This is a genomic window from Pelagibacterium lentulum, assembly GCF_003992625.1.
In the GTDB taxonomy this organism is placed as follows: Bacteria; Pseudomonadota; Alphaproteobacteria; order Rhizobiales; family Devosiaceae; genus Pelagibacterium; species Pelagibacterium lentulum.
Window position 1 is genome coordinate 7,501 of sequence record NZ_RZMW01000042.1, and the last position, 47,790, is coordinate 55,290.

Here is a 47,790-nt window from a genome sequence, read left to right on the forward strand (position 1 = left end):
GATTCTCGCCGCGCGCACGCTGGTGGAAAGCGAGCCGAACTATGCCCAGGTCAGCGCCCGACTGCTTCTCGACAAGTTGCGTCGCGAAGCGCTGAGCTACGTTTTCCGCCGCCCAGAGCAGGCGACCCAGGCGGATATGGCCGCTCGCTACGCCGAATATTTCCCGGCCTATATAAAGACGGGAATTGAAGCGGACATGCTCGACCCCGAACTGGACCGCTTCGATCTTGGGCGAATCGCAGCCGCAATTCGTCCTGAGCGTGACATGCAGTTCCAGTATCTGGGCCTTCAGACCCTTTACGATCGCTATTTCCTCCATGTCGCGAACAAGCGCTACGAGTTGCCGCAAGCCTTCTTCATGCGCGTTGCAATGGGCCTTGCCCTGCGCGAGACCGAGCGCGAAGACCGGGCCATCGAATTCTATAATCTGCTATCAAGCTTCGATTTCATGGCTTCGACACCAACGCTGTTCAACGCCGGTACGCGCCGCCCGCAGCTTTCCTCCTGCTTCCTGACCACAATTGGCGATGATCTTGATGCCATCTTCAAGGGCGTCAAGGACAACGCCTTGCTTGCCAAATATTCCGGCGGTCTGGGCAATGACTGGACGCCGGTGCGCGGGCTTGGCGCTCATATCAAGGGCACCAACGGGCAGAGCCAGGGCGTCGTGCCATTTCTCAAGGTCGCCAATGACACCGCAATCGCCGTCAATCAGGGTGGCAAGCGCAAGGGCGCTGTCTGCGCCTATCTCGAAACATGGCATATCGACATCGAGGAATTTCTCGACCTGCGCAAGAATACTGGCGATGACCGCCGCCGCACCCACGATATGAACACCGCCAACTGGGTTCCCGACCTCTTCATGCAGCGCGTGCAGGAAGACGGCGAATGGACGTTGTTTTCGCCTGACGATGTTCCAACCCTGCACGATCTCTACGGCAAGGCGTTCAAGACCGCCTATGAGCAGGCCGAGACCGACGCGGAAGCCGGGCGCATCAAACTCTATAAAAAGGTCCGCGCGGTCGATCTCTGGCGCAAGATGCTCTCCATGCTGTTCGAAACCGGGCACCCCTGGATCACCTTCAAGGATCCATGCAACCTTCGCTCACCCCAGCAGCATGTTGGGGTGGTGCATTCCTCCAATCTATGCACCGAAATCACCCTCAACACCTCTGCCGATGAAGTGGCCGTCTGCAATCTGGGTTCGGTCAACCTCGTCGCGCATGTTACTGAAAACGGGCTGAACACGGAAAAGCTGGCCAAGACCGTCCGCACCGCCATGCGCATGCTCGATAATGTGGTGGACATCAATTTCTACACTATTCCCGAAGCGCGGCGTTCCAATCTCAAGCACCGTCCGGTCGGGCTTGGCGTGATGGGCTTTCAGGATGCGCTTCAAATGCAATCCATCGCCTATTCATCGGACGCGGCAGTGGAATTTGCCGACATCTCGATGGAAGCGATTTCTTATAACGCCATCTGGGCTTCGACCGAACTGGCCGAGGAGCGCGGACGCTATCAAAGCTTTGATGGCTCGCTCTGGTCGAAAGGCATCCTGCCCATCGATTCTATTGAACACGTTGCCAATGCCAGAGATGGCGTCGATATGGACCGCACCCAGCGCCTGGATTGGGTAGCACTGCGCGAGCGCGTAACAAGCATCGGCATGCGGAACTCCAACTGCCTCGCTATTGCCCCTACGGCGACCATCTCCAACATCTGCGGCGTCAGCCAGTCAATCGAACCCGCCTACCAGAACCTTTACGTCAAAACCAACATGAGTGGCGACTTCACGGTGGTGAATGCGCTGCTGGTCAAAGCCCTCAAGAAGCGCGATCTGTGGGACGAGGTGATGATCTCGGACCTCAAATATTTCGACGGTAGCGTTGGGCAGATCGACCGTATTCCCGACGACCTGAAAACGATCTTTGCAACCGCATTCGAGGTCGATTCCAAATGGCTGATCTCTGCTGCCTCGCGCCGCCAGAAATGGATCGATCAGGCCCAATCTCTCAATCTTTATATAGCGAACCCCTCGGGCAAGGCTTTGGACGCAATCTATAAGCTCGCATGGTCGATGGGCCTCAAGACCACCTACTACTTGCGCGCCCGCGCGGCCACGAGCGTTGAGAAATCGACCCTCAAAGGTACTGACGGCAAGCTCAACGCTGTTTCGCCTGCAGCCATCAATCCCATCCAAGCCATGCGTGCCCGCGCAGAGGCCGAAGCGGGGATGAACGTCTGCGCCATCGACGATCCCGAATGCGAAGCCTGCCAGTAAGAGCAAAGAAGGACACACAATGAGCACTCTCGCTTGGGACGACGCTCCCAATCCATCGCCGTCGGTAAATCCTCTCATGGAATCGGCGGACGCCACCGGCCTTGGCGAAATCGAACGCGGCGCAGCTCGCGTTTCGGTTTCCGACAAGGCGATGATCAACGCCCGCGCCGATGTCAATCAGCTCCTGCCGCTCAAATATAAATGGGCATGGGAGAAATACCTTTCGGGCTGCGCCAACCACTGGATGCCGACCGAAATCTCCATGCAGGCCGACATCGCATTGTGGAAATCGCGCGACGGGCTGACCGAGGACGAGCGCCGTATGCTCAAACGCAATCTGGGGTTCTTTGCAGCTTCGGAAAGCCTTGTCGCCAACAATATTGTGCTGGCCATCTACCGCCACCTCACCAATCCCGAATGCCGCCAGTACCTGTTGCGGCAGGCTTTTGAGGAAGCGGTCCATACCCACACCTTCCAATATATTGTCGAAAGCCTCGGGCTCGACGAGGGCGAACTCTTCAACATGTATCGCGAAGTGCCTTCGATCACCGACAAGGCAGCATGGGCGCTAAAGCACACCCAAAGTCTTGACGATCCCAATTTCCAGACCGGCACGACGGAGGCTGACCAGCACTTCTTGAAAGACCTCGTGGCGTTCTACGTGATCTTTGAGGGCATGTGGTTCTACACCGGCTTTGCGCAAATCCTCTCGCTGGGCCGCCGCAACAAGATGGTCGGTATCGCCGAGCAGTATCAATACATCCTGCGCGACGAGAGCATTCATCTCAATTTCGGCATCGACGTCATCAACCAGATCAAACACGAGAACCCGCATCTGTGGACGCCTCAGTTCCAGAACGAGATTCGCGGTATGCTGAAAGACGCCGCCGAACTTGAAGCAGCCTATGGCCGGGATACAATGCCCAACGGGTTCCTGGGCCTCAACGCGGCGCTGTGCGAGCAATACATGCACTTCATCGCCAACCGTCGCTGTGCCCAACTCGGGCTTGAGCCGGTCTTCCCGCCAGCGGAGAACCCCTTCCCCTGGATGAGCGAGGTCATGGACCTCAAGAAGGAAAAGAACTTCTTTGAAAGCCGTGTCATCGAATATCAGTCGTCAGGCGCTCTGAGCTGGGACTGACCGGAAATCGACTTGAAAAAAGAAAACCGCCACCTTGCACGCAAGGTGGCGGTTTTCTTTTTGCACCTGCGTTTGCCGGAACCGGCTTGCAATGAAGGCTCAAGCGCGTTTATTTATGACTTAAATAGTCATAAATTTATGCCGTGACTGAATCACGCTCGAACGCCCCACGGAATCCATTGCAATGAGACGCTTTCCACCAGCCATTCTTTCGATCCTGTTCTTGGGATTGACAATGCCCCCCGCCTTTTCCCAGTCCGGTGAGATCGCGCTCGATCTCAACGCTCTTGAAACCACCGGCAGCGGTTGCCGCACGACCTTTGTTGGCGAAAACCGGCTTGGCACAGAACTCGAAAAGATCGCCTTTGAAATCGTCCTGTTCAATCAGGATGGATTGGTCATGCGCATGCTCGGGCTCGATTTCGGTGCCATGGCAGAGGGGCGCACCAAGGTCGCGCAATTCACACTACCCGATACACAATGCGACAGCATTGGCCGCGTTTTGATCAACGACATTCAGGCCTGCGATGGTCCTGTCGATCAAGCTGTTTGCTTGCAATCGCTTGTGACCGAAAGCCGGTCCGGCATCACGTTTGGACTTTGACCATGCAGAGTTTTTTCATCCCCCTTGTAGAGCAGGTCAGCGCCATTCTGGCACTTGGCGGCCCTGTGGTTGCCCTTCTTGTGGCGCTCTCCGTGATTGCACTCGCGCTGATCCTTCTCAAATTCTATCAGTTCTGGCGCGCCGGACTTGGGCGTTGGCATGCACCGGAACGGGCGCTCGGTTTATGGCAGTCCGGCCGCAAGGCTGAAGCGATGTCGTTATGCCAAGAGTCCCCTTCGATTATCGCAAGATCGCTCGCTGCAGGCATGGCGCTCCGCACCAGCGGTAAGTTCGACATCGCCAAGATCGAAAGCGAAGTGACCCGCTTTGCCACGGTCGAAATCCACAAACTGCAAAAAGGCTTCAAGGCGCTCGATACCATCGCCCAGATCGCGCCACTCCTCGGCCTTTTCGGCACGGTCCTCGGCATGATCGAAGCCTTCCAGGCCATGCAATCGGCAGGGGCTGCGGTCGATCCATCGGTGCTGGCGGGTGGCATCTGGGTTGCCCTGCTCACAACCGCTGTCGGCCTTGCCGTCGCAATGCCGGTATCGGCAATTCTGACCATGTTGGAATCCTGGGTGGAAAACGAGCGCATGGCGCTTGAGGACACAGCAACCCGCTGGCTCAACGGCGTTGACGGCGGCATTGACGCGCAAGCGGACCATACCACCACCGCGCCCCAGACGCTGACACCGACATATGCGCATTAATGCCGCTCCGCGCAAACGCAGGCCGCTTTCGCTCACATCGCTGATCGATGTGATCTTTCTGCTGTTGCTCTTTTTCATGCTCACCTCGACATTCTCCCGCTATGCCGAAATCCCGGTTTCCGGCGGCCGGGTTGGCAGTTCAGGTGTCGCAGAAACAGCCGGCATCCTGATCAGGATCGATCATCAAGGCGCATGGGAGATCAACGGCGAGCCGATGGAACCCGGCGCCGTTGGAGCGGAACTGCAACGCCTGTCCGATCTGGGCGGCACCTCCGCGATACTTCTGCCCCGTCAGGATGTTTCCACCCAGCAACTGGTCGAAGCGCTTGAGCATCTGCGCCGTGCATCGGCCATTCCCGTCAGCATTGCCCGATAGCCCATGAAGATCGCCCGCCCCACGCCCCGCCGCGCAAGAGAAAACACGATCCCTTTGATCAATGTCGTGTTTCTCATGCTGATCTTTTTCCTTGTTGCAGGGACCATAGCGCCTCCAGTCGATCCCAATGTCGCCCTCGCTGCAACCCAGAAAGCCCCCCAATCCCCACCGCTCGCTGCCTTGCTCCTCGATGCCGAAGGCCAGGCAAGTTGGCATGGCACGCCGATAACCCTTGACGCTTTTGTGCAGAACCATGCACCGCGAGAGGATGAACCCCTCCGGCTCGGCGCTGATCGGGATCTGCCTGCCGATATGCTGATCGATGTGCTGGGTCAGTTGCGCGCGCTCGGCATCGCCGACATCGTTCTTGTCACCGAAAGGCAAGTGTGATGACGCTGCGCGCCTGGACAATTGCCATCACCGCCTCACTGCTTTTGCATCTGTTGCTGGCCGCGTGGTTCACCCCACGCCCGCAAACCATCGAGATTGCCGGTGGTATGGCTGCCGAAGTGTCCATTGTCGGTAATACTTTTGCCGATGCCGTGTCGGCAGGCGCAGTGCCCACGCAGATTGCCGATGCCACAGATGTGACCGCGGAAATAGAGCAGGAAACGTCCACAGCGCTCGCGCCGGAGGCCACGCAAGTCATTCAGCCCGTCGAAATGGAAATCATCGAGGCTGTCGAAACCCAAAGCATCGATCCCGATAGCATCATCGTTGCGCTGGAGAACCAGACAAGCCATGTCGTTGAACGCGAAACCGCGGTTGAACCCATCGTTCGTCGGAATGTCACCGAGGCCGAAACGCTGGAAATCGAAACGCTTGTTCAGCAAGATCGCTCCGATCCGGAGACCGTAGCCAGTGAACAGGTTACCGAAGTGCTTGTGGTCGAGCCCGAGGCGCCGCCAACCCCGCCCGCGCGCCCGGCCGGGCTTGCCGCGCAACCAACACCGCAACCGGTCCGCACCGCAAGTGCCGCTGGCTCGGGTGGCACAGCGCCAAGCGATACCCGTCAGGGCGTGGCCCAGGGCGGGGCAACAGGCAACGCCGCAAGCACCGGCCAGGCAGCAAATAGCCAGGCAGGCAATGCCGCCGTTTCCAATTATCCCGGTCAGGTCGCTGCTGCGCTGGGTCGGGCGCTGCGCTATCCGTCCAACGCACGCGGCGCAACGGGCCAGTCATTAGTGAGTTTTACAGTTGCCGCAAACGGGCAACTGGTCGGCGCTCAGATTCGCGGCAGTTCGGGCAATGCTGTGCTCGATCAGGCCGCCATCGCCACGGTTCAGCGCGCAGCGCCCTTTCCACCCATCCCGCCGGCCGCAGGCCGTAACCAATGGTCGTTCACTCTGCCGCTATCCTTTACGAGATGAACACCTTTCTGGCCGGATCGCTCGCAAGACCTGAACGCAGTGTTCACCCTCGCCCCCTATCGAACCCGTTAGTCCTGTCCTATCTTTGCCGGCATACAAGAAAGCAAACGAGGTTCATCATGCCGCTCGATTTGACAGGACTGCATCATCTGACCGCAATTACCGCCAACGCGCCCGAAAATCTGCGTTTTTACACGCAGATACTCGGCCTGCGTCTGGTCAAGAAAACCGTCAATCAGGACGATACCAGCGCCTATCACCTTTTCTATGGTGACGGGAAAGCCTCACCCGGCTCCGACATTACATTCTTTGACTGGCCAACAGCACCCGAACAGCGCGGCACCCATTCGGTTGTCCGCACGGCATTCCGGGTCGAGGGCGAAGCATCGCTACACTGGTGGAAAGATCATCTTGAGAAAAATGGCGTTAAAACCAGCAGCGTAGCCGAACGGTCTGGCCATATGTCGCTCGACTTTGAAGATCCTGAAGGTCAGCGTCTGCGCCTTGTAAACGACACGCGCGCGGGCGGCGCCAAGCCTTGGTCCAAAAGCCCGGTTCCTGCCGAGCGCCAGATCAAGGGGCTGGGACCGATCACCATGAGCGTGCCCGATCTGCGCCGCAGCGAGCCTGTGCTTGTAGCTGTGATGAACATGCGCAAGGTGCGCACGCACCCGGCCACCGAGGATCAGGGCGAGGTTCATGTCTTTGCTATGGGCGATGGCGGCGCATCTGCTGAACTTCACGTTGCCGTCGAGCCTGATCTGCCTTTTGCTCGCCAGGGCGCGGGCGGCGTTCATCACATTGCATTTCGCACGCCCAACAAGGATGAGTTCGACAAGTGGGTTGCCCGCGCTGCCCAGGCCGGATTGCGCTCCTCAGGCGAAGTCGAACGCTACTACTTCACCTCGCTTTACTTCCGCGAACCCAATGGCATCCTGTTTGAAATCGCTACGGACGGGCCGGGCTTCGATGTTGACGAGCCTATGGAAACGCTAGGCGAAAAACTCGCCTTGCCACCCTTTCTCGAACCCAAGCGCGCCCAGATCGAAGCGGGTCTCAAGCCTCTACACTAAACGGGCGCACAACTCCCTATGTGACGAAAGGCGCGGCAATTTCGGTTGGAATTGCCGCGCCTTAAACGTTAGGAACAATCCAGATTGCTTCAATCGCTAAATTGGTTTGCCAATGCCCCAGGACAAAAAGCCTGATTTTACAAACCGCCTGATTCTCGTTGGCGTGCTCTTGCTTGCCGCCGTCACAATCGCTGGCACCATCATTGCCACCACCAGCGAATGGGGCGTGCAGGAAAGCACACCGGCTCTGGAAGAACCAGAACCGGCAGAGCCAGATACTGATTAGGCGACCATCGCTGCAGGCACCGCTTCAGCGATAAAGCCTCCGCCCAGCACCTGTGCATCCTCGCTGTCGTCGGAATAAAGCACACAGGCCTGACCCGGCGCGATTCCCGCTTCGCCCGCGATCAGCGTCACATAGACCTCGCCGTCGCGCACAAAGATAACGGCTTCCTGCGGGGCACGGGTCGAGCGCACCTTGGCTTCAAGCGCCATGCCATTGCCCGCCACCATTTCGACCAGCGGCTTGGGGCCAAGCCAGTTGATATCGCGCAGCCGCACCGTATGGGTGGATAGCGCCGATTTCGGCCCGACGACAACCTGCTGTGTCCTGGCATCGAGCTTGAGCACATAGAGAGGCTCGCCCGAGGCGATCCCCAGACCGCGCCGCTGGCCGACGGTGTAATGGATGATCCCCTTGTGACGGCCAAGCACCTTGCCATGCTGATCGACAATATCGCCGGGCACTTCCGCTTCGGGCATCAGCTTCTTGATGACATCGGAGTACGACCCCTTGGGCACGAAACAAATGTCCTGGCTGTCGCTCTTTTCGGCAATGGTCAGCCCCATTTCGCGCGCCAGGGCGCGGGTTTCGTCCTTGGTCATATTGCCGAGCGGGAACCGCAGATAATCCAGTTGCCCCGCAGTCGTGGCAAAAAGGAAATAGGTCTGGTCCTTATCACCATCGAGCGGACGCAAAAGCTGGCGCTTGCCATCCACAATCCGCGAGCGGACATAATGCCCGGTCGCCAGACAGTCCGCGCCGAGATCCTTGGCCACTTCCATCAGATCGACGAACTTGACCGACTGGTTGCACGAGACGCAGGGAATGGGCGTTTCCCCCAGCGCGTAACTTTCGGCAAAGGGTTCAATCACCGCCTTGCGGAACCGTTCTTCATAATCGAGCACGTAATGAGGAATGCCCAGCGCAGCCGAAACCCGGCGCGCATCGTGGATGTCCTGCCCCGCACAGCATGAGCCCTTGCGGAAGGTTGCCTCACCATGATCGTAAAGCTGAAGCGTTACCCCGATGACTTCATAGCCCTCGCGGGCCAGCAATCCGGCAACGACTGAAGAATCCACGCCGCCGGACATCGCGACGACGACACGAGTTTCGCCCGGCGCACGGTCGAAACCAAGGGAGTTTACCATTTCTCTCTCATCCGGTTGGGGTCAAGGGCCAGCGGACAAATAGCGGGCGTACAATTCTGCCTGCCACTAAGCAGAGGGCTTTTACGCCTTTTGCATTCGCTCGGCAAGCGCAGGGCAAAATTTGCCGCTTCAGAGGGGCTTTCTTGCCGAATGGCTACAGATCGCTTGCCTTACAGATCGACCAACCAAGAAGCAAGACAATGATATATAACACTTAATTCCGAGAAGCCCAAACTGGCAAGCCATTTGCATTGCGTTGGCGTGAGAACGTCCATTTACGAGTATCCAACTGTGACCAGCGCAATCCAAGTAGGTTCAAAAATTCAGTCAGCTATGGCCGGCCCGGCAAGGGCCGCACAGAGCCACGGCACCGACTTTGCTGATTTGATGAATTTCGTCATGGACAAGAACGGCATTAACGGGGTGCGGACTGTCGCGGCAATTGATCCCTCCCAACTTTCCGCTCTCGGCGCTGGCCCTACCAATCTTGCGGCGTCCAGCCTTGAAGCCATGCTGGCGCAACTGGCCGAAACACTGGCCGGTTTTGCCGCAAACCTTGAAAACGGCGTAGCACCAACCGGCGAACAGCTTGAAGAGCTGGCGGCTCTGCTTGATGACATTGAAGGCCTGCTCGGAGATACGGCCCTTCCCGGCCCCGATCATCCCTTCTTTGGCCAATTGCAGGCCCTGCTTGAGCGGCTCGGGATTGAAACAACACCCGGTGCATCCGGCCCGATTGACGGGCTGAGTGGGCTTGCCAGCAAACTGGCCGGTCAATTGCGCAGTCAGTCGCCAGACATTGCCGGGCAATTGACCGCGCTCGTCAAACAGCTTGATGGCCATGCCGCCCAGATCGAGGCGGAAGCGAAAAACGCAGAACCCGATGCCCAGATGCGCCGCCACCTGATCGCGAGCGAAATCAAGCCCGATGCCAACGCTGCCATTGCCAATGCCGACCAGTCAAAGGGTCTGAAACTGGGTCAGGCTACCGGTGAATCGCGCGCGACCGACGCGGCACAGAACCTGATCGCACCAGCGAATGCCAGCAAACCGCAAGCCACCGGCCCGCAAGCGGACATGGGACAACAGCAAGGCCAGAGCGGTACCAATCCGCTTGCTGCGGCACAAGCCGCATTGGCAGCAGGCGCCAGCGAAAGCGCTGACATGCCCGATGGCCTGACAATTACACCCGGCACGCCAGCGACAAATCTGCAGGCAGCCCTCGGTGCCAAGCAGGCCAATCCGGCCGCCGCGGCCTATGCCCGCCCCGAGCCACAGGTCAACATGCCTTTCGTTGCCGCTGAAATTGCCCGCCATGTTCATAACGGCATCAATCGCTTTGAAATCCGCATGAACCCACCCGAGCTGGGCCGGATCGACGTTCGCATTGAATTCGACCAAAGCGGCAATGTCACAGCTCGGTTGGCCGTGGAAAGAAGTGAAACGCTCGATCTGATGCAGCGCGACCAGCGCGCGTTGGAAAAGGCGTTGGCCGAAGCCGGGCTTGATGGCGAGACCGACCTTGAATTCTCGCTGCAGCAGGACGACGCCAGCGACCACGCCGAGGGCGGCGAATCCAGGGAGTGGCGTGCCGAAGCGGCTGTGCCGCCGAGCGAAGCTGAACAAAATCTGCAGGTTGCGCAATCGCCCACGCTCTATCGTGGCTATGCACGGCTCGATGCAGTCAATCTCTGGGTATAGGAGAGAAAAATGGTCGATGGCGTTTCAGCAACTTCCAGTGCTTCCGGCCTTGCTGGCCAGCGCAAGGGTATCGCCGACAATTTCGATACATTCCTGCAGCTTCTGGTCACCCAGCTCAAGAACCAGAACCCGCTCGAGCCGCTCGATACCAACCAGTTCACCCAACAGCTCGTGCAATTTTCCTCGGTTGAGCAGCAACTCAAGACCAACGAGTTTCTCGAAGCCATGATGATGGCCAACCAGACCGCCGTTAACGGTCACGCTGTGCAATATGTTGGCAAGACAGTCACCGCTTCGGGCGCGACCACGGAGCTTTCGGGCGGTGTTGCGGCTTGGGTTTACAAACTTGATGCCCCTGCACCCAACTCAACAGTCACCATCAAGGATCAAAACGGCAATGTCGTTTATCGCCAGCAGATGTCGCTTGAAGCGGGCGTGGATGAGATCGTTTGGAACGGCATGACCGATTCCGGCAACAAGCTCACAAGTGGCAAGTTCACAATAACAATCGATGCTCGTGATACCGACAACAAATATGTTCCGGTGACGACCGAATTGATGGGCAAGGTTCAGTCTGTCGATCTGAGCGGCTCTGAGCCCTATCTCATCATATCGGGTTTGCGCATCCCGCTTTCGGCCATTACTTCGGTTGGCGCGGATATGCCTTCAGGCGATGAGGAAAAACCCGATCCTATCGACCCTGAACAAGCTGCCGCAGCCTGATTTTCTAGGTAACGACTTCTGATGTGTTGCAAAAATGCTCCCATCCGGGGGCATTTTCTATCATTTTGCTCAACATCTTAACGACCTGTAAGTTTCCCCTTAGCCAATTTTTAAGCCACACACGCTAGTGTGACGACTGGTTATGGTCAGGTTGAGTAGAGAGTAAAATGACCGTACAGATGCGTCCGCGCGTAAAGTATGTGATTGGTCCAGATGGCAGTCCGCTGACCATTGCCGACCTTCCGCCCAGCAATACAAAGCGCTGGGTTATTCGCCGCAAGGCGGAAGTTGTTGCCGCCGTTCGTGGCGGTTTGTTGAGCCTGGAAGAGGCTTGTGAGCGCTATACTTTGAGCGTTGACGAGTTTCTCAACTGGCAGGCCGCAATCGACAAGCATGGTCTTGCCGGATTGCGTACAACTTGGATTCAGCACTACCGGGAAGGTTAACTTTCCTAAACGGTTAAAGCTGGCACTCTGTTTACGCCGGCAAAATTTTCAAAGCCCGTCGCGATTATTCGCGGCGGGCTTTGTGCGTTCCCACTGGCTCACCACTGGAAATACTGGGCATTGCAGACAGCGCCCAAACCAGACACGGCAATTTTTGCCTGCCATTGCATTATGGGACAGTAAGTTAACACCTTGTTTACCATCAGCTAGGCATATTTTGCCCAGTCGGGGCTGAGTTGATTCACAAACACACTTCGACAAGGAGCGCGTCAAGAACTGGACATGGCAGCATCTAAACGATGAGCCGATCCCGGCCCATAAGGGCAATGCGTCTCCGAACGGTCAGTAAGGTCGTACCAGCTCAAGAGGCAAGAGCTGGACCGGTCTGGATAATGTTGAGGTTAGGCGTGAACGACTTGGGGGAACTGCTGCACAAACTGGGTGTCGCTCGCATAGCAGCGATGGCAGTAGTTGCAATAATGCTGCTGGGCTTTTTTGCGTTCTTGATGATCCGCTCAACCACCCCGCAGCTTGCACCACTATATACCGGACTCGAATTTGACGATTCCGCGGCAATCATCTCCGAGCTGGGCACCATGGGCATTCCCCATGAAATCCGCGGCGAAGGCGATACGATCCTGATCCCCCGCGATCAGATCACCTCCGTGCGCATGTCGCTGGCCCAGAACGGCCTGCCTCGCCGGGGCCAGATCGGCTACGAAATTTTTGACCAGCAGAACACTCTGGGCGCAACCAGCTTTGTGCAGAACATCAATCATGTCCGCGCGCTCGAAGGCGAACTGGCGCGCACCATTTCCTCGCTGGCCCGCGTACGCACTGCCCGCGTCCATCTGGTCCTGCCGGAGCGCGAATTGTTCCGGCGCGAACACAAGGAGCCCTCCGCTTCAATCGTGCTTTCGGTGCGCGGTCAGCTTTCCTCCGGCGAAATCCGTTCCGTCCAACACCTTGTGGCCTCTGCCATCGAGGGCCTTTCGCCCAATGGAGTGTCTGTTGTCGATGATAACGGCAATCTGCTGGCATCGGGCCAGAACGGCGATGAGATGAGCGCAACGGCCCAGGCCATGGAGGAACGTGTTCTTGGCGTCGAAAACCGTATGCGTTCCCGCATCGAGGAGTTGCTTGCCAATGTCGTCGGCGCCGGTCGCGCCCGCGTTCAGGTGTCTGCCGAACTCGATCTCAATCGTTCCACGCGCACTTCGGAAATCTTTGACCCGGAGAGCCAGGTTGTTCGCTCGACCCAGATTCGGGAAACCGGTGACCAATCTGAGGGCGCCGGTAATCTTGGCGAGGTGACTGTCGCCAACGAACTGCCCGGCGCCGGCGAGAACAATGCCAATGGCGGCGGCTCAAGCCATTCCTCATCGACCCTCGAAGAAACGCTTAACTACGAGATTTCGCGCACGACGGAAACCGCCGTCACCGAGGCCGGTGCCATCCGGCGCATGTCGGTTGCGGTGGTCGTGGACGGCTCTTACACCTATGACAATGCGGGCAATGCGACCTACCAGCCGCGCAGCCAGGAGGAAATCGATCAGATTTCTGCCCTCGTGCGCTCGGCCATGGGCTATGACGCAGCGCGCGGCGATCAGATAGAAGTCATAAACATGCCGTTTGCTGAACGGCCCGACATCCAGATCGGCACCGCTCAACCCGGCATGTTCGATTTCACCCGCGACGATCTGATGAAATTTGCTGAAATGGCGGTGACGCTTCTGATCGGACTGGCGCTTGTACTCTTCATCATGCGGCCGCTCGTCAAGAAGGTACTGGCCCCCGAAGAACGGCCCCTCGCCCTTCCTCCGGCCGATGTTGTGCCCGAAGAGGTCCTGCCTGACGATACGGCAGCGCTCATCAAGGCCCGCGAAGAAGCCTCGCAGGCCTGGATGGAACAAGCCAAGTCACTGGGCGAACAACAGGTCAAGACACTCAAGATGGTGGGCGAACTGGTTGAAGAAAATCCAAAACAGGCAACGCTGGTCATTCGTGACTGGCTGAACCGGGCGGCATAGAACCTGACATGGCACTTACAGAACCCAAAAACGAAATCGCAAAATCGGACGCACGCACCGGACTGGTGATCGATAACGGCGCGCATCGCGAGCTTTCCAGTGACGAGAAGGCCGCGGCATTGCTTTTGGCGCTTGGTCCCGATTTCGGCAGACCGATCTGGGAAGAACTCGATGAGCTTGAGATCCGCCAGCTGTCGCGCGCCATGGCGCGGCTTGGCCCGATCAGTCAGGAGATGCTCGACCAGCTTATGGCCGAATTCGTCATGTCGGTTTCAACCAACGGCTCGATGTCGGGCACCAGCGATTCAACCGAGCGTCTGCTTCTCTCGTTCCTGCCACAGGACCGGGTCGACCAGATCATGGAAGAAATCCGTGGTCCGGCCGGCCGCAACATCTGGGAAAAATTGTCCAATGTTCAGGAAGACATTCTGGCCAGCTATCTCAAGAACGAATACCCCCAGACCATCGCGGTGGTGCTGACCAAGATTTCACCCGATCACGCAAGCCGCGTTCTCGCTGTTCTGCCGCAGGAAATAGCGATGGATGTTGTCCAGCGCATGCTCTCGATCGATCCGGTGCAAAAGGAAATTCTTGAAAAGATCGAAGCCACGCTGCGCACCGAATTCATGTCGACCCTTAGCCATACCCAGCGCCGCGACAGCCATGAGCAGATGGCCGACATTTTCAACGCTTTCGATCGCCAGACCGAAGCACGTTTCATGACATCGCTCGAAGACATCAACCGCGAAAGCGCCGAGCGCATCAAATCGCTGATGTTCACCTTCGACGACCTGACCCGCCTGCTGCCTGCCGCGATCCAGACCCTGCTCCAGCATGTGGACAAGAAGGACCTCGCCATGGCGCTCAAGGGCGCATCGGACGAAGCCAAAGAGTTCTTTTACAGCAACATGTCCCAGCGTGCTTCTGCGCTCATGCGCGACGATATGGAGGCCATGGGTGCTGTTCGGCTGAAGGACGTTGATGATGCTCAGAGCCGTCTGGTGAACACCGCCAAGGATCTTGCCGCGCGCGGTGAAATCATCATCAGCAAGGGCAAGGCCGATGAGGAGATGATTCTGTGAGTGCTGCACCGGCCCGCTTCACCTTCGATCTCGATCTTGCGGCCCCGCAGCGCAAAATGCGCTCGATCCCCGAGGACGAGGTCAACCTGATGCTCGCCCACGCGCGGGCATCCAGTTACAACGATGGCCTGCGCGACGGGCAGTCCTCCATTGAGGCGCGCGCCGCCGATACTCTGGCCGAATCTGCCAATCAGTTGATGGACAAGCTCGGCGATACCGTCGAAACGCTGGCGCGTCGCCAGCGGCAATATCTTGAGGATGCGGTAACGCTTTCCGCCACCATCGCCCGCAAGCTCGCCGCCCATCTGGTTGCCCGTCAGCCGGCAGCGGAAATGACCGCACTGATCGAAGAATGCATGACGTCGCTCGATCATGCCCCGCATCTGGTCATCCGTTGCCATCCCGAATTATGCGACGCCATGAAAGACGCTGCGGAAGCCCACATGACATCGACCGGCTTTACCGGCAGGCTTGTCGTTATGGGCGACCCCGAAATTCACCTGGGCGATGGACGCCTGGAATGGGTCGATGGCGGATTGGTCCGCGACATCAATACCATTTCCGATGAAATCAATGCGCGCATCGCGGCCTATCTCGCCGCCCATGATGCAAAGACAGAGTAAGGAGCTGAGCAATGGCCGATAGCGATGACGATATCGCAACCTCCTCGGACAACGTAACCTTCGAGGAAATGCTCGCGGATACCGAGAACGAGGACATGGCGTCCGGTGAACGCAGCGCGGACGATCTTGAAGCGGTTTTTGACGTTCCCGTCCGCCTGTCGGTCGTTCTCGGTCGCACCAAGATGCCGGTTTCCAATCTCCTGAAGATGGATGTTGGCTCGGTGGTTGAACTGGACCGGCAGGTGGGTGAAGCGGTCGACATCTATGTAAACGACCGTATCGTCGCCCGCGGCGAAATCGTGCTGGTCGATGGGCGCCTGGGTGTCACCATGACCGAAATCATCAAAGCCGGATAATCGAGGAGGTATCGAACTATGCGCTTACTCATTATCGGAGCCCTTGAAGGACAGCTCAGCCAAGCCAGCAAGATGGCCATGGATGGCGGAGCCAAGGTTGCTCATGCCTCCACAATCGACATCGGGCTTGCGACCTTGCGATCGGGCAAAGGTGCCGATCTTCTGTTGGTTGATGTGATGGTGGACATCCCGGCCCTTATTGCCGGCCTTGAAGCAGAACGCATCCATATCCCCGTGGTCGCCTGCGGCACCGAAACCAACGCCGCCGCAGCCGTCAATGCCATCCGGGCAGGCGCCAAGGAATATATCCCGCTTCCGCCCGATGCTGAACTGATCGCCGCCGTGATCGCTGCGGTTGCCAAGGAATCCTCAGACTTTCTCTACCGCGATCCGGCTATGGCCAATGTCGTCCGGCTTGCCGATCAGATCGCTGGATCCGATGCCTCGGTTCTGATCACCGGCGAAAGCGGCACCGGCAAGGAAGTGATGGCCAAATATCTTCACGCCCGTTCCCGCCGTGCCTCCAAACCCTTCATTTCCATCAACTGCGCCGCCATCCCCGAACACTTGCTCGAATCGGAACTGTTCGGACACGAAAAGGGTGCTTTTACCGGCGCTGTTGCCCGCCGCGTCGGAAAATTCGAGGAAGCCAATGGCGGCACGCTACTGCTCGATGAAATCTCGGAAATGGATTTCCGCCTGCAATCCAAGTTGCTCCGCGCTATTCAGGAACGCCTGATCGACCGCGTTGGCGGCAGCCGCCCGGTCCCGGTCGACATCCGCATCCTGGCCACCTCCAACCGCGATCTGGCTCTGGAAGTGCGCGAAAACCGTTTCCGCGAAGATTTGCTGTTCCGGCTCAATGTCGTCAATCTCAAGTTGCCGCCTCTACGCGAACGCCCCGGCGATATCGCAGCTTTGGCCGATCACTTCGTTGCCAAATATTCTGCCGCCAACGGCCTGCCCCAGCGTGTGCTCTCCCCCGCCGCACGGGAAGAGCTATTGCGCGCGCCCTGGAAGGGCAATGTCCGCGAGCTTGAGAACACTTTGCATCGCGCGGTGCTTTTATCTTCCGGCAACGTCATCGAAAGCGACGCGATCCGCATGCCCGATGGCACCGGCCTTTCCGATGTCGTCCAAAGCCATTCTCTCGCCAGCCAAGTGCGCGAAGCCGCCGATGCCGCCTCAAGAACGCTTGTGGGTCGCACGGTGGCAGATGTGGAACGGGACCTGATTCTCGATACGCTCAACCACTGCATCGGCAATCGAACGCAAGCGGCCAACATCCTTGGCATCTCGATAAGAACCTTGCGCAATAAGCTCCACCAATATGCCGATGAGGGGGTGGCAATTCCCGCTCCCGGCGAGCAACGCACTAGCGCGGCATGACAATCACGGCGCCGCACCCGAGCCCGATTGGTTCTCTCCACCGTGTGGAGAAAGGCCAGTCCTCTGGTGCGGCGCCCCATAAGAACACTTCCAACGAGACGTCAGACCAACCCATGAGTGACACGACGCCTAACGCCGCCCCACCCTCCATGGGCTTCGGCAAAATCAATGAGTTTTTCGATATCATTCGCCAGTCCAATGCCGGGCTGGCGATTGGCGTTGTAATCATCCTGTCGGTCTTGATCCTGCCCATGCCGCCGGTCCTTCTGGACATCATGCTGGCCTGCTCGATCGTCTTTTCCGTCATGATCCTGATGACGGCGCTCTTTATTCAGACGCCTCTGGAATTCTCGGCTTTCCCGACCGTTCTGCTGGTTTCTGCCATGTTACGGTTGGCGCTTAATCTCGCCTCTACCCGCCTCATTCTCGCCGATGGCCACACTGGAACGGCTGCGGCAGGCAATGTTATCGAAGCCTTTGGCAATTTCGTCACGCGCGGCAATTTCATCATCGGCGTAATCGTGTTTGCCATCCTGCTGATCGTCAATTTCATCGTCATCACCAAGGGGTCGGGTCGCATCGCGGAAGTTGCCGCGCGCTTCAATCTCGACGCCATGCCCGGCAAGCAGATGGCGATCGACGCAGACCTTTCGGCGGGCCTGATCGATGAAAGCCAGGCTAAAGAGCGCCGCCAGAAGCTGGAAGACGAAAGCTCGTTCTTCGGCGCCATGGACGGCGCATCCAAATTCGTCCGCGGCGACGCGATTGCTGGCCTGCTCATTACCTTTATCAACGTGATTGCCGGTATCATCATCGGCACGGCCCAGATGGGCCTCACCCTTGGCGATGCTGCCAACAATTACACGCTTCTGACCATCGGCGATGGTCTGGTCAGCCAGATACCGGCACTGATCGTTTCAACCGCTGCCGGTATTCTGGTTTCCAAGGCAGGCGTCACTGGGTCTGCCAACAAGGCCCTAACCACCCAGTTCACCGGCTACCCCATCGCGCTTGGCATGAGTTCAGGCGTCATGTTCCTGATGGCTCTGGTTCCCGGTATGCCGATGCTTCCCTTCGTTACGCTGGGCAGCGCCGTTGGCTATCTGGCCTGGTCCACAAGCCGCAAGCGCAAAGTTGCCGCAAAGCAAGCTCAGGCGCAGGCCGAAACGCAAGAGTTTGCAAAGGCGTCTGCGCCCGCCGAAATCCCGATTGCCGATAGCCTCAAGATGGATGAGCTCAAGCTCGAACTGGGCTATGGGCTTTTGGGTCTGGTCAAGGAGGACGATTCTGGGACCGACCGCCTTACCGAGCAGATAAAGGCGTTGCGTCGTCAGCTTGCAACCGAATTGGGCTTTGTGATGCCCGCGGTGCGTATTCTGGACAACATGCAGCTCGAACCCAATGCCTATAAGGTCAAGATCAAGGAAGTGGTTTCCGGTGAAGGCGAAGTCCATGCCAACCTGCTCATGGTCATGGACCCGATGGGCAATGACATCAAGCTGCCGGGCCAGCACACGGTAGAGCCGACATTTGGCCTCCCCGCCACCTGGATCGATACCGCTCTGCGCGATGAAGCGGAAGTGCAAGGCCTGACAATCGTCGACCCGTCAACCGTCATTTCGACCCATTTGACCGAAGTGCTCAAGGCCAACACCGCGGACCTTCTCAGCTACGCCAATGTGCAGTCGCTGCTCAACGGGCTGGACAAGGATCAACAGAAACTGGTCGAGGACATCGTGCCTTCGCTTATCTCGGTCTCGGGCATTCAGCGCGTTCTGCAAGGCCTGCTTTCCGAACGTATTTCGATCCGCGACCTTCCGACCATTCTCGAAGGCATTGCTGAAATCGCAGGCACGGCCCGCACCACGGCCCAGATGACCGAGCATGTCCGCTCGCGGCTTGCGCGTCAGATCTGCGCCGCCAATCTCTCCCATGACGGCACTTTGCCGCTTCTGACGCTCTCGCCCAACTGGGAGCGCGATTTTGCGGAAGCCATGATTGGCGAGGGGGACGACAAGCATCTGGCCATGGCACCCTCCAAGCTCCAGCAATTCATCTCGGGCATCCAGGGCGCATATGAAAGTGCCGCTCAGTTGGGGGAAATCCCTGTCCTCATCACATCGCCCCAGATTCGGCCCCATGTCCGCTCGATCGTCGAACGCTTCCGGCCTCAGACTGTGGTGATGAGCCAGAACGAGGTTCACCCAAGGGTGAGACTCCGCACGGTGGGCACGGTATAACCAGAACCGCAAAAGGGCCCGAGCAATGCTCCGGCCCTTTTTCTTTCCTCATCCCGTCAGGTCGCTATCGCACGTGCATATCACGCAACGCGACCAGGCGGTCTGAAACCGGTCCTGCCGTATCGGCCGGGCCATGCTCGAGTTCTTCGGGATCGAAACTGCCATCGGAGAACTTCAGAACCTTGTCGAACAGGCTTTCACTCAGATCCTCCTCTTCGGCCGCGTCTTCTTGATAGACCAGCGCCGATACCCCTGCCGCGATTTGCCCGAGTTTGGTACGCAAGGCCTGATGATGTTGGGAATTTTCCGCATCGCGCGCCTCGGCTTCGAGCGCCAGCACCTGCGTCTTGAGCGCATCGAGCCGTTCGGCACTCGAAAGATCTTCCGCCAGATGCCGCGCGCTAGAGCCCGCTCCGGTGCCATTTACCGGCTCGCCGCTGGCATCCGCCAGAAGAGCATTGAGGCGGCTCTCTGCACTTGAAATGCGTGTTTCGGCCTGATGCAGGGCAACTCGTGCCCCGCTTTGTGGATCGTCATTGGCGGCAAGCGTATCGCGCAACAGCGCGATGGCCTCGTCCTTGATCGATCCCTTTTTCCTCTTTTCGAGCCTGGCCAGCAGCATACGCGCCTGTTCCTCCAGAAACGCGTTGCGTTGCCGTTCAATGGACAGCGCCGTCAGAAGGTCCTCGACATCGGCGCGATAGTCCCCCGAAAGCTGCTCGGCGCTTACCGGCTCTGGTTTCTCTCCTGAATGGATCGGCAGAACATAGCCCTCGTCACTCTGGCGCACACGCGCGGCCAGTGCCGCGCTGTCGCGTTCGAGATCGCGAATACGGGCGACAAGTTCCTGCTCGCGCACCTGCAGGGCGCCGATTGCATCATATTGCTCGTCGCGCTCGGCTTTGAGCGCATCCATTTCCGCCCCATTGGCATCGATCAGCGAAACCAGCGAGGACAGTTTCTCACGCAACATGTCATTACGGATTTCGAGCTTGCGGATTTCAACGGCGTGGACTGCACGCAACTTGTCTTTATCGGCGCGGAATTCATTGAGAGTTACCGGTGTCGCCGCTTCGATGCGCCGCTTGGTCAGTCTGACCGCGCGATTCCATACTGCTGTCCCGACCACCATTCCGATCAGGCCAGCGCCGAAGAACCCGAGCGCAAAGAACATTATGTTTTCGACGACCATTTACCTCTCCCCAAATGGGGTAACGCAACAAACCCGGCAAGACACTGACCGATTTACAACACCTTAACCTTAGCGCAAATGCTTCTCTGTCGTCATCCTAACCCTTCTAGAAGCCTTAATGCGGCAAAATCGGAACACAATTGCGTGGGTTAAGATCGAAAGGGCCCAGAATCGCTGGCCTCCGCGCGATGCGCAGAGGCCATACACATTCGTTCGAGCGCGTGGCAAGCGCTGCCCGCATATTGATCTGGATTAGAAGGGGTTCCAGGTGGGCTCCTGAGTGAATTTCAGATAGCCGACCGATACGCCAGCCCGAATACCCACGCCCGAGCTGATCGGCACGATATAGATGTCGTTGCGTCGCAGCGCCGTCATACCAAGTCCGCCGACCGCATAGATCGAGCCATCGACCCCCGGATAGCGATCATAAAGCGTATCGACAGAGGGCAGATTATAGACGAGCATCATGACCCGGCTGCCATCACCGCCGAAGTTCAGGCCCAGGCTTGGCCCCTGCCAGAAAACATTGTGACTGCCCGCGTTGCGTGTATGCAGTACGCCTTCACCGAAACGCGCGCCCGCAAACAGCGCACCGGACCCTTCTTGCCCGAGAATATAGCCATTTGGCTGGCCATACTCGGCAAAGCTGCGCTCGATAAGCGATGCCAGGCCCTGTGCAACGCTGCCGAAGAACTGGTGGCCTGCGTTGAGGATTTCATCGGAAGAATATGTGTCTGAAAGTGAGCCCCCCTGCTGCGCATTCGCGGCGCCCGGTGCGACCATCAGCGAAACAGCCAGCACGACGGCCATGAAAAGGCGATTGACCATGGAATTAGCTCCTATTCCGCCTGTTGCAATTTTTGCCCATTTTCAGCTGCGATTAACGAAGACCCAACCGGCCTTGCTTAAGATCGCAACCATCGACTCATAGCGGCTCATAACGGCAATCATGCGGCAAATAAGTAAACAAATCTTAACCCTTACAATTCCTTACCACATTTTTCTAATGCTAGTGTTTGTATTGGCGGCAATTGTGCCGGCCAATGCTCAGCATCAGTCTGTGGTAACCGACCCGCTGACCGGGGTGGCTTTGTCAGGATATGACCCGGTTGCCTATTTCACCGACAATGAGGCACGGCCTGGCGATGCGTCCAACGAAGTCGTCTGGCAGGGGGCCTCATGGTACTTCGCTTCCGAAGCCAACCGTGACGCCTTCCTTTCCGCGCCCGAGATCTACGCCCCGCGATTTGGCGGTCACTGCGCCATGTCCATGAGCCGCGGTTATCTTTCCGACGGAAATCCAACAATCTTTCTGATCTTTGAAAATCATCTGCTGTTGTTTTATTCCGTTGGCAACCGCGAGGCCTTCAGCGCCAATCCGAACATTGCGCTTGTCCGTGGGCAGGGGCAATGGGATCTGCTGCCTTCCTATGCCAATGACCGTCTCAGCGTCCCCGATACTCTTGAGGATGAAGAGCAGCACGGGCCCGCACCGGGAGACGCCTGATGCTTTCTGGGGCAAACCCCGCGTCATTTTGCAAGATTCGTTGTGTCCTTCCCGTCAGCCTGTAAAGTGCTGCAGAAATGATTCTGCGTATTGAGCAAAAGGACTTCTCCCATGACCAGCGTTATTGAACTGGAAGCCGCCGATCTTGCGGCAATGCTGTGTTCGCGGGTTTGCCACGATCTGATCAATCCAGTCGGCGCCATTGGTAACGGGCTCGAAGTCCTTGCCGACCCCTCCCAGAGTGAAATGGCTGATTTTGCCAAGGAACTTATCGAAAACTCGACGCGCCAGGCCCGCGCCAAGCTCGAATTTGCACGCCTTGCCTTCGGCGCGTCCTCGACCCAGGGCACCGACATCGACACACGCGAAGCCGAGCGGGTGGCCCAGCTTCTCATGGCTGGCGAGAAAGCGGATCTCGAATGGAAAATCGAACCAGTCCTTTTGCCCAAGAACAAGGTCAAGCTGTTGCTCAACATGCTGCTCATCGTCATCGGCGGCGTCCCGCGCGGCGGCACTGTAACAGTGGAGCTGACAGGTGAAAGCACCAATCCGGGCCTGACGGTCAGCGCCACCGGCCCTAAGACCCTCGTGCCCGATGCTGTGCCGGGCCTGATCTCTGGCGCTCCGTCCGAAGGTTCTGTGGATGCACGCGGCATCCAGCCCTTTTATACCGGCCTTCTGGCCCGTATCAGCAACATGGGCGTCAATATCGGCATTGATGGCGACATCTTGCGCTTTACCGCCGATCCTTTGCCCACAACCATCGACTGATAAGCGTTTCGCTAACCATTACGGTTTACACTTTTTTGCAGAAGAAGCGGGCACTAAGTCCCCGTTCTTTGCGCATGGCCGTATTTTGGGGAGCAAAGCCATGAAGTCGTGTTTGATCGTCGATGATTCGAGCGTGATCCGAAAGGTTGCACGCCGGATACTTGAAGATATGGACTTCATTGTCGATGAAGCCGAAGATGGACAGGAAGCCATCGACAAATGCGCGCGCGAAATGCCGGACGTCATATTCCTTGACTGGCAAATGCCGATCATGAGCGGGATCGAATTTCTCAAGGCTCTACGCGGTTACAATGGCGGCGATAAGCCCAAGGTCGTGTTCTGCACAACCGAGCGTGACATCGGCCAGATCGCCATGGCCCGCAAGGCCGGGGCTAACGATCATATGCTCAAGCCGTTCGATCAGGCGATGCTGGAAGAAAAGTTTCAGCCCTTTGTATGACTGACATGCCCCTGTCGTACTTTTTGCGGGGTATCCTTAAGGTTTGAGAGCATCCGCCACACGATCAGCTTGTGGAACGGATAGACAAGGAACAGGTACATCCGCCCGAACAGATTGTGCGGATGCACCCATGTGCTGACAGCAACATGATTGGCAGGATTGCGGGTCCTGAGCACGGACACGCGAAAATCGACATGCCAGTCATCGGTGCCGAAAGTGACTTCCTCGTCACTGACATATTCCACCGCGAACATGCCCTCGTAGCGCCCGGACATGATGTCCTCGCGCGTCGGCGGTGCAAATCCATGCTCGTCCCCGGTCTTCAGACCGAATGGGCGCACCAGCATATTGCGCACACCAAGAAGAACCATCACCCAGCGGGGCATGGCAAAAACCGTCATGATGGCCAAATCCGCCGCCGACAGGGTTGGGTCGGGGCATCTGGCAATCTGATGATCGAGAAAGTCGCCTTCCTGATAGTGGTGCATCAAGGCGCCACTTTGCGGGTAATAAAATGATCTGGCCACCAGCAGGGCTCCGGCTCACTTTTTTCAATTCTCCTGATCCTATTGCTACACTTGAAAAGTGCACCATGTCTCAATGTCGCAGCCCCCGGACAAGGTCTGAGATCGCGGCCGGCGATTGTTAACGCCCGGCACAAGCCATTGAGTCCGCAGCCAATAGTTCAGGACCTAGCGCATAATGTCGCAAGGGCCCTGACCTCGACCTGCAAAAAGCCGTGATCCCCGATGAATAGCGTTTCAAATTGGACTATACTGCTCGTTGACTTGAATAAACCGGCCCGACCTGGCCGCCGGACAGGTCAGGCTCCCGCTGGAGTGCTTCCAGACGCGCGGGGAAACGGAACACGATTTCAGGAATCGGTTTCGCTCCGGGCCGAGCGAATTGCCAAGGGTAGAAGCGCTCTGAAACAAGGACTTGGAGATCGTTCAGCGTTTCGCGAAAACCTTGAACGGCTCCAGGCAAAACGTCTCGGGAGGCACCTGTGAGCACGACCATGAGCACCAAATCCACCCCTAAATCTGCCGATCAGGTGCGACCCATTACCTTTGCCGACATCGCCGACGCCTTGAAGAAGGGTGCGGCCGATTTCTGGGCCCGCCCTTCTCACTACATCTTTCTCGTTCTGATCTATCCGATTGTCGGCATTATTCTGGCGGTCTGGACATCGGGTGGAGAACTCTTTGCCCTGCTCTATCCGCTTGCAACAGGCTTCGCCCTGCTTGGTCCTATCGCTGCTATCGGCCTTTATGAAATCAGCCGCCGGCGCGAACAGGGGCTCGACGATCACCCTCGCCATGCCTTCAAGGTTTTGCGCTCCCCGGCTCTCAAATCCATTTTACTTGTCGCGCTGCTGCTGGTTGCCTGCTTTGTTGGCTGGTTGCTGGCTGCCGGCGCGCTCTATCAACATTATTTCCGGGTCGATGCCCCCACCACGCTCACCGCGCTGATTCAGGAAACGCTGACCACCTCGCGTGGCTGGGGTTTGCTTATGTGGGGCAACCTGATCGGTCTGTGCTTTGCGCTTTTTGTCCTGGCCACAACGGTTATCGCCTTCCCTTATCTTGTCGATCGCGGTGGCGGTGCAGGCCGTGCAATTGGCATTTCGTTGCGCGCTGTTATGACGAGCCCGGCCCAATTCATAGGTTGGGGGATTGTCGTCGCCGCGCTCCTGTTGCTTGGCTCGATCCCGTTTTTTGTCGGGCTTGCAATCGTCCTGCCCATATTGGGCCATGCCACTTGGCATCTTTATCGAAAGACGGTTGCATAAGCATGCAAAAAACCCGCTGGCACGAGGCTAGCGGGTTTTGCTTATTCAGCGATGCTGAAAGCGGCTGATCAGGCGCTTTCGGCCATTTCGGTCTCGTCGGGTTCGCGCAGCACGTAGCCACGGCCCCAGACGGTTTCGATATAGTTCTTGCCTGCAGTTGCCACAGAAAGCTTCTTGCGCAGCTTGCAGATGAACACGTCGATGATCTTGAGTTCGGGTTCGTCCATACCACCATAAAGGTGGTTGAGGAACATTTCCTTGGTGAGCGTGGTGCCCTTGCGCAAGCTAAGCAGCTCAAGCATCTGGTATTCCTTACCGGTCAGGTGAACGCGCTGGCCGCCCACTTCCACGGTCTTGGTATCCAGGTTGACCGTAAGATCGCCGGTCGTGATAACCGATTGCGCGTGGCCTTTCGAGCGGCGGACAATCGCATGAATTCTGGCGACAAGTTCGTCCTTGTGGAACGGCTTTGTCATATAATCGTCGGCGCCGAAGCCGAGGCCCCGCACCTTGTCTTCGATCCCTGCAAGGCCGGACAGAATGAGAATAGGGGTCTGCACTTTTGCAACGCGAAGCGTGCGGAGCACTTCATACCCGCTCATATCCGGCAGATTGAGGTCCAGCAAAATGATATCGTAATCATAGAGTTTTCCAAGATCCACACCTTCCTCGCCGAGGTCGGTAGTGTACGCATTGAAATTCTCGGATTTGAGCATCAACTCGATGCTCTGCGCTGTCGCGCTGTCGTCCTCTATCAAGAGTACACGCATGCCAATCCCCTTAGCCTACTAGGCCCCTGCTGGACCCGGGTGGACGCCGATGTCTCGTCACCCTTAACCAAACCCTACTGGGCATGATTCGAACCTATCGAGAATTAGTTAACAAAGTTTAATTCAGTCGGGCAATATGCAAGCGAAATTAACATAAACAAGCATTAAACTATTGATTTACAACGAAAAAATGGACAGAATTTTCTTAATGCAAAGCCTTAAGAAAGCCCTACAAAGGACTCTCGCGACTCATTGAACTGCCAACCATGCCGGGAAAAGACGCAACTCGGGCGAGCCGAGAAAAATTTTGCTCAAACATGCGCATTATCGCGTTCAGATTAAGGATAGGTTACCAATAAAGCGTAAATGCGGACCGAATCGCTCAAACCGGCAGGGGAAAACAAGGGTGCAGTCACTCATCTCCGACATCGAATCAATCGATGAAATCGAAGTCTTTGGTCGCGTCAAAACCGTCCAGGGACTGCTCATCGAAGTCGTTGGCCCCGTGCGTGAACTACGGGTTGGTGGCCGTGTCTTTATCGAGTCCCAGTCCGGTGAGACCCTGCCATGCGAAATCATCGGGTTTCGGGACGGCCTGGCACTGTGCCTGCCTTTCGGCCCGGTCGAAGGTGTTAGGCTTGGCTGCAAGGCGGTCTTTGCCGGCCATGACGGCGCGGTCTATCCCGACCTGAGCTGGCTTGGTCGCGTTATCGATGCCGAAGGCCAACCCATCGATGGCGCCCCCCCGCTTATGCGCGGCGCAGCCCCTTATGGCCTGCGCAATACGCCCCTTCCCGCCCATGAACGGGCCCGCGTCGGCGACCCGATCGATCTCGGTGTCAGGGTGCTCAACACCTTCACAACATGCTGTGAAGGCCAACGCATGGGGATTTTTGCGGGATCGGGCGTCGGCAAGTCCGTTCTGATGAGCATGTTGGCCCGCAACACAGATGTGGATGTGGCAATTATCGGCCTGATCGGTGAACGGGGACGCGAGGTCCAGGAATTCATCTCCGAGTATCTCGGTGAGGAGGGTATGAAACGCGCCATTGTTGTGGTCGCAACGTCCGACGAGTCGGCATTGATGCGCCGGCAGGCTGCTTTCTTGACTCTTACCTTGGCAGAATATTTCCGTGACAAGGGCCAGCGCGTCCTTTGCATGATGGATTCGCTGACCCGATTTGCCATGGCCCAGCGCGAAATCGGGCTGGCGACCGGTGAACCGCCGACCGCAAAGGGCTATCCGCCTACCGTTTTCACCGAATTGCCCCGATTGCTTGAGCGCGCGGGCCCTGGATTAAAAGATTCTGGTTCTGTTACCGGTCTATTTACCGTTTTAGTGGAAGGTGATGATCACAATGAGCCCATTGCCGATGCCGTGCGCGGTATTCTCGATGGGCACATCGTAATGGAACGGGCCATTGCCGAACGCGGACGGTTTCCGGCGGTCAATGTGCTTCGCTCCGTTTCACGTACCATGCCCAATTGCGTTCCGGACGATTTCCGGCCCACATTAAGCAAGGCTCGTGAACTGATGTCGGTTTTTGCCGACATGGAGGAACTGATCCGGCTGGGGGCATACCGGAAAGGATCGGATCCCAAAGTTGATCGCGCTATCGCGCTCAACCCCGCACTGGAGGCGTTTTTGAGCCAGGACGGGCGCGAGCGAACCTCAATCGCCGACGGGTACAACCTTCTCGCAGCGATTCTGGAGACAGCGGGTGCGGGCAATACGACGACTTGATGTGTAAGGAGTGCAAGTCATGAAGTCGAAAAGTGCAAGTTTGATCCGGCTCAAGAAGTTCCAGGTGGACGAGAAGCGCCGGCAAGTCATGCAGATCGAGGCCATGGTTGCCGATTTCCAGCGCATGGCAGCCGAACTCGATCAGCAGATCGAAATCGAGCATCAGAAAACCGGCATTTCCGACATGGCACACTTTGCCTATTCGACTTTCGCCAAGGCTGCGATGACGCGCCGGGACAATCTGTTGAATTCCGCCAACGACATGCGCGAAAAACTCGAAGCCGCGCAGGATGATCTGGCTGAAGCGATAGAAGAACTCAAGAAGGTCGAACTGCTCGATCAGCGCGAACAGGCCCGCGAGCAAGCCGAAATCGCCAAGCAGGAACAATCCGAATTCGACGAACTCGGACGCATACGCTACCGGCGCTGATGCTGGCGATCCCATCTTGGCCATCCCGGCCTGACTCGACTATGCTCTGACCATGGTCGATATGCGCAAGGAAGAAATAGCAATCCGCTGGCGCACCTCCGCCGCGCTGGGGGTGACGCTCATAGCGTTTGCGCTTGCCTATTTCATTCTGCCCCTTTTCCACCTGTTTCCGTTTCAGACGTCCCATCGGCTCGCCCTTGCCGCGCAAGGTTCCGCCTTCGTCCTGATCTGGCTATTGATCGCAATAGGCATGGTATCGGTCGGGCGCCGTCAGTCACCAGAGGACATCGGCGGCGCGGCCGCGGGACCACCCAGCGACAGGCTCGCGATCAAGGTCGCGTTCCTGCAAAATACGCTTGAGCAATGTGTTCTAACCTGCGGTGCCTTTTTTGCCTATGCGGCCATCATGGAAGGCGACGGGCTGGCTCTTGTCCCCATCTCGGTCATCCTGTTCGGCATTGGCCGCTATCTGTTTTACAAAGGCTATCCACATGGGGCGGGCGCTCGCGCCTTTGGCATGGGTCTGACGCTTCTGCCTGGTGCGCTTTTGCTCATCGCTGCCATGGTCGGCACCTTTTGGGGGCTCTATGTTGAGCATTGGGCACGATGAATTTCGATGAAGTCCGCACCATTGCCCTGAAGTTTCCCGGCACGACCGATTTCGTTACCCATGGCACGCCCTCGATCAAGGTGGGCAGCAAATTTCTCATGCGCGAACGCGAACCCGGCATTCTCGCGCTGCGCTGCCTCGGAATCGACGAACGCGATTTGCTGCTCCAAGCCGACCCCGACACCTTTTTCATAACCGATCACTATCGCGGCTATCCCTATATCCTCGCCCGTATGGAGCGCCTGGACCGGCAATGGTTCGCCCACCATTTTGAAATGATTTGGCGCGAAAACGCCCTTAAACGCCACATAAAAGCCTATGACATGCCTGATACTGAGAACAAGACGCGATAAATCCGCTTGACGCGCGCAATATTGTTCTATTCCTTTTCGTTTTCGGCCGGAGGGGAACCGTGTTCGTTTCAGTCTTTGATGTATTTAAGGTCAGTGTCGGCCCATCCTCGTCCCATACGATGGGACCAATGCTTGCGGCTGCCCGTTTTCTTGACGACGTTAAGGGGCTTTCGCCCCTGCCTGACACGCGGCTGACCTGCACCCTTTACGGCTCGCTTGCCTATACTGGCGTCGGTCACGGCACGCTCGACGCGGTGCTGGCCGGCTGCCTTGGCTTTGCGCCTGCAAACTATGACAAGCAAGAGGCCGAAGCAGCCATCGCAGCACTTCGGGAAAAGCCCTTCATCAATCCCGGCAATGGCTGGCGCATAGCGCTCGACCCGCAGGCCGATCTCGTGCTGGAAAAGAAAGCCCGGCTCGACGCGCACCCGAACGGCATGCGCTTTACCCTTTCCGACGCTTCAGGCGCTATCGTCCACGAGCAGGCCTATTTTTCTATCGGTGGCGGCTTCGTCAAAACGCAAGGCGAGATCGATGCTGGCGACATGCCGGCAACGCCAGCCGATGACGTTCCCTACCCCTTTGCCACCGCCCGGCAAATGCTGGAGATGGGCGCCGCGGCCAATCTCTCCATCGCGGATATGAAGCGCGCCAACGAATGTGCGCGTCTCGATGGCGCAGCGTTTTCCTCCCGCCTCATGGGCATCTGGGACGTCATGAACGCCTGTATCGAGCGCGGCCTTAAAGCCGAGGGCGAGTTGCCCGGCGGCCTGCATGTCAAGCGCCGCGCGGCCAAGATTTACAAGGACCTTTCCACGTCGGCGGGACAAAACGCCGTCCCGCTCCATTCGGCAATCGATTGGCTCTCGGCCTATGCGATGGCCGTCAACGAGGAAAATGCGGCGGGCGGACAAGTCGTCACCGCGCCGACCAATGGCGCTGCCGGTGTCTTTCCGGCCATCCTGCGCTATTATCTCGATCACGTGCCCGGCGCATCCGAAGACAAAATCCCCGACATGCTTTTGACAGGCGCTGCCATTGGCGGGCTCATCAAATACAATGCCTCGATTTCCGGCGCCGAAGCCGGTTGCCAGGCCGAAGTCGGCTCAGCCTCGGCAATGGCCGCCGCCGCCCTTTGCGCAGCACTTGGCGGCACCAACGCCCAGATCGAAAATGCCGCCGAAATCGCGCTTGAACACCATCTCGGCATGACCTGCGATCCGATCAAGGGGCTGGTGCAGGTGCCCTGTATCGAGCGTAACGGGCTCGGCGCCGTCAAGGCTGTTGCCGCTGCCTCGCTCGCAATGCACGGCGATGGCAGCCACATCGTGCCGCTCGACGCTTGTATCGAAACCATGCGCCAGACCGGCAAGGACATGGACGAGCGCTACAAGGAAACCTCGCTTGGCGGGCTGAGCGTTGCAGTGCCCGATTGCTAGAGCGTGTCCTGCAAAACCTGAACGGCTCTAAACCGGAGGCTTCAAACTACGATTAAGCCGCCGCCGCGCCGCATATTCGGCCAGAACGATCCCGCCGATAATGAAGATCGCTGCCACATAATGGAAAAGCTCGAGGCTCTCGCCCACAAGCATGACCGATAGCGCAGCGCCAAGAACCGGCAGCAGGTTGATGAACAGGCTGGCCCGGTTCGGCCCGATCAACTCCACCCCGCGCGCATAACAGAGCTGGGCCACGATCGAGGGAAAGATTGCGACATAGAGCACGATCGCCCAGCCGTTGAGCGAGGTTTGAATCAGCTCCTCGACGAATGCGACTGGCCCACCGCCAAAGACGAACTGGTAAAAAAGCGCCATGAAAGCAGCGGCAGCGGTGGTACAGAACAGAAAACTTATCCAGTGAATGGCCGGACGGAACCGCAGCATCAGCGAATAGGCCGCGTAGCACGCGCAGGCTAGCAGCACCATGCCATCCCCGATATTGACGTCCAGACCCAGGATCCGGCCCGGCTCGCCATGGGTCGCCACATGCACGACCCCATAGATCGTCAGCACCACCCCTATAATGTGCAGCAGTGTCGCCCGCACCCGAAAGACAACGAAATTGCCCACCATCACCAGAACCGGCACCGCCGCCTGTTCCATCGACACGTTAACCGCCGAAGTGAAATTGGCGGCGCCATAAATCAGGATGTTGAAGGTTGCAAAGCCCAGCCCGCCATAGATGAACAGCCAGTACCAGCCTTTTTTGATCTCCTCCCAATCCCGGCGTACATAGGGCAACGCAAAGGGAACCAGAATCGCAAGCGCCAGGCACCAGCGCACTGCCGAAAGCGCAAAGGCGTCGATTTCGCCCACTGCCATCTTGCCCGAAACGATATTGCCCGCCCATGAAAGCTGCGCGAGCACCAAAAGCAGATAGGACTGGCCCATTATCAGGGCAAAAACGTCAATTCTCTTGCTCGAAGTGGCGTTGCGCTTTGTCATAATCGACCTTGTACTTTATAGAACCCGGACATAGAACGTTTCCGCAAGAAGGTGAGCATCACCTTTTCGCTCTGGAAACACGACAAAACAACGGCTTAGGGCAGGACGTCTGTTTCCGTAGGAGATGATCTGCTCTAAAGCATATCGAGCCCCGTTTGAAACCCAAAATGTTGCAAACGGGGATCAAACCCATGAGCTGAAGGGATACCGGGCGAAAAATGGCGAATGTTGTAGTGGTCGGCTCGCAATGGGGCGATGAAGGCAAAGGCAAGATCGTTGATTGGCTTTCGGAACGCGCCGATGCCGTCGTGCGCTATCAGGGCGGGCACAATGCAGGCCATACGCTGGTTATCGATGGCGTAAGCTACAAGCTTTCTTTGCTGCCTTCGGGGCTGGTACGCGGCAAGTTCTCGGTTATCGGCAATGGCGTTGTCGTTGATCCTCACCACTTCGTCGCGGAAGTCGAAAAACTGGCGGGCCAGGGAATCTCCATTACCCCCGACGTGCTGCGCATCGCCGAAAACGCGCCTCTGATCCTCTCGCTACACCGCGAACTCGACGCGCTGCGCGAGGATTCGAACTCGGGCCTGAAGATCGGCACCACCCGACGCGGTATCGGCCCTGCCTATGAGGATAAGGTCGGTCGCCGCGCCATTCGCGTCATCGATCTGACCGAACCCGATACGCTCATGGCAAAGATCGAACGGTTGCTCTCCCACCACAACGCGCTGCGTCGCGGCATGGGCGCGGTCGAGATCGATCCCAATGCGATCCACAACGAGTTGATGAGCGTTGCCGACAAGATCGTGCCGTTCATCGATCGCGTCTGGGAGTTGCTCGACGAGCGCCGCAAGAAGGGCCAGCGGATTTTGTTTGAAGGCGCACAGGGCGCCCTGCTCGACAACGATCACGGCACCTATCCGTTTGTGACATCCTCCAACACCGTTGCTGGACAGGCAGCGCCGGGCTCCGGCCTTGGTCCTGCCGCCATCGATTACGTGCTTGGCATCACCAAAGCCTATACCACCCGCGTGGGCGAAGGCCCCTTCCCAACCGAGCAGGACAATGAGATTGGTCAGTTCCTAGGTGAAAAGGGCCGAGAATTTGGCGTGGTCACTGGCCGCAAGCGCCGCTGCGGCTGGTTCGATGCGGTGATTGTGCGCCAGACTGTCAGAACTTCGGGCATTCACGGTATTGCCTTGACCAAACTCGATGTTCTCGATGGCATGGATGAAATCAAGGTCTGTGTGGGCTATGAACTCGACGGCAAGAAAATTGATTACTTGCCTGCCTCAATGGGAGCACAAAGTCGAGTCAAGCCGATCTATGAAACACTGGAAGGCTGGAAGGATACGACCGCCGGTGCGCGAAGCTGGGCCGAACTGCCCGCGCAAGCGGTTAAATATGTGCGCCACATTGAAGAACTGATCGGCGCGCCGGTCGCCCTCTTGTCGACAAGTCCCGAACGGGAAGACACAATTTTGGTGCAAGACCCGTTCCAAGACTGATAAATTTTGTTAGAAAACATCGGCAGAAAGTGAATGTTGAGTAGGTAATGGCCGATTATCGCGAACTCTTGCGCAAGGCGATTGATGCCCTGCCGGACAATACCGGTGCCAATCGCCGGGCGGTTTATGAAAAAGCACGCAGTGCTCTTGTCGCACAATTGCGCGCTGTTGAGCCGCCCTTGCCGGCGCGCGAGATCACCCAGCATCGTCTCAATCTTGAAGATTGCATTCGTCAGGTCGAACAGGAAGCGACCGACCGCCTGCTTGGCCGTCTCAAACAGGCCGAAGAGCATGTGGAAGCCGAGGAGCAGGAAGTCGAACCCGCCCCGGTTCAGCCCGAACCCGAAGCAGCGCCGGAAGCGGAACAGCCGCGCATAGATGAGCCTGCTGAAGATTTCGAGCAAGAGCCTGTTCTTGAGGACGCACCCCCGGCAGCGGACGAGCCTGAACTGGCAACCGAGGAAACGGTCGATGAGGCTGCGGCTGAACCCGAACCCGAACCCGACTTTGAGCCTGTTGCGGACGCATCCCCCGACCAGGAGACAAGCGACGACGTATTTGCGGTTTCTCCACAGTCGGATCAGCCGATCGAACCCGATTTCGGCAATGATGCCGAACCGGAACAGTCGTCCGAAACGCCGGAACCGGCTTTTGAAGAACCTGTCATCGACGAGGAACCTGGCACTGCGGTCGACGAAGCGGAGAAAGACGCCGCTTCTGGTGCGATCCCGCTTTTCGGCGAGACCGACTCCTTTCCGCTTCAGGACAATGATGTCCAGAGCGCGGATGCAGATCCGGTCTTTGATCCCAGCGGGGAAACTCAGGCGCCTGCCCCCGGTTCGATTGAAGACATCATCGCGCAGGCCCAGCGTGAGGCGACAGCCGCAAGCGAGGGTGCCCGGCTCGATAATGTGGTTGCGCTCGACCCCAAGGCCGACCGCACAGAACAATCGCCTCAACACGCTTCCGCTGGCTTGATCATTTCGAGTGCCGATGCGGCCCCGCGCCCCATGTCTCCGCTCGTGGATATTCACGGCAAGCCACTCTCCAGCCATGCTCACGACGAGCCGGCCACCGAAGATCGGTTCGGCGAAGCCATGTCGAGTGTGCGTGAAGTCGATGTGGAGCCGCAAGCCCCCCAGGACTATATGGCCAATGCCGATCCCCAGATCGCCATAGACCGTGCCATTGCCGCGCTCGACCGTGAAGCGCGCGGCGAAGCCAGTGAGGACATCGCGCCAGCCACCGATGAGACGGCTCAGCCCGCGGGCACGCTAGACCCCTTTTCCACCGGCACGCAACCAGCCAATGCGTCCGATGAAACCGTAGAGCCCGCGACAGAGGATCGTTCCGGTGGCGGCTTTAGCGCCGTGACAGTCTTTTTGCTCATTGCCGTCCTTCTTCTGGCTGGTGGCGGCATCGGCGGCTATTTCGCGTGGCGCGAAGGTTACATCGATCTCGATACGGTTTTTGCTCAGTCCGACCCCGCACAGCAGGTTGCCGAGTTGAGCGACGACCCCGAGCCGCAGGAACCTGCGACCGAAGAGCCGTCCACCCCGGTCGAGGGCGTCAACGGAGCCGCCATGTCTGGCGAAGAAATGCCGTTTGTCGAGCCCGATGGTGCAGCCGAGCTTGGTCCGGAAGACCGCTTGCCGGCCGACGAGGATCGCCTGCCATCCGATAACGGCGTGGCCACCAACGGCGAGCCTGCGCCCGGTGACGATCCTGCGGCAGAAGTTGCGACAACCGGCATTCAATCCCTGCTGCTTGAGGAGCAGGCCAGCGGAGCGGCAGGTGCGGTACCCTATTCGGGTTCGGTTGAATGGTCGCGCGGCACCGATGAATTGGGACACCCCACCATTATCGGATCGGCGACAATTCCGGCGCGCAATCTCGATGTACGCGTATTGCTTCGACGCAATGCCGATACGAACCTGCCGGCAAGCCATTTGATGGAAGTGACCTTCAACGTCGCTGAGTCCTTTGTCGGTGGTTCGATCGCCAACCTGCCCGGTGTTCTGCTCAAGGATGAAGAACTCGTGCAGGGCCAGCCTTTGACCGGCGCTTCGGCCCGGATTGTGGGCAATTCGTTCCTCTTTGCGCTTTCGAGCGCCAGCCCGCAGGATGTCGTTGCCAACGAAAACCTGTTGCGCAACCGCGAATGGCTCGATCTGGCAATGGTTTATGGCACTGGCCGCCGCGCCATCATGACCCTCGAAAAGGGCGATGAAGGCAATGCGATCTTCACCGATGTCATGGACGCCTGGTCCGCGCTCGATGCCGAAAGCCAGCCCGACGAGGCCGCCGCCGAATAAACAGACGCGGGCGCATCACACTTTATGGCTGCGCCCGTTTTCCAACCGGTAATGGTTCTGGGCCAGCGCGGCGATATCTTCCTTGTCGTGAGACACCAGAATGGCGTACCAGCCCTGTCGGGCGACAATCTCCCTGATAATCGCGCGCATGGCGTGAGCCGTTTCCTCATCGAGACCGGTGAAAGGTTCATCGAGCAGCAAGACCGGTTTGTTGCGCAGCAATGTGCGCGCCAGCGCCACCCTTTGTTTTTGCCCGCCAGAGAGATTCGCCGCCTGCCGTTTGGAAAGCCCGCTCAGGCCCATATCGGCAAGCGCTTTTTCGACCTCCGGGCTGTCGGCGCGCGCTTTGCTGGAAATACCCAGCGCCACATTGGCCCCAGCGGAAAGGTGATCGAACAGGTTGTCGGCTTGAAACAGGATCGAAACCGGCCTGTTCTCCGGTGCCAGTCCAATGATCGACCGCCCATCGAGAACGACATCGCCTGAGTCCGGCGGCAAAAATCCCGCGATCAGATCGAGCAGCGTCGATTTGCCTGCCCCGCTCGGTCCTGTCAGCCCGGCGATCTTGCCCCGTTCGATCTCCAGATCGAACCGGTAGTCCATTTCGCCGCGCTCATGGCGGTATTTCAGGTTTTCAATCACGAGCATGGGTCAAAAACTCAAATATTCTGGGAATGACAACAAAAGCCACAACAGCAACAATCAGCATCACCGCGGCGATCGCCTCGGCGTCATTGGTCCGGTAGGCGCCAAACGCCCGATACATCAGCCAGGGCAGCGTGGAAAAATCCGACGTGCCGAAAAGGGAGATCACACCCAGATCCCCCAGAGAAAAGACGAAGGCCACCGCAAAGGCATAGCCCATGGGGCGCCCCAGCAGTGGCCACTCCACCCAGCGCCATTGCGCCAGCCCGGAAAGCCCCAGCGAGCGGATCAGTTTCGTGTGACGCGCTGCCAGTGCCTCGAGCGGCGGGCTTAGCGTTGCAAAGACAAAGGGCAACGATAGCAACGCATTGGCGATAACCAGAACCAGCGGAGCTGCCTGTGCCGGCCCGACCCCGACAAAACGCGCGAGCAGGAAAAAACCCAGCGAGAGCACAACCGCTGGAACGGCAAGATAGGTAAAGACGGGAACCCCCAGGATCATGCGCGCCGGGCTGTTGCGTCTCTGCAGGCTGCGCGCCATGCCGAGCCCGATTGCCAGCCCCAGCGAAACAGCGGCGCTCGCGAGCCCGATCCAAAGGCTTGTCCCGGCCGCCTGCCAGAAACTGGCTTGACCAAAAAGGCTCGCCATCGCCGTCCCCGATCCGCGCAGCAGCACCGCCAGCAAGGGCGCACAGAAACAGGCCAGCAAGCCGATCAGCAACACTGTCTGAACAGCGGAAACGAGCATACCTTCCGGCCAGTGCAGTTCCGAACGCCGCCCGAAAAGATTGGCTGCGGGGGTCAGCGTGCTCGCCGGTATGATGATCGCTGCGCAAACGACAAGCTGCACCAGCGCCAGCCGCACCGCCGCCCCAAGATCGAAATCGAGCCGCACCGCCTCATAGATGGCAACCTCAAGCGTCTGGTTGGCAGGGCCACCGCCCAGCACCAGCACGATTGCAAAGCTGGTGAAGCACAAAAGGAATATCGTCGCACCGATACCGGGTATCGAACTCAGGATTGCAGGCAGATCGATAATCTTGAACCGCTGTACCGTCGATAGCCCCAGACTGCGCCCCAGCTTGAGCTTTTCGGGCGGTATCGCTTCGAGCCGGTCAAGCAGCACTCGCGCGGCAAATGCACCATTGAGCAGCACATGCGCGGCCACAATGCCCCAGAATCCATAGATCGAGGCCCCGGTCGATATCCCGAATGGCGCAAGCACAAGGTTGGCCCAACCCACGCGCCCCCAGATCGCGATCAGACCCGAGACAACCACCAGCGAAGGCAAAACCAGCGCCGAGGATAAAAGTCCAACGATCAGTCCGCGCCCGAAAAACCGCAGCCGATCCAGCGACCAGGCCAGCACAACCCCGACAATCAGCGACAGCAGGGTGGAGGTGCCTGCCTGTATCGCGGACATGCGGACAAGATGGCCGATATCGGCGACCGTACTGCCTGTTGTGGCAAAGCTGCGACCGGCAAATGTCAGCGCAGCCAGTAATGCGCCGATCAACAGCGCGATACAAAGGGCGATGAAAAACCCGGCCAGAACGCGACCGGGCCGCCAGCGCAAATCTGGCAGCCCGGTACGCGAAAGATCAGCGAAGGGCTGAGAAGGCTTCTTCAATCCACGCTCTTGTGTTTTGCGTCACCGCGTCGCTGTCAAGCAGCAGTGCCGGATCGGGATCGATCATCTGGGCAAAGCCCTCATGCAATCCGCCCTCAGGTTCGACCACCGGATACATCCAGTTGGTTTCCGGGATTACGGCCTGCGCTTGCGGACTTACCAGATAGGCCAGAAAGTCCCGTGCAAGGTCTTGGTTCTCGCTTGCGCTCAGGATACCGGCCACTTCGATCTGGGTGTAATGCCCCTCATCGAAACGCGCGGCAGCAAACCGGTCGTCATCCTCGGCAATCAGGTGATAGGCTGGCGAGGTCGTATAGGAGAGCACCATATCGGCCTCCCCGGACAGGAACAGGTCGTAGGATTCCGACCAGCCATTGGTGACGGTCAGCACATTGGGAGCAATCCCGCGCCAGATATCGATGGCGCCATCCCCATAGGCCGCCTTGATCCACAGCACCAGCCCCAACCCCGGCGTTGAAGCACGCGGGTCCTGAATGACGATCTTGAAATCGTCAGGCATCGCGGCCAGTTCCTCGAAACTGGCAGGCGGATTGTCCACGATTTCGCTGTTATAGACAAAGGCGAAATAGCCGTAGTCGACCGGCGCGAATACCGCATCGGTCCAGTCGAGCGGCAGGTCCAGCCCTTCAAATTCCAACCCATGCTCGACAAAAAGTCCTGTCGCCATGGCCTCGCCCACGGTGGCCGTATCGAGTCCTAAAATGATATCGGCGCTGGTATCGTCTCCCTCCAGTTGAGCGCGGCGCAACGCCCCTATCGAGGAGTCGGTGGCAACGAAATTGACCTCACAATCACATTGCGCCTCAAAACCCTCTTTGAGCGCCGGGCCGGGTCCCCAACTGGCGGCAAATGCATCATAGGTATAGATAGTGAGCGTTGGATTTTCCTGCGCTTGGGCTTGGACAGCAACAGCTCCCAAGGCAACCGCACACAGGCTTGCAGTGAAAAATCGGTTCATCCCGATCGTCCTTTCTTGCGCGCAGGCTCGATAAGAACCATGCAGCCATTCGTTGCGGTCAATTTTGGACAAGAGAATTGTGTCTAATGGCATTTTGGGCGGTCGGCGCCCTCTTGCCATCTCGAACTTCCTCCGCCAGCATGACCTGGTTCAGGTTCAATGGGTTTTTCTCAGCTCCGGAACACCGGAACACCCCAGCGAGACGAGGCGACACTATATCTGTGCCAACCCCAGTGCAAGAGCCATTCCCCCCGCTCACTTTCGATGGACCTCTGCTTGTCGTGGGCGGGAGCGCGTTCGCCCCGCGCCTGCTCTCCGAACTGGCACCGAGGGCCGTAGGGATCGTCGGTGCCGATAGCGGCGCTGATGCGATTGTCGCCGCCGGGCTGGTGCCCGATGCGGTCATAGGCGATATGGATTCGGTGGCCGATCCAAAGGGCTTTGGCCCACACACCCGGATCGTTGCGCTGGCCGAACAGCAAACCACCGATTTTGAGAAATGCCTCTATTCGACCCGCGCGCCGGTAACGCTGGCAGTCGGCATGACGGGCGGGCGTTTCGATCATACGCTGGCTGCCCTGCACGCCATCGCCCGTTATGCCGAAGAACGGCGCATCATCCTCATCGACGAACACGATCTCGCGCTCGGCGTTTCCGGTTCAATACGCCTCCGAGTCGGTGTCGACCAGCGCGTATCGATCTATCCCCTCGGTCGCACGCAATTTTCGGGCTCCCGAGGTCTCGCCTATCCGCTTGACGGGCTGGTTATGGAACAGGGCAGGTTCATCGGAACATCCAACGCCTCGATTGCCGACGAGATTGAGATTTCGGTGGCGCCGGGAAAGCAAAGTCCGTGGCTTCTAATCCTTGAGCGAAGCCTGCTGCCAAGACTTCTATAAAGCCTCGTCGGTATCGGCGCGGCTGGCCAGCACCTTGTCGATCCGCCTGCCATCCATATCGACGATTTCAAACCGCCAGCCCAGCGCATTGATAGATTCACCTGTCTGGGGCAGCCGTCCGAAGATCTCGATCAGAAAGCCCGCGACGGTCTGATAGTCCCGCTTGGGTGGCAGGCTTATATCCAGAAGGTCGCTCATGGCATGGGCAGAAAGCGTGCCCGACAACAGCCATGAGCCATCCTCGCGCTGAACTGCATGATGATGGGCCTCAATATCCATGTCCGAGCGAAAGACCCCGGCAATCGCTTCAAGCAGATCCGAGGGCGTCACCACGCCTTCCAAATGGCCATATTCATCCATAACCAGCGCTATGGGCTGTTCGGATTGCCGCAGCATCGCAAGGACGTCGAGCGCGCCCATCGATTCGGGGATAGTCGGCACCTTGCGCACAAATTCTCGCAAGCGGGCTTCACTATCGGGCATCTCACCGGCAAGGCATTCGCGGATCACAATAACCCCGATGATATTGTCCGCATCGCCATCCGATACCGGCAATCGTGTGTGCCGGGTTTGCGTCAATATGCTCCTGATCGTTTTCGGGTCGGCCTGCAGTGAAAGCGCTTCCACATCGACCCGCGGCGTCATGATATTGCGTGCCACGCTGTCTGAAAGTTGCAACACACCGGCAATCATGCGCTTTTCATCGCGTTCGATCACCCCCATCGCCGCGGCCTCAGCCACAAGCGCCTTGATCTCTTCTTCAGTCACCACTTCTTCGGCCACTTCCCTCTGCCCCATGAGACGGAAGATCAGTTTTGTTGAATTATCCAGCAACCAGACCAGCGGAGCCGCGGCAATGGACAGAAAATACATCCCAGGCGCCACCGTGCAGGAAATCGCCTCCGCATTGCGCAAGGCCAATTGCTTGGGCACCAACTCGCCCACGACCACCGAGAAATAGGTGACGAGCGCAACGATGCCGCCATAACCAAGCGCAGATGCCAGGGGTGCAGGCAAGCCGACTTGGGCCAGCCATTGCCCAAGCGCTCCGCCCAATGTCGCACCGGAAAAAACACCGGCAACAATCCCGATCAGCGTTATGCCGATCTGGACGGTGGATAGGAAACGCCCCGGTTCTTCGGCGAGTTGCAATGCGCGGGCCGCACCGGGGCGCCCCTGTACAACAAGACTGCGCAATCGTGATTTGCGCGACGATACGATAGCAATTTCCGACATGGCAAAAACGCCATTGAGCAGAAAAAGCCCAAGCAGAATCGCCAGTTCAACCACGAGCCGGTGCGCCCATTATGGTTGACATGAAATCACCGCCCCGGCCCCCATTCGACAGAACGTATCACCTATACCGGCTGCGCCTTCGCTGCTTCTTTCACGGCATCCTGCACTTTTTCAAAAGCCCGCACCTCGATCTGGCGAATACGCTCGCGCGAAACATCGTATTCTTGCGCCAGTTCTTCCAGCGTCATCGGACTTTCCTGCAGCCGTCGTGCCTTGAAAATCGCCCGCTCGCGCTCGTTGAGCACATCCATCGCGTTTTCAAGCAACCCCATACGCTCGTCATATTCCTGGCTGGCGCCAAGAACTTCTTCCTGATCGGGCGTATCGTCGATCAGCCAGTCCTGCCACTGGCTCGCCCCCTCATCGGCCCGCATGGGCGCATTGAGCGAGGCATCGCCGGTCAGACGCTGGTTCATCGAAACCACGTCATCCTCGGTAACGTTGAGCGTAGTCGCGATCTGCTTGATCTGGTCAGGATGCAGGTTGCCGTCCTCAAGCGCGGCGATCTGGCCCTTGATCCGGCGGAGATTGAAAAACAGGCGCTTTTGCGCGGCTGTGGTGCCAATCTTGACCAGCGACCATGAGCGCAGCACATATTCCTGAATCGAGGCGCGGATCCACCACATGGCATAGGTAGCCAGCCGGAATCCCTTGTCGGGCTCGAAACGCTTTACCGCCTGCATCAGACCCACATTGCCTTCCGAAATGACTTCGGAAATCGGCAGACCATAGCCGCGATAGCCCATGGCGATCTTGGCAACCAGACGCAAATGCGATGTGATGAGCCTTTGCGCAGCCTCGGGGTCTGCGTGCTCCTTATAGCGCTTGGCCAGCATGAATTCTTCATCCGGGTCAAGCATCGGAAACTTGCGGATTTCCTGCAGATAGCGATTCAGTCCGTCTTCTGAACTGAGCACAGGCACATTTGATTGGGCCATTTGAGCACCCCCTTTGGCAGCGGGCTCACTGGCAATCTAGTGCCAGCAAACCATGCCGCGGATCACCTGCTATTTGGCTGATCTCACGACAGTGGCGATTAATATAGGTCGGAAATTGCGCATTGCACCCCCGGCCGGTGATTTTTCAGTCGTGTTAAGTATCAAACGCGAACATTGCGATTATGTTGCATGATCGGACAGTCGATCGACAAGCGCGGCAAGATCGGCCGGCAGATCCGCCTCGAACCGCAAGGTCTCGCCCGTTACCGGGTGCGCAAAGCCAAGGATTGCGGCATGGAGCGCCTGCCTGCCGAGCCTGGTTACACCCGCCTTGAGATCGTCGGGCAATTTGTTGACCTTTGTTGCAAAACCGCTTCCATAAAGCGGATCGCCCAAAAGCGGATGACCGGTATGGGTCATATGGACGCGGATCTGATGTGTGCGCCCTGTTTCCAGTTCGCACCGCACCTGCGCTACCGACCAGCCCTCATCGCCATACCGGTCCGTCACCTTGTAATGGGTTATCGCCTCCCGCCCGTCACGTCCGATCACCGCCTGCTTGAACCTGTTGTGCGGATCGCGCCCGATCAGCGTTTCGATTGTTCCCAATAGTGGATTTGGAATCCCCCAGACCAGCGCCCGATAGGCGCGTTCGAGCGGGCCTGTCCGGCCATGATCGGCAAATTGCGCCGCCAGCCCGTTATGAGCCTCTTCGGTCTTGGCAGCGACCATCACGCCCGAAGTATCTTTATCGAGCCGGTGCACAATCCCTGGCCGTTTGACGCCCCCGATCCCGCGCAGCGATTCCCCGCAATGGTGGATCAGCGCATTGACCAGCGTACCATCCTCATTGCCAGGCGCTGGATGCACCACCATCCCGGCGGGCTTGTTGATGACGATAAGGTGTTCGTCTTCATACAAGATGTCGAGCGCGATATTCTGGCCTTCGGGCTCGGCCTCAACCGGCTCGGGCGCCTCAAGTGTGATGGACTCGGCGGCCCGGACACGATATTTGGGCACATCGAGTGTCGCCCCATCCACCGTGACCGCGCCAGAAAGGATCAGATCCTTGATTCTGTTGCGCGAAAAGGCTGGAAAGACGGCGGCAAGAAACGCATCGAGCCGTGTGCCGGCCCCTTCCTCGGAAACCTGCACACTATGCTCATTATCTTTGATCGGACCCTGGGCCATGTCTCATCCTGAACCCAACAGCCAGAACGCCGAGCAGCCCTATAGCGAAGAGGCGCTCAAGATCATGGCCAAGGCGCGCCGCCGCGCCGGGTTTTCCGTTTTGATTATGCTGATCGGCTTTATGACCATTGCTTTGGTTGTTGTCTATCGGCTCTCTTCAATGGGGTCCGATATCGACACCCGTTACGCTGCCCAGTCCATCGCCCTGCCCGCAGGCGCAACCGTCATTTCCAGCCAAGTCGCCGATGGCATCGTCACCGTTACCTATGCGACCGGCGGGGATACCGCCATTCGCCTCTTTGACGGGCAGACCGGCGAACTTATCAACGAAATCGCCATCCTCGCACAATAAGCGAACGGCCAGCCCTTTATGGGCTGGCCGCTTCACATTCTACTCTAAACGTTGAAACGCAGGCTTTTGGCCTGCACAACGCCTTCAAGCGCTGCTATCTCATCGAGCTGTCCATCGCTCAGCACACTGTCGATCGACAAAAGCGCGATCGCATCCTTGCCCTGCTCCAGACGGCCCAGGTTGAAGTTGGCGATATTGATGTCGAGCGTACCCAAAAGCGTGCCCAGCCGTCCGATAAATCCCGGTTTGTCCTCATTGGTGATATAGAGCATGTTTGGCGTGAGTTCGGCCTCCAGATTGATCCCCTTGACCTGAATGATCCGTGGATTGCCGCCCGAAAACACGGTCCCTGCAACGCCCCGCTCCTGCCGCTCGGTAATCACGGTGAGCCGGATATAGTTGTCATAGGCGCCATGCTGCTCGCGATTGACCGTTTCAACCGCAATGCCACGATCCTTGGCCAGAACCGGGGCTGAAACCATGTTCACATCGCCCAGCAATGGCTTCAACACCCCGTTGAGCGCCGCGGCCACCATCGGCTTGGTATTCAGCTCGGCGACATCGCCCTCGAACTCGATTCGGATGCCCTTGATCGCGGTTTCGGTCAATTGGCCGGCAAACGATCCCAGCATTTCCGCTAGTTTCACAAACGGGGTCAGCTTAGGCGCTTCTTCCGCCGAAATCGAGGGGAAGTTGAGCGCATTGATGACTTCGCCGGTATTGAGATAGGCCGAAATCTGCTCGGCGACCTGCAATGCGACATTTTCCTGCGCCTCGGTGGTCGAGGCACCCAGATGGGGCGTGCAGATCACGTTCGGCATGTTAAAAAGCGGGTTTTCCTTGGCTGGCTCTTCGAGAAACACATCCAGCGCAGCGCCCGCGACCTTGCCCGATTCCAGCGCGTCTTTCAGTGCCGCCTCGTCGATCAACCCGCCACGCGCGCAATTGATAACCCGCACCCCGTCCTTCATCTTCTTGAAGGCTTCGGCATTGAGGATATTGCGCGTTGCATCGATCAGCGGGGTATGGAGCGTAATGAAATCGGCCCGCGCCAGAAGATCGTCCAGTTCCACCTTCTCGATCCCCAGATCGATAGCGCGTTCGGGCGTGAGGAACGGATCGTAAGCCACGACCTTCATCTTCAGCCCCAGCGCGCGGTCGGCAACGATCGAACCGATATTGCCCGCCCCGATCAGTCCCAGCGTCTTGTTGGTCACTTCAACGCCCATGAAGCGGTTCTTTTCCCACTTGGACGCACGGGTTGAGGCGTCGGCCTCGGGAATCTGCCGCGCCAGCGCCAGCATCAGCGAAATCGCATGTTCTGCCGTAGTGATCGAGTTGCCGAAAGGCGTGTTCATCACAATGATACCCTTGGCGGTCGCCGCCGGAATATCGACATTGTCGACCCCGATGCCAGCCCGCCCGATCACCTTCAGGTTCGTCGCCGCCGCGAGAATCTTTTCAGTCACTTTTGTCGCCGAGCGGATCGCCAGCCCGTCATACTGCCCGATCACTTCGAGCAGCTTGTCCTTATCCTTGCCCAGATCGGGCAGGTAATCGACCTCAACCCCGTTATCCTTGAAAATCTGAACAGCCGTGGGGCTGAGCTTGTCTGAAACCAGTACCTTGGCCATCTTGGCCTCCATGAAATGAATATGTCTGTGACGGCGGCCTCGGAGCCCGTTTCCCTTCTCCCCTTGAGGGAGAAGGTGGGTCGGCGAAGCCGGGTCGGATGAGGGGTGCGGACGCCGACCTAAGCCGCCAGTGCCGCCTTCTTTTCCTCGGCAAAAGCCCAGTCCAGCCACGGCGTCAGCGCTTTGAGGTCTGCTGTTTCCACCGTCGAACCGCACCAGATACGCAAGCCGGTGGGTGCGTCGCGATAGCCCCCGATATCGTAGGCCACGCCTTCCTTGTCGAGCCGGGCAACCAGCGCCTTGGCCAGCTTGGCCTGCGCGTCGTCATCGAGCGCGGTTACTTCCGGATCGACGATTTTCAGGCACACCGAAGTGTTGGAGCGCAGCTTTGGGTCCGCACAGAGGAAATCGATCCAATCGGTTTTTGCCACCCAATCGGCAATTGCCTTTTCATTGGCATCGGCACGGGCCTGCAGGCCCTTGAGACCGCCGACCGAAAGCCCCCATTCCATCGCATCCACAGCGTCTTCGACGCAGAGCATGGAAACGGTATTGATGGTCGCACCTTCAAAAACGTCGGCCATCAGCTTGCCGCCCTTGGTCAGGCGGAAGATTTTCGGCATCGGGCGATTGTCGGGAGTAAAGGTTTCGAGCCGCTCCACTGCGCGGGGGGAAAGGATCAGAATACCGTGCGCCGCTTCCCCGCCCAGAACCTTCTGCCAGGAAAAGGTCACGACATCGAGCTTGGCAAAATCCATGTCCTGCGCAAAGGCCGAAGAGGTGGCATCGCAAATGGTCAGCCCTTCGCGATCCGCCGGGATCCAGTTCGCATCCGGCACACGCACGCCTGAGGTCGTACCGTTCCAGGTGAACACAACATCGCGGGTAAAATCGACCTGGGTGAGATCGGGCAGTTCGCCATATCCGGCCTTCAAAACCCGCACATCGTCGAGTTTGAGTTGCTTTTGCACGTCCGTGACCCAGCCCGAACCGAACGATTCCCAGGCCAGCATATCGACGCCGCGCGCGCCCAACATGCCCCACATCGCCATTTCTACCGCGCCGGTATCGGAGGCCGGCACGATGCCGATCAGGTAATCGTCAGGCACTTGCAAAAGTTCGCGGGTGAGATCAATGGCGCGCTTGATGCGGGCTTTCGCCGGCTTGGCGCGATGCGAACGACCGACAAGGGCGTTCTGCAATGCGTTAAGCGACCAGCCGGGACGCTTGGCACAGGGACCGGAAGAAAAATTGGGATTGGCCGGAACCACGTCCGGCTTGGCGGCACCAGCCGCTTGGGAAATATCTGTCATGTTGCTCCATCCTTGCAGATGGGTCGTCCCTCGTTGGGGAGGGATGGCCCGTCGACGCGTTTATAGGAAGGAGGAGGGAATGGCAAGGCCGACTATTGCCTCTGCGCCGTTATCGCGTGCCATTGTGTCGGCATGTCGTCATAACCGCTACCCTGCCAAGTCTGGATGTCAATGTTGGACCAGGCGCCATTGCCGTTCCAGAGGTCCAAAAGCTCGTCCCTGCTCAAGTAATTGTAATACCTTCCAAACTTGTCATGACCTTCTCCATCTCCGCCTTTGAAGCTGGCCCAGGCGTAACCATCCGTCTTGAGCGCTTTATGGATACGGCCAACGATTTCGGGAAGCTGTACACGCCTTGCATGCAACAGTGAGGCGCACGCATATATGCCATCATAGGCCTGGTCTGCATCAAGCTCGTGAAAAAGCATGACCCTAACCGGGAATCCTAATAATTTTTCCGCTTCTTGTGCAAGCTCCGCGGAACCATCGGTTGCATCAACCAAGATCCCTGCGTCGAGCATCCTTTTCGCGTCAAAGCCGCTGCCTGTACCGAGCTCCAAAACTCTCGCGCCCGACGGCATTAAAGAGATAAAACTATCAAGCCATACATTCGTGCTTGGGGTGCTCACATATTCTTGCGCATTCTCGGCATAGAACCTCAGAGTCTCATTGGTCATTGCGTTCCCTTACTAACTTGCGATGTTTTCACCATAGTCGCCCTCCTGTCCCATTGTCACCTCGGGCGAAGCATGTCCCGGCATGATCGGGGAACCCGATGCAACGTATGCGCGCCACTATCGGTTCTTGCATCGATTCTTGCCCCATTCTCTCCGTTCTAGCCGGAGCCCTCGCGCCTCTCATCCTGCTCCATCCCCTCCGTTATCGTCCCCGGCCTTGAGCCGGGGATCTCTCTTTGCAGCGCTTGCTTGGGGCACAGACCCGCGGGTCAAGCCCACGGGCGAAACAGAGAAGCATTGCCAAAAAACTTATCCCCGCTTCTCCAAGTGCACTTATTCTTGCTCTCACGGCCGCACCGAGGACGAGGATGCATACGAGCTTCCGGTGAGGGTGAGATTGGAGAAGGGAGGAGCTTGGGTTTGAGCCTGGAACCCATTGGCCTCCGGGCACTCTGGTCTTGTCTGCCAGGCTGGTTCGGGTCCGATGGGGTCGCCCAGCGGAGGCCGGAACGTCACCGAGGCCAGCCACAGGACGCCTGTGGTAACCGGGGAAACCCGGCGGGGATTGGCCCCAGCCCGAGCGGACGCCACGCCACAAATCCCGAGCGCATGGGGCGATGATCGCTTCATAAAATAATTTCAGTATGCGGAGCACTCATCGCCCCATGCCGTCCATCTCTCTCGCTCAACCGAGGCCGCTGGCCGTCGGGCGCTTTGACATGGCTGAACAAGGAGTATGCCGACATCGCGTGAAGCCTCTC

The 47,790-nt window shown here is 58.1% G+C and carries 47 protein-coding genes and 1 riboswitch (1 of these 48 only partly in view); of the genes, 32 read left to right on the forward strand and 15 right to left on the reverse strand.

Annotation, left to right across the window (positions count from 1 at the left end; all coding sequences use genetic code 11):
- The 10 genes from EO133_RS16045 to EO133_RS20310 form a co-directional block, all read left to right on the forward strand.
- Positions 1-2,281, forward strand: the 3' portion of a protein-coding gene (locus EO133_RS16045; protein WP_127073671.1) for a ribonucleoside-diphosphate reductase subunit alpha. Its footprint begins 593 nt before the window's first position; 2,281 of the gene's 2,874 nt are visible here — the last part of the coding sequence; its start codon lies off the left edge, out of view; its stop codon occupies positions 2,279-2,281.
- Positions 2,282-2,357: 76 nt separating this feature from the next.
- On the forward strand, positions 2,358-3,422 hold the full coding sequence (locus tag EO133_RS16050) for a ribonucleotide-diphosphate reductase subunit beta (protein ID WP_127073827.1): 1,065 nt from the start codon (positions 2,358-2,360) through the stop codon (positions 3,420-3,422).
- A 12-nt stretch (positions 3,423-3,434) separates the two neighbouring features.
- Positions 3,435-3,569 (forward strand): hypothetical protein, encoded by a 135-nt coding sequence (locus tag EO133_RS20705; protein ID WP_280516133.1) that lies wholly within the window; start codon positions 3,435-3,437, stop codon positions 3,567-3,569.
- Between the two features lie 37 nt (positions 3,570-3,606).
- Positions 3,607-4,026, forward strand: coding sequence for a hypothetical protein (locus EO133_RS16055; protein ID WP_127073672.1), 420 nt, complete (start codon positions 3,607-3,609; stop codon positions 4,024-4,026).
- Positions 4,027-4,028: 2 nt separating this feature from the next.
- Positions 4,029-4,739, forward strand: a complete 711-nt coding sequence (locus EO133_RS16060) for a MotA/TolQ/ExbB proton channel family protein (protein WP_127073673.1) — start codon at positions 4,029-4,031, stop codon at positions 4,737-4,739.
- Complete coding sequence (locus tag EO133_RS16065) at positions 4,729-5,115, forward strand: ExbD/TolR family protein (RefSeq protein WP_127073674.1); 387 nt, start codon at positions 4,729-4,731, stop codon at positions 5,113-5,115. Before EO133_RS16060 ends, EO133_RS16065 begins: the two co-directional genes overlap by 11 nt.
- Positions 5,116-5,118: 3 nt before the next feature.
- Positions 5,119-5,505, forward strand: coding sequence for an ExbD/TolR family protein (locus EO133_RS16070; RefSeq protein ID WP_127073675.1), 387 nt, complete (start codon positions 5,119-5,121; stop codon positions 5,503-5,505).
- Positions 5,505-6,485, forward strand: a complete 981-nt coding sequence (locus EO133_RS16075; RefSeq protein ID WP_127073676.1) for an energy transducer TonB family protein — start codon at positions 5,505-5,507, stop codon at positions 6,483-6,485. The genes EO133_RS16070 and EO133_RS16075 overlap by 1 nt, the downstream gene beginning before the upstream one ends.
- Before the next feature lie 119 nt (positions 6,486-6,604).
- Positions 6,605-7,558 carry a ring-cleaving dioxygenase gene (locus EO133_RS16080; RefSeq protein WP_127073677.1) on the forward strand — a complete coding sequence of 318 codons (954 nt, stop codon included), beginning with the start codon at positions 6,605-6,607 and terminating at the stop codon, positions 7,556-7,558.
- A 112-nt stretch (positions 7,559-7,670) separates the two neighbouring features.
- Positions 7,671-7,844: a hypothetical protein gene (locus EO133_RS20310; RefSeq protein ID WP_164735050.1), complete on the forward strand. Its 174-nt coding sequence runs from the start codon at positions 7,671-7,673 to the stop codon at positions 7,842-7,844.
- Here EO133_RS20310 and mnmA read toward each other — a convergent pair.
- Entirely contained in the window at positions 7,841-8,989 is a 1,149-nt protein-coding gene (gene mnmA / locus EO133_RS16085) for a tRNA 2-thiouridine(34) synthase MnmA (protein WP_127073678.1), read from the reverse strand. The two genes, EO133_RS20310 and mnmA, sit on opposite strands and share 4 nt — an antisense overlap.
- A gap of 291 nt (positions 8,990-9,280) precedes the next feature.
- Here mnmA and EO133_RS16090 point away from each other — a divergent pair, with 291 nt between their 5' ends.
- The 9 genes from EO133_RS16090 (at position 9,281) to flhA (ending at position 19,579) form a co-directional block, all read left to right on the forward strand.
- Entirely contained in the window at positions 9,281-10,690 is a 1,410-nt protein-coding gene (locus tag EO133_RS16090) for a flagellar hook-length control protein FliK (protein ID WP_164735051.1), read from the forward strand.
- Between the two features lie 9 nt (positions 10,691-10,699).
- Positions 10,700-11,413 (forward strand): flagellar hook assembly protein FlgD, encoded by a 714-nt coding sequence (locus tag EO133_RS16095; protein ID WP_127073680.1) that lies wholly within the window; start codon positions 10,700-10,702, stop codon positions 11,411-11,413.
- Between the two features lie 167 nt (positions 11,414-11,580).
- Positions 11,581-11,859, forward strand: a complete 279-nt coding sequence (gene sciP / locus EO133_RS16100; protein WP_116654789.1) for a CtrA inhibitor SciP — start codon at positions 11,581-11,583, stop codon at positions 11,857-11,859.
- Positions 11,860-12,266: 407 nt separating this feature from the next.
- Positions 12,267-13,889: a flagellar basal-body MS-ring/collar protein FliF gene (gene fliF / locus EO133_RS16105; RefSeq protein ID WP_127073681.1), complete on the forward strand. Its 1,623-nt coding sequence runs from the start codon at positions 12,267-12,269 to the stop codon at positions 13,887-13,889.
- 8 nt (positions 13,890-13,897) lie between these two features.
- The gene (fliG, locus tag EO133_RS16110) at positions 13,898-14,971 is read left to right on the forward strand and encodes a flagellar motor switch protein FliG (protein WP_127073682.1); all 1,074 of its coding nucleotides are present in this window, start codon (positions 13,898-13,900) and stop codon (positions 14,969-14,971) included.
- Positions 14,968-15,594 carry a FliH/SctL family protein gene (locus EO133_RS16115; RefSeq protein ID WP_127073683.1) on the forward strand — a complete coding sequence of 209 codons (627 nt, stop codon included), beginning with the start codon at positions 14,968-14,970 and terminating at the stop codon, positions 15,592-15,594. Before fliG ends, EO133_RS16115 begins: the two co-directional genes overlap by 4 nt.
- A gap of 68 nt (positions 15,595-15,662) precedes the next feature.
- Positions 15,663-15,950: a flagellar motor switch protein FliN gene (gene fliN / locus EO133_RS16120; RefSeq protein WP_244640854.1), complete on the forward strand. Its 288-nt coding sequence runs from the start codon at positions 15,663-15,665 to the stop codon at positions 15,948-15,950.
- Positions 15,951-15,968: 18 nt separating this feature from the next.
- Entirely contained in the window at positions 15,969-17,339 is a 1,371-nt protein-coding gene (flbD, locus tag EO133_RS16125; protein ID WP_127073685.1) for a sigma-54-dependent transcriptional regulator FlbD, read from the forward strand.
- 113 nt (positions 17,340-17,452) lie between these two features.
- A complete protein-coding gene (gene flhA, locus EO133_RS16130) occupies positions 17,453-19,579 on the forward strand; it encodes a flagellar biosynthesis protein FlhA (protein ID WP_127073686.1) in 2,127 nt (708 codons plus the stop codon).
- A gap of 64 nt (positions 19,580-19,643) precedes the next feature.
- Here flhA and EO133_RS16135 read toward each other — a convergent pair whose 3' ends face one another.
- Both EO133_RS16135 and EO133_RS16140 read right to left on the reverse strand, forming a co-directional pair.
- A complete protein-coding gene (locus tag EO133_RS16135) occupies positions 19,644-20,771 on the reverse strand; it encodes a coiled-coil domain-containing protein (protein ID WP_127073687.1) in 1,128 nt (375 codons plus the stop codon).
- Positions 20,772-21,023: 252 nt separating this feature from the next.
- Positions 21,024-21,599, reverse strand: coding sequence for a DUF1134 domain-containing protein (locus EO133_RS16140; protein ID WP_127073688.1), 576 nt, complete (start codon positions 21,597-21,599; stop codon positions 21,024-21,026).
- Between the two features lie 205 nt (positions 21,600-21,804).
- On the opposite strand from EO133_RS16140, the gene EO133_RS16145 reads away from it, so the two are divergent.
- The 3 genes from EO133_RS16145 (at position 21,805) to EO133_RS16155 (ending at position 23,509) form a co-directional block, all read left to right on the forward strand.
- Entirely contained in the window at positions 21,805-22,278 is a 474-nt protein-coding gene (locus EO133_RS16145) for a YHS domain-containing (seleno)protein (protein WP_164735052.1), read from the forward strand.
- Positions 22,279-22,389: 111 nt separating this feature from the next.
- On the forward strand, positions 22,390-23,049 hold the full coding sequence (chpT, locus tag EO133_RS16150; protein WP_127073690.1) for a histidine phosphotransferase ChpT: 660 nt from the start codon (positions 22,390-22,392) through the stop codon (positions 23,047-23,049).
- A gap of 100 nt (positions 23,050-23,149) precedes the next feature.
- Complete coding sequence (locus EO133_RS16155) at positions 23,150-23,509, forward strand: response regulator (RefSeq protein WP_127073691.1); 360 nt, start codon at positions 23,150-23,152, stop codon at positions 23,507-23,509.
- Here the strand turns inward: EO133_RS16155 and EO133_RS16160 are convergent.
- The gene (locus tag EO133_RS16160) at positions 23,494-24,036 is read right to left on the reverse strand and encodes a DUF2867 domain-containing protein (protein WP_127073692.1); all 543 of its coding nucleotides are present in this window, start codon (positions 24,034-24,036) and stop codon (positions 23,494-23,496) included. The genes EO133_RS16155 and EO133_RS16160 overlap by 16 nt on opposite strands.
- Before the next feature lie 491 nt (positions 24,037-24,527).
- Here EO133_RS16160 and EO133_RS16165 point away from each other — a divergent pair, with 491 nt between their 5' ends.
- A complete protein-coding gene (locus EO133_RS16165; RefSeq protein WP_127073693.1) occupies positions 24,528-25,301 on the forward strand; it encodes a DUF2189 domain-containing protein in 774 nt (257 codons plus the stop codon).
- Positions 25,302-25,369: 68 nt separating this feature from the next.
- Here EO133_RS16165 and ctrA read toward each other — a convergent pair whose 3' ends face one another.
- A complete protein-coding gene (ctrA, locus tag EO133_RS16170; RefSeq protein ID WP_127073694.1) occupies positions 25,370-26,071 on the reverse strand; it encodes a response regulator transcription factor CtrA in 702 nt (233 codons plus the stop codon).
- Between the two features lie 406 nt (positions 26,072-26,477).
- Here ctrA and fliI point away from each other — a divergent pair, with 406 nt between their 5' ends.
- The 5 genes from fliI to EO133_RS16195 are packed head-to-tail and all read left to right on the forward strand — an operon-like array spanning position 26,478 to position 30,647.
- Positions 26,478-27,815: a flagellar protein export ATPase FliI gene (gene fliI / locus EO133_RS16175; protein ID WP_127073695.1), complete on the forward strand. Its 1,338-nt coding sequence runs from the start codon at positions 26,478-26,480 to the stop codon at positions 27,813-27,815.
- A 19-nt stretch (positions 27,816-27,834) separates the two neighbouring features.
- On the forward strand, positions 27,835-28,245 hold the full coding sequence (fliJ, locus tag EO133_RS16180; RefSeq protein WP_127073696.1) for a flagellar export protein FliJ: 411 nt from the start codon (positions 27,835-27,837) through the stop codon (positions 28,243-28,245).
- 52 nt (positions 28,246-28,297) lie between these two features.
- Positions 28,298-28,855 carry an MAPEG family protein gene (locus tag EO133_RS16185; RefSeq protein WP_127073697.1) on the forward strand — a complete coding sequence of 186 codons (558 nt, stop codon included), beginning with the start codon at positions 28,298-28,300 and terminating at the stop codon, positions 28,853-28,855.
- Complete coding sequence (locus EO133_RS16190; protein ID WP_127073698.1) at positions 28,852-29,208, forward strand: MmcQ/YjbR family DNA-binding protein; 357 nt, start codon at positions 28,852-28,854, stop codon at positions 29,206-29,208. Before EO133_RS16185 ends, EO133_RS16190 begins: the two co-directional genes overlap by 4 nt.
- Positions 29,209-29,267: 59 nt before the next feature.
- Entirely contained in the window at positions 29,268-30,647 is a 1,380-nt protein-coding gene (locus tag EO133_RS16195; protein ID WP_127073699.1) for an L-serine ammonia-lyase, read from the forward strand.
- Positions 30,648-30,674: 27 nt separating this feature from the next.
- Here EO133_RS16195 and EO133_RS16200 read toward each other — a convergent pair whose 3' ends face one another.
- Complete coding sequence (locus EO133_RS16200; RefSeq protein ID WP_127073700.1) at positions 30,675-31,652, reverse strand: DMT family transporter; 978 nt, start codon at positions 31,650-31,652, stop codon at positions 30,675-30,677.
- A 218-nt stretch (positions 31,653-31,870) separates the two neighbouring features.
- Here EO133_RS16200 and EO133_RS16205 point away from each other — a divergent pair, with 218 nt between their 5' ends.
- The gene (locus EO133_RS16205) at positions 31,871-33,160 is read left to right on the forward strand and encodes an adenylosuccinate synthase (RefSeq protein ID WP_127073701.1); all 1,290 of its coding nucleotides are present in this window, start codon (positions 31,871-31,873) and stop codon (positions 33,158-33,160) included.
- Between the two features lie 47 nt (positions 33,161-33,207).
- Positions 33,208-35,475, forward strand: a complete 2,268-nt coding sequence (locus tag EO133_RS16210; protein ID WP_127073702.1) for a hypothetical protein — start codon at positions 33,208-33,210, stop codon at positions 35,473-35,475.
- A gap of 15 nt (positions 35,476-35,490) precedes the next feature.
- On the opposite strand, the gene EO133_RS16215 is transcribed toward EO133_RS16210, so the two are convergent.
- From EO133_RS16215 to thiB, 3 genes are read right to left on the reverse strand one after another with little or no spacing between them, the layout of a single operon-like run.
- Positions 35,491-36,123 (reverse strand): ATP-binding cassette domain-containing protein, encoded by a 633-nt coding sequence (locus EO133_RS16215; protein ID WP_127073703.1) that lies wholly within the window; start codon positions 36,121-36,123, stop codon positions 35,491-35,493.
- Positions 36,110-37,750 (reverse strand): ABC transporter permease family protein, encoded by a 1,641-nt coding sequence (locus EO133_RS16220; RefSeq protein WP_127073704.1) that lies wholly within the window; start codon positions 37,748-37,750, stop codon positions 36,110-36,112. Before EO133_RS16220 ends, EO133_RS16215 begins: the two co-directional genes overlap by 14 nt.
- Positions 37,722-38,729 carry a thiamine ABC transporter substrate binding subunit gene (gene thiB, locus EO133_RS16225; RefSeq protein ID WP_127073705.1) on the reverse strand — a complete coding sequence of 336 codons (1,008 nt, stop codon included), beginning with the start codon at positions 38,727-38,729 and terminating at the stop codon, positions 37,722-37,724. The genes EO133_RS16220 and thiB overlap by 29 nt, the downstream gene beginning before the upstream one ends.
- A gap of 110 nt (positions 38,730-38,839) precedes the next feature.
- A riboswitch (TPP riboswitch) is annotated at positions 38,840-38,936 on the reverse strand.
- A 14-nt stretch (positions 38,937-38,950) separates the two neighbouring features.
- Here thiB and EO133_RS16230 point away from each other — a divergent pair.
- Positions 38,951-39,628, forward strand: a complete 678-nt coding sequence (locus tag EO133_RS16230; RefSeq protein WP_164735053.1) for a thiamine diphosphokinase — start codon at positions 38,951-38,953, stop codon at positions 39,626-39,628.
- Here the strand turns inward: EO133_RS16230 and EO133_RS16235 are convergent.
- The 3 genes from EO133_RS16235 to EO133_RS16245 all read right to left on the reverse strand — a co-directional run bounded on the left by EO133_RS16235 (position 39,623) and on the right by EO133_RS16245 (position 43,053).
- Entirely contained in the window at positions 39,623-40,918 is a 1,296-nt protein-coding gene (locus EO133_RS16235; protein WP_127073707.1) for a hemolysin family protein, read from the reverse strand. The genes EO133_RS16230 and EO133_RS16235 overlap by 6 nt on opposite strands.
- A gap of 68 nt (positions 40,919-40,986) precedes the next feature.
- On the reverse strand, positions 40,987-41,862 hold the full coding sequence (gene rpoH, locus EO133_RS16240; RefSeq protein WP_127073708.1) for an RNA polymerase sigma factor RpoH: 876 nt from the start codon (positions 41,860-41,862) through the stop codon (positions 40,987-40,989).
- A 180-nt stretch (positions 41,863-42,042) separates the two neighbouring features.
- Complete coding sequence (locus EO133_RS16245; protein WP_127073709.1) at positions 42,043-43,053, reverse strand: RluA family pseudouridine synthase; 1,011 nt, start codon at positions 43,051-43,053, stop codon at positions 42,043-42,045.
- On the opposite strand from EO133_RS16245, the gene EO133_RS16250 reads away from it, so the two are divergent.
- Complete coding sequence (locus tag EO133_RS16250; protein ID WP_127073710.1) at positions 43,052-43,405, forward strand: DUF6476 family protein; 354 nt, start codon at positions 43,052-43,054, stop codon at positions 43,403-43,405. The two genes, EO133_RS16245 and EO133_RS16250, sit on opposite strands and share 2 nt — an antisense overlap.
- A 44-nt stretch (positions 43,406-43,449) precedes the next feature.
- Here EO133_RS16250 and serA read toward each other — a convergent pair whose 3' ends face one another.
- From serA to EO133_RS16265, 3 genes are all read right to left on the reverse strand, one after another.
- Positions 43,450-45,039, reverse strand: coding sequence for a phosphoglycerate dehydrogenase (gene serA, locus EO133_RS16255; RefSeq protein ID WP_127073711.1), 1,590 nt, complete (start codon positions 45,037-45,039; stop codon positions 43,450-43,452).
- A gap of 119 nt (positions 45,040-45,158) precedes the next feature.
- The gene (locus EO133_RS16260; protein WP_127073712.1) at positions 45,159-46,352 is read right to left on the reverse strand and encodes a phosphoserine transaminase; all 1,194 of its coding nucleotides are present in this window, start codon (positions 46,350-46,352) and stop codon (positions 45,159-45,161) included.
- 92 nt (positions 46,353-46,444) lie between these two features.
- A complete protein-coding gene (locus EO133_RS16265; RefSeq protein ID WP_127073713.1) occupies positions 46,445-47,029 on the reverse strand; it encodes a class I SAM-dependent methyltransferase in 585 nt (194 codons plus the stop codon).
- Positions 47,030-47,790: the final 761 nt, after the last annotated feature.

What these genes read in the sequence shown, in the direction of transcription:
- EO133_RS16050 (WP_127073827.1), top strand. Translation starts at nt 2,358, where the DNA reads ATGGAATCGGCGGACGCCACCGGCCTTGGCGAAATCGAACGCGGCGCA.
- EO133_RS16055 (WP_127073672.1), top strand. Translation starts at nt 3,607, where the DNA reads ATGAGACGCTTTCCACCAGCCATTCTTTCGATCCTGTTCTTGGGATTG.
- EO133_RS16060 (WP_127073673.1), top strand. Translation starts at nt 4,029, where the DNA reads ATGCAGAGTTTTTTCATCCCCCTTGTAGAGCAGGTCAGCGCCATTCTG.
- EO133_RS16065 (WP_127073674.1), top strand. Translation starts at nt 4,729, where the DNA reads ATGCGCATTAATGCCGCTCCGCGCAAACGCAGGCCGCTTTCGCTCACA.
- EO133_RS16070 (WP_127073675.1), top strand. Translation starts at nt 5,119, where the DNA reads ATGAAGATCGCCCGCCCCACGCCCCGCCGCGCAAGAGAAAACACGATC.
- EO133_RS16075 (WP_127073676.1), top strand. Translation starts at nt 5,505, where the DNA reads ATGACGCTGCGCGCCTGGACAATTGCCATCACCGCCTCACTGCTTTTG.
- EO133_RS16080 (WP_127073677.1), top strand. Translation starts at nt 6,605, where the DNA reads ATGCCGCTCGATTTGACAGGACTGCATCATCTGACCGCAATTACCGCC.
- EO133_RS20310 (WP_164735050.1), top strand. Translation starts at nt 7,671, where the DNA reads ATGCCCCAGGACAAAAAGCCTGATTTTACAAACCGCCTGATTCTCGTT.
- mnmA (WP_127073678.1), bottom strand. Translation starts at nt 8,989, where the DNA reads ATGGTAAACTCCCTTGGTTTCGACCGTGCGCCGGGCGAAACTCGTGTC.
- EO133_RS16095 (WP_127073680.1), top strand. Translation starts at nt 10,700, where the DNA reads ATGGTCGATGGCGTTTCAGCAACTTCCAGTGCTTCCGGCCTTGCTGGC.
- sciP (WP_116654789.1), top strand. Translation starts at nt 11,581, where the DNA reads ATGACCGTACAGATGCGTCCGCGCGTAAAGTATGTGATTGGTCCAGAT.
- fliG (WP_127073682.1), top strand. Translation starts at nt 13,898, where the DNA reads ATGGCACTTACAGAACCCAAAAACGAAATCGCAAAATCGGACGCACGC.
- fliN (WP_244640854.1), top strand. Translation starts at nt 15,663, where the DNA reads ATGCTCGCGGATACCGAGAACGAGGACATGGCGTCCGGTGAACGCAGC.
- flbD (WP_127073685.1), top strand. Translation starts at nt 15,969, where the DNA reads ATGCGCTTACTCATTATCGGAGCCCTTGAAGGACAGCTCAGCCAAGCC.
- flhA (WP_127073686.1), top strand. Translation starts at nt 17,453, where the DNA reads ATGAGTGACACGACGCCTAACGCCGCCCCACCCTCCATGGGCTTCGGC.
- EO133_RS16135 (WP_127073687.1), bottom strand. Translation starts at nt 20,771, where the DNA reads ATGGTCGTCGAAAACATAATGTTCTTTGCGCTCGGGTTCTTCGGCGCT.
- EO133_RS16140 (WP_127073688.1), bottom strand. Translation starts at nt 21,599, where the DNA reads ATGGTCAATCGCCTTTTCATGGCCGTCGTGCTGGCTGTTTCGCTGATG.
- chpT (WP_127073690.1), top strand. Translation starts at nt 22,390, where the DNA reads ATGACCAGCGTTATTGAACTGGAAGCCGCCGATCTTGCGGCAATGCTG.
- EO133_RS16155 (WP_127073691.1), top strand. Translation starts at nt 23,150, where the DNA reads ATGAAGTCGTGTTTGATCGTCGATGATTCGAGCGTGATCCGAAAGGTT.
- EO133_RS16165 (WP_127073693.1), top strand. Translation starts at nt 24,528, where the DNA reads ATGAGCACCAAATCCACCCCTAAATCTGCCGATCAGGTGCGACCCATT.
- ctrA (WP_127073694.1), bottom strand. Translation starts at nt 26,071, where the DNA reads ATGCGTGTACTCTTGATAGAGGACGACAGCGCGACAGCGCAGAGCATC.
- fliJ (WP_127073696.1), top strand. Translation starts at nt 27,835, where the DNA reads ATGAAGTCGAAAAGTGCAAGTTTGATCCGGCTCAAGAAGTTCCAGGTG.
- EO133_RS16185 (WP_127073697.1), top strand. Translation starts at nt 28,298, where the DNA reads ATGGTCGATATGCGCAAGGAAGAAATAGCAATCCGCTGGCGCACCTCC.
- EO133_RS16190 (WP_127073698.1), top strand. Translation starts at nt 28,852, where the DNA reads ATGAATTTCGATGAAGTCCGCACCATTGCCCTGAAGTTTCCCGGCACG.
- EO133_RS16200 (WP_127073700.1), bottom strand. Translation starts at nt 31,652, where the DNA reads ATGACAAAGCGCAACGCCACTTCGAGCAAGAGAATTGACGTTTTTGCC.
- EO133_RS16205 (WP_127073701.1), top strand. Translation starts at nt 31,871, where the DNA reads ATGGCGAATGTTGTAGTGGTCGGCTCGCAATGGGGCGATGAAGGCAAA.
- EO133_RS16210 (WP_127073702.1), top strand. Translation starts at nt 33,208, where the DNA reads ATGGCCGATTATCGCGAACTCTTGCGCAAGGCGATTGATGCCCTGCCG.
- EO133_RS16215 (WP_127073703.1), bottom strand. Translation starts at nt 36,123, where the DNA reads ATGCTCGTGATTGAAAACCTGAAATACCGCCATGAGCGCGGCGAAATG.
- thiB (WP_127073705.1), bottom strand. Translation starts at nt 38,729, where the DNA reads ATGAACCGATTTTTCACTGCAAGCCTGTGTGCGGTTGCCTTGGGAGCT.
- rpoH (WP_127073708.1), bottom strand. Translation starts at nt 41,862, where the DNA reads ATGGCCCAATCAAATGTGCCTGTGCTCAGTTCAGAAGACGGACTGAAT.
- EO133_RS16250 (WP_127073710.1), top strand. Translation starts at nt 43,052, where the DNA reads ATGTCTCATCCTGAACCCAACAGCCAGAACGCCGAGCAGCCCTATAGC.
- EO133_RS16245 (WP_127073709.1), bottom strand. Translation starts at nt 43,053, where the DNA reads ATGGCCCAGGGTCCGATCAAAGATAATGAGCATAGTGTGCAGGTTTCC.
- serA (WP_127073711.1), bottom strand. Translation starts at nt 45,039, where the DNA reads ATGGCCAAGGTACTGGTTTCAGACAAGCTCAGCCCCACGGCTGTTCAG.
- EO133_RS16260 (WP_127073712.1), bottom strand. Translation starts at nt 46,352, where the DNA reads ATGACAGATATTTCCCAAGCGGCTGGTGCCGCCAAGCCGGACGTGGTT.
- EO133_RS16265 (WP_127073713.1), bottom strand. Translation starts at nt 47,029, where the DNA reads ATGACCAATGAGACTCTGAGGTTCTATGCCGAGAATGCGCAAGAATAT.